General features: G+C 65.4%; 42 protein-coding genes, 1 other RNA gene and 1 pseudogene (1 of these 44 running past the window's edge). 13 read left to right on the top strand and 31 right to left on the bottom strand.

Annotated elements, in window-relative coordinates; all coding sequences use genetic code 11:
* From J7396_RS21260 to J7396_RS22760, 17 genes are all read right to left on the bottom strand, one after another.
* Positions 1-154 carry the beginning of an aldehyde dehydrogenase family protein gene (locus J7396_RS21260; protein ID WP_209262069.1) on the bottom strand. It extends 1,283 nt beyond the left edge of the window, so the window shows 154 of its 1,437 coding nt (coding positions 1-154); the start codon lies at positions 152-154; its stop codon lies off the left edge, out of view.
* Positions 155-256: 102 nt separating this feature from the next.
* A complete protein-coding gene (locus J7396_RS21255) occupies positions 257-1,396 on the bottom strand; it encodes an MFS transporter (protein WP_033478785.1) in 1,140 nt (379 codons plus the stop codon).
* 78 nt (positions 1,397-1,474) lie between these two features.
* Complete coding sequence (locus J7396_RS21250; protein ID WP_014091484.1) at positions 1,475-2,116, bottom strand: hypothetical protein; 642 nt, start codon at positions 2,114-2,116, stop codon at positions 1,475-1,477.
* Positions 2,117-2,120: 4 nt separating this feature from the next.
* Complete coding sequence (locus J7396_RS21245; RefSeq protein WP_209262068.1) at positions 2,121-3,569, bottom strand: aminotransferase class III-fold pyridoxal phosphate-dependent enzyme; 1,449 nt, start codon at positions 3,567-3,569, stop codon at positions 2,121-2,123.
* Positions 3,570-3,580: 11 nt separating this feature from the next.
* Positions 3,581-4,261, bottom strand: a complete 681-nt coding sequence (locus J7396_RS21240) for a class II aldolase/adducin family protein (protein ID WP_071117290.1) — start codon at positions 4,259-4,261, stop codon at positions 3,581-3,583.
* A complete protein-coding gene (locus tag J7396_RS21235) occupies positions 4,248-5,894 on the bottom strand; it encodes an FGGY-family carbohydrate kinase (protein WP_209262067.1) in 1,647 nt (548 codons plus the stop codon). Before J7396_RS21235 ends, J7396_RS21240 begins: the two co-directional genes overlap by 14 nt.
* Positions 5,894-6,811: a TorF family putative porin gene (locus J7396_RS21230; RefSeq protein WP_008573851.1), complete on the bottom strand. Its 918-nt coding sequence runs from the start codon at positions 6,809-6,811 to the stop codon at positions 5,894-5,896. The genes J7396_RS21235 and J7396_RS21230 overlap by 1 nt, the downstream gene beginning before the upstream one ends.
* Positions 6,812-6,893: 82 nt before the next feature.
* Positions 6,894-7,340 carry a DUF2147 domain-containing protein gene (locus tag J7396_RS21225; RefSeq protein WP_029820782.1) on the bottom strand — a complete coding sequence of 149 codons (447 nt, stop codon included), beginning with the start codon at positions 7,338-7,340 and terminating at the stop codon, positions 6,894-6,896.
* A 511-nt stretch (positions 7,341-7,851) separates the two neighbouring features.
* Complete coding sequence (locus tag J7396_RS21220) at positions 7,852-8,889, bottom strand: SMP-30/gluconolactonase/LRE family protein (protein ID WP_029820783.1); 1,038 nt, start codon at positions 8,887-8,889, stop codon at positions 7,852-7,854.
* Positions 8,890-9,102: 213 nt separating this feature from the next.
* Positions 9,103-10,287 carry an endo-1,4-beta-xylanase gene (locus tag J7396_RS21215; RefSeq protein WP_071117571.1) on the bottom strand — a complete coding sequence of 395 codons (1,185 nt, stop codon included), beginning with the start codon at positions 10,285-10,287 and terminating at the stop codon, positions 9,103-9,105.
* 47 nt (positions 10,288-10,334) lie between these two features.
* Positions 10,335-13,106 (bottom strand): beta-galactosidase GalB, encoded by a 2,772-nt coding sequence (gene galB, locus J7396_RS21210; protein ID WP_209262066.1) that lies wholly within the window; start codon positions 13,104-13,106, stop codon positions 10,335-10,337.
* 84 nt (positions 13,107-13,190) lie between these two features.
* Positions 13,191-14,609, bottom strand: a complete 1,419-nt coding sequence (uxaC, locus tag J7396_RS21205; RefSeq protein WP_008573841.1) for a glucuronate isomerase — start codon at positions 14,607-14,609, stop codon at positions 13,191-13,193.
* Between the two features lie 40 nt (positions 14,610-14,649).
* Positions 14,650-15,627 (bottom strand): endo-1,4-beta-xylanase, encoded by a 978-nt coding sequence (locus tag J7396_RS21200; RefSeq protein WP_209262065.1) that lies wholly within the window; start codon positions 15,625-15,627, stop codon positions 14,650-14,652.
* Between the two features lie 100 nt (positions 15,628-15,727).
* On the bottom strand, positions 15,728-16,120 hold the full coding sequence (locus J7396_RS21195; RefSeq protein ID WP_014091490.1) for a hypothetical protein: 393 nt from the start codon (positions 16,118-16,120) through the stop codon (positions 15,728-15,730).
* Positions 16,117-17,109, bottom strand: a complete 993-nt coding sequence (locus J7396_RS21190; protein ID WP_209262064.1) for an endo-1,4-beta-xylanase — start codon at positions 17,107-17,109, stop codon at positions 16,117-16,119. The genes J7396_RS21195 and J7396_RS21190 overlap by 4 nt, the downstream gene beginning before the upstream one ends.
* 9 nt (positions 17,110-17,118) lie before the next feature.
* Positions 17,119-18,432: an MFS transporter gene (locus tag J7396_RS21185; protein WP_136733248.1), complete on the bottom strand. Its 1,314-nt coding sequence runs from the start codon at positions 18,430-18,432 to the stop codon at positions 17,119-17,121.
* A complete protein-coding gene (locus tag J7396_RS22760) occupies positions 18,429-18,557 on the bottom strand; it encodes a hypothetical protein (RefSeq protein WP_256127428.1) in 129 nt (42 codons plus the stop codon). The genes J7396_RS21185 and J7396_RS22760 overlap by 4 nt, the downstream gene beginning before the upstream one ends.
* Before the next feature lie 334 nt (positions 18,558-18,891).
* Between J7396_RS22760 and J7396_RS21180 the strand changes: the two genes are divergently transcribed.
* From J7396_RS21180 to J7396_RS21165, 4 genes are all read left to right on the top strand, one after another.
* A complete protein-coding gene (locus J7396_RS21180) occupies positions 18,892-21,825 on the top strand; it encodes a TonB-dependent receptor (protein WP_209262063.1) in 2,934 nt (977 codons plus the stop codon).
* Between the two features lie 98 nt (positions 21,826-21,923).
* Positions 21,924-23,411, top strand: a complete 1,488-nt coding sequence (locus J7396_RS21175) for an MFS transporter (protein ID WP_209262062.1) — start codon at positions 21,924-21,926, stop codon at positions 23,409-23,411.
* A 32-nt stretch (positions 23,412-23,443) separates the two neighbouring features.
* Complete coding sequence (locus J7396_RS21170) at positions 23,444-24,478, top strand: glycoside hydrolase family 43 protein (RefSeq protein WP_008573829.1); 1,035 nt, start codon at positions 23,444-23,446, stop codon at positions 24,476-24,478.
* A 339-nt stretch (positions 24,479-24,817) separates the two neighbouring features.
* Complete coding sequence (locus J7396_RS21165) at positions 24,818-25,351, top strand: lipocalin family protein (protein WP_209262061.1); 534 nt, start codon at positions 24,818-24,820, stop codon at positions 25,349-25,351.
* A gap of 58 nt (positions 25,352-25,409) precedes the next feature.
* Here J7396_RS21165 and J7396_RS21160 read toward each other — a convergent pair whose 3' ends face one another.
* The 3 genes from J7396_RS21160 to J7396_RS21150 form a co-directional block, all read right to left on the bottom strand.
* Positions 25,410-25,763 carry a ribonuclease E inhibitor RraB gene (locus J7396_RS21160; protein ID WP_011349114.1) on the bottom strand — a complete coding sequence of 118 codons (354 nt, stop codon included), beginning with the start codon at positions 25,761-25,763 and terminating at the stop codon, positions 25,410-25,412.
* A gap of 213 nt (positions 25,764-25,976) precedes the next feature.
* Entirely contained in the window at positions 25,977-26,180 is a 204-nt protein-coding gene (locus J7396_RS21155; protein ID WP_209262060.1) for a DUF5076 domain-containing protein, read from the bottom strand.
* 252 nt (positions 26,181-26,432) lie between these two features.
* Complete coding sequence (locus J7396_RS21150; RefSeq protein WP_008573822.1) at positions 26,433-27,005, bottom strand: hypothetical protein; 573 nt, start codon at positions 27,003-27,005, stop codon at positions 26,433-26,435.
* Between the two features lie 152 nt (positions 27,006-27,157).
* On the opposite strand from J7396_RS21150, the gene J7396_RS21145 reads away from it, so the two are divergent.
* Entirely contained in the window at positions 27,158-27,361 is a 204-nt protein-coding gene (locus J7396_RS21145) for a YdcH family protein (protein WP_008573820.1), read from the top strand.
* 623 nt (positions 27,362-27,984) lie between these two features.
* Here the strand turns inward: J7396_RS21145 and J7396_RS21140 are convergent.
* On the bottom strand, positions 27,985-28,965 hold the full coding sequence (locus J7396_RS21140) for a zinc-binding dehydrogenase (RefSeq protein ID WP_209262059.1): 981 nt from the start codon (positions 28,963-28,965) through the stop codon (positions 27,985-27,987).
* Between the two features lie 259 nt (positions 28,966-29,224).
* On the opposite strand from J7396_RS21140, the gene J7396_RS21135 reads away from it, so the two are divergent.
* Positions 29,225-29,300, top strand: a non-coding RNA gene (locus tag J7396_RS21135) — sX9 sRNA.
* Positions 29,301-29,304: 4 nt separating this feature from the next.
* Here J7396_RS21135 and plsB read toward each other — a convergent pair.
* Both plsB and J7396_RS21125 read right to left on the bottom strand, forming a co-directional pair.
* Positions 29,305-31,971 (bottom strand): glycerol-3-phosphate 1-O-acyltransferase PlsB, encoded by a 2,667-nt coding sequence (gene plsB / locus J7396_RS21130; RefSeq protein ID WP_011349118.1) that lies wholly within the window; start codon positions 31,969-31,971, stop codon positions 29,305-29,307.
* Entirely contained in the window at positions 31,971-32,942 is a 972-nt protein-coding gene (locus tag J7396_RS21125; protein WP_209262058.1) for a hypothetical protein, read from the bottom strand. Before J7396_RS21125 ends, plsB begins: the two co-directional genes overlap by 1 nt.
* A gap of 410 nt (positions 32,943-33,352) precedes the next feature.
* Between J7396_RS21125 and J7396_RS21120 the strand changes: the two genes are divergently transcribed.
* The 4 genes and pseudogenes from J7396_RS21120 to J7396_RS21105 all read left to right on the top strand — a co-directional run bounded on the left by J7396_RS21120 (position 33,353) and on the right by J7396_RS21105 (position 42,589).
* Entirely contained in the window at positions 33,353-34,405 is a 1,053-nt protein-coding gene (locus tag J7396_RS21120) for a LacI family DNA-binding transcriptional regulator (RefSeq protein ID WP_209262057.1), read from the top strand.
* Positions 34,406-34,572: 167 nt separating this feature from the next.
* Complete coding sequence (locus J7396_RS21115) at positions 34,573-37,611, top strand: TonB-dependent receptor (RefSeq protein WP_008571911.1); 3,039 nt, start codon at positions 34,573-34,575, stop codon at positions 37,609-37,611.
* Positions 37,612-37,927: 316 nt separating this feature from the next.
* Positions 37,928-40,963 (top strand): annotated as a pseudogene (locus J7396_RS21110) (TonB-dependent receptor).
* 105 nt (positions 40,964-41,068) lie between these two features.
* Positions 41,069-42,589 carry a tryptophan halogenase family protein gene (locus tag J7396_RS21105; protein WP_209262056.1) on the top strand — a complete coding sequence of 507 codons (1,521 nt, stop codon included), beginning with the start codon at positions 41,069-41,071 and terminating at the stop codon, positions 42,587-42,589.
* A gap of 408 nt (positions 42,590-42,997) precedes the next feature.
* Here J7396_RS21105 and pyrF read toward each other — a convergent pair whose 3' ends face one another.
* Positions 42,998-43,729: an orotidine-5'-phosphate decarboxylase gene (gene pyrF, locus J7396_RS21100; RefSeq protein ID WP_029820804.1), complete on the bottom strand. Its 732-nt coding sequence runs from the start codon at positions 43,727-43,729 to the stop codon at positions 42,998-43,000.
* On the bottom strand, positions 43,726-44,685 hold the full coding sequence (locus tag J7396_RS21095) for a 5'-nucleotidase, lipoprotein e(P4) family (RefSeq protein WP_209262055.1): 960 nt from the start codon (positions 44,683-44,685) through the stop codon (positions 43,726-43,728). The genes pyrF and J7396_RS21095 overlap by 4 nt, the downstream gene beginning before the upstream one ends.
* A 330-nt stretch (positions 44,686-45,015) precedes the next feature.
* On the opposite strand from J7396_RS21095, the gene J7396_RS21090 reads away from it, so the two are divergent.
* Positions 45,016-45,684, top strand: coding sequence for a DUF480 domain-containing protein (locus J7396_RS21090; RefSeq protein ID WP_065628802.1), 669 nt, complete (start codon positions 45,016-45,018; stop codon positions 45,682-45,684).
* 283 nt (positions 45,685-45,967) lie between these two features.
* Here J7396_RS21090 and J7396_RS21085 read toward each other — a convergent pair whose 3' ends face one another.
* The 3 genes from J7396_RS21085 to rep form a co-directional block, all read right to left on the bottom strand.
* On the bottom strand, positions 45,968-47,002 hold the full coding sequence (locus J7396_RS21085) for a DUF4272 domain-containing protein (RefSeq protein ID WP_209262054.1): 1,035 nt from the start codon (positions 47,000-47,002) through the stop codon (positions 45,968-45,970).
* A 51-nt stretch (positions 47,003-47,053) separates the two neighbouring features.
* On the bottom strand, positions 47,054-47,590 hold the full coding sequence (locus J7396_RS21080; RefSeq protein WP_209262053.1) for a GNAT family N-acetyltransferase: 537 nt from the start codon (positions 47,588-47,590) through the stop codon (positions 47,054-47,056).
* Between the two features lie 545 nt (positions 47,591-48,135).
* Positions 48,136-50,112: a DNA helicase Rep gene (gene rep, locus J7396_RS21075; protein ID WP_007971162.1), complete on the bottom strand. Its 1,977-nt coding sequence runs from the start codon at positions 50,110-50,112 to the stop codon at positions 48,136-48,138.
* A gap of 205 nt (positions 50,113-50,317) precedes the next feature.
* Between rep and J7396_RS21070 the strand changes: the two genes are divergently transcribed.
* Positions 50,318-50,947: a thymidine kinase gene (locus J7396_RS21070; protein WP_005917020.1), complete on the top strand. Its 630-nt coding sequence runs from the start codon at positions 50,318-50,320 to the stop codon at positions 50,945-50,947.
* A 428-nt stretch (positions 50,948-51,375) separates the two neighbouring features.
* On the top strand, positions 51,376-52,620 hold the full coding sequence (locus J7396_RS21065) for a GAF domain-containing protein (RefSeq protein ID WP_008571921.1): 1,245 nt from the start codon (positions 51,376-51,378) through the stop codon (positions 52,618-52,620).
* A 157-nt stretch (positions 52,621-52,777) separates the two neighbouring features.
* On the opposite strand, the gene J7396_RS21060 is transcribed toward J7396_RS21065, so the two are convergent.
* The 3 genes from J7396_RS21060 to mutM all read right to left on the bottom strand — a co-directional run bounded on the left by J7396_RS21060 (position 52,778) and on the right by mutM (position 56,936).
* On the bottom strand, positions 52,778-54,379 hold the full coding sequence (locus tag J7396_RS21060; protein WP_209262052.1) for a glucan biosynthesis protein D: 1,602 nt from the start codon (positions 54,377-54,379) through the stop codon (positions 52,778-52,780).
* A gap of 68 nt (positions 54,380-54,447) precedes the next feature.
* Positions 54,448-55,470, bottom strand: a complete 1,023-nt coding sequence (locus J7396_RS21055) for a DUF4380 domain-containing protein (protein ID WP_267460032.1) — start codon at positions 55,468-55,470, stop codon at positions 54,448-54,450.
* A gap of 650 nt (positions 55,471-56,120) precedes the next feature.
* The gene (gene mutM / locus J7396_RS21050; RefSeq protein WP_008571924.1) at positions 56,121-56,936 is read right to left on the bottom strand and encodes a bifunctional DNA-formamidopyrimidine glycosylase/DNA-(apurinic or apyrimidinic site) lyase; all 816 of its coding nucleotides are present in this window, start codon (positions 56,934-56,936) and stop codon (positions 56,121-56,123) included.
* Between the last annotated feature and the right edge of the window lie 735 nt (positions 56,937-57,671).

The following is a 57,671-nucleotide window of genomic DNA, read 5'->3' as shown; positions in this document are numbered from 1 at the left end:
GGGCCTGCCGCCGCGCCAGCAGCGCGCTGCGCAACGCGCGCAGGCGCTCGCGCCGCTGCGCGGCGGTGGAACTGCGCCAGGCCGCGGCCACCGGCTGCTGGGCGGCGAACACTGCCGCGATGTCCTCGGCGCAGACGTCCAGGTCAGCGTGCATGACGCGCACGCCCCTGCTGCAAGCGCACACACTGCAAACGCATCCGCGACCGGCGCGCCGGACGCGCCGGCACGCTGCGGCCCATTCCGCACACGCTGTCGCTCATCGATCCCCCCTGTTCTGCTGCGCTCCGGCCGGCGCCCGGCGGCGCTGGTCGCGGCCGGCTGCCGCCGCCAGGACCGCCGCCAGCAATGCGGCGGCCAGACTGAACGCCGGTACCGGAGCCGGATCATCGTGCTGCAGCAGCAGCGAAGCGAGCAAGGGGCCGGCTGCCGATCCCAGCAACTGCACCGCCGGCACCAGCACCGCCACCCGGCCATGCGCGTCGGCACCGAACGCCAGGCCCACGTGGAAGGGCATCAGGAACATCCAGACCAGGCCGAAGCCCACGCAGGCAACCGTGAACGCGGCAGTGCCGGCCGGCGCCGCACGCGCCATGATGGCCGCCACCGCTGCCAGCACCAGGCTGCCGACCACCAGGGTGCGCGCGTGACCGAGCCGGCGCACCCACCAGATCGCCGCCAGCGCGCCGACGATCTGCATCGCCAGCACCAGCGAGGTGTGCGCCTGCACCGCCCCGGCATCCAGGCCCGCGCGCAACCCCAACGGTTCCAGGTACGCCCACAGCGCGCCGGTCGCGGCCATCTGCACGAAGGCAATCAGCAAGGGCAACAGGGTTGTCGGCGACCAGCGCACGCGGCTGGCCGGCGCGGTTGCGCTCACCGCAGACAGGGTCGCCGGCAGCAACGGTGTCAGCAGGGCCGCGCACAGCGTCACCGCGCCCAGCGCCACGAAACCGCCTTTCCAGCCGGTGGACGGCAGCACCCACAACGCCAGCAGGTTCGCCAGTGCGATCTGCGCCACCGCCTGGGTCAGCATGAACACCGCGGTGACCCGATCCGGCTTGGCCGCGCGCACGATGGTCAGGGTCGCCACCCACAGCAGCAGCCCCTCCGCCAGGCCGGCAGCTGCGCGTACCAGCACGAATGCGGTGTCGCCGACCGCCTGGGTGGTGGCCAGGTCCAGCAGTGCCGCCAACAGCGCCGCCAGCACGGCGACCTGGCGCTGCCAGCGGTGCGGCAACAGCGCATCGCCCAGCGCCACGCCCAGGCCGAGCGCGACGATCTCCCCCATTGCCACGATGCCCACGCCGGAGAGCGTGATCAGCTTCTGCTCGACCAATGTTCCCAGCAGGATCGGCTGCACGCCCAGGATGAGCAGGGCGATCGAACCGATCAACAAACCGGACGGCAATCCCTGCGAGGCGGGAACGGCCATGGCGGACAACGCGGGTGGATGACTGCTGCGCATGCGATGCCCTCAGTAGGCCGTGCTTTCGGTGGGCAGGGCGCCATTGGCGAATGCGGCGCTCGCACGTACCTGGTCCTTGCGCAGACGCCCGTTGGCGATGCGACGCACCCACCACGGCAGCTGCCGGGTGGGTCCTCCGGTGGCCGCCGCCAGCACATACGCCTTGGCGCACTTTTCGAACAACGCGATGTTCAGCGCCAGGCGACGCGCACTGGTACCCAGGCACAGCGGCCGCCGTGCCACCAGCACGGCATTGCCGATCGCCCCGGCCAGCGTGGCCGCCGCGTCGGCCGCGCGCACCGGCGGCGGCATCGGCCCCAGATGCCGCGCCTGTTCGTCGAACACCTGCGGCAACGCGCCGCCGCAGTCGGCCAGGCAGTGGCCGAACGCACCGGCCGACCACGCCACCGCCCCCACATCGCCACGCTGCGCATAGACCTGCGCATGCAGGCGCTGCGCCGCATCCAGCGCGGCATCCTCGCGCCAGTCCAGCAGCAGCGGCGTTGACGCGGTGGCGCTGCCGATCCACATCTGCGTGGCGCCCGGGCAACGCAACGACAAGGCCGCGTCATCGTCGCCGAGCAAGTGGGAGGCCTGCAGCCGGTCGCGGGTCTGCAGCCAGGTGTCGCGCAGGGCATCGGTGGCGTTCATCGGCTCAGACCAGTGCAAAGACATCGTCGAAACGGTTCAGGGCCTCGTCGATCACCGCATCGGTGTCGGCCATGCTGGTGTAGATGCGGCTACCGGCCAGGGTGATCAGGCCGTGCGCCGAATACGCCGCGCCCATCTCTTCCATCATGTGCTTGCGCGCCTTGGCTTCGTTGCGCACGCGCCAGAGTTTGTAGAGGTTGCCGGTGTCCAGCAGCAGCACGCCGGAGGTCTGCAGGTGCACGATCGAGCCCATGTTGTAGACCACGTACGGCAATCCGCGGCGCTGGATGATCGCCTCCAGACCCGCACGCAGGCGATCGCCGGCGCGACCGGCGCGGCCGGCGGCATCGTTCTGCTGCGCTTCCAGCAACGCGTAATAGCCGGCCACGCAGGACAGCGGGTTGGCCGACAGCGTGCCGCCGACGAAGGCGCGCCGCGCGGTCGTGCCGATGCCGCCCACCAGGCTCATCATGACCTCGCGGCGGCCACCGATCGCCCCAGCCATCGGATAGCCGCCGGCCAGGCACTTGCCCAGCACGGTGATGTCCGGCGCAACGCCGAAGTAGCCTTGCGCACCGCCGGGGCCCAACCGGAAACCGGTGACCACTTCGTCGAAGATCAGCAGCGCCCCGAACTCGTCGCACAGCGCGCGCACCTGGCGGTTGTAGTCCGCATGCACCGGGCGGGTTCCGCTCTCCGGCCCCAGCGGTTCCAGCAGCACCGCCGCGGTGCCGCCACGCAGGCGATTGAATTGCAGCTTGCGGCGCAACGCGTCCAGATCGTTGGGCAGGCATTCCTGGGTATGCGCGGTCGCCCCACGCGGAATGCCGATCGCTTCCATGCGGCCGGTGCCGGGCAGGCGCAGGCCGTACACCAACTGGTCGCTCCAGCCGTGATACGCACCGCCGATCTTGATGATCCAGCGCTTGCGGGTATACGCGCGCGCCAGGCGCACCGCGCCCATCACCGCCTCGGTTCCCGAACCGAGCAGGCGTACCATCTCCACCGCCGGCATGCTGGCGCAGACCAGCTCGGCCAGTTTGACCTCGTATTCGTGCAGCAGTCCGGTCACCGGTCCGCACTGGTCCAGCACCTCGTTGACGCGTGCGCGCAACGCCGGCGGGTTGGAGCCGAGCAAGGTCGGTCCGCCGGCCTGCAGGAAATCGATGTAGCGGTTGTCGTCGACGTCGGTCAGGTAGGCGCCCTCGGCGCTGCGCATCGCCAGCGAGAACGGGTAATTGAAGGCCAGGTTGTGCTGCACGCCGCCGGGAATCACCCGCTGCGCGGCGTCGCCCAACTGCTTGGAACCTTGGCAGCGCTGCTCGAAGTAGCGCATCACCTTGTCCATGCCTTCGCGCCGGACCGGCCGCATCGGCTGTTTGACCAACGCATCGAAGCGGCGATACAGCTGGTCCACATCGGGCCATTGCAAAATCGCGGAAGTCACGCTCATTGTCGGTGCCATCATGTCTGGGAAAGGGAGGACGCGCCGGACGTGTGCCGGCTGGAATCCAGCGCCGTCAGCACCCGCTGCAGGCCGGCCGCGAGGTCGGGCTCGCGCGCCGCACGCGCCTGGATCTGCGTCTGCAGGTGGCTGCGCGCGACCAGCTCCAACGCTTCGACCACGGTGACGGCCGCCTCCAGGTTGGTGCCGCAGCAGACCACGCCGTGATTGCGCAGCAGATAGGCGTTGACGGTGGGCTGCAGCTGCCGGGCCAGCAGGCGGGCCAGCAGGCCGGTGCCCGACGGCATGTAGCCGGCGATCGGAATCCGTGCGCCGAGCAGGCGGCGCAACGCCGGTTGCGTCACCTCCAGCGGCGCGCCGAGCAGGGTGCAGGCGCTGGCGACCGGCTGGTGGGTGTGGATGCTGCAGCCCACGTCCGGGCGCCGCCGCATCACCTGCGCATGCAGGCCGGTTTCGACCGACGGCGTGCGCGTGCCGTCGAGCTGGTGCAGGTCCTTGGTGCGGACGATGCAGATATCCTCGGCCTGCATGCTCAGGTAGTCGATCGCCGAAGGGGTGACCGCGAAACACTCCGCATCGATACGCAGGGCGACATTGCCGCCGGTGCCGGCCAGATAGCCGCGGCGCGACAGTTCGATGCACAGCGCCACCACGCGCTGGCGTTGTTCATGGGCAAACATGCGCGGCGACCTCCGGGGCGGCGGCAGGCGTGGAGGGATTGAGCCGTCGGTAGATCGGCGCCAAGGTGCGCTGCAGGTCCTTGAACACCGCGTAGCGGTCGTCGTACAGCGCACGCGTGCCCGCATCCGGCTCGTAGACCCGCCGGGGTCGCTGCAGTGCCGCCAGATCGCCGAAGCCGAGCCGGCCCAGGCCGACCCCGGCGATAAAGGCCGCGCCGACCGCATTGGCCTGGATCGGATTGTGCAATTGCCGGATCGGCCGGCCGCTGACATCGGCGATGATCTGGCACCACAGATCCGACTGCGCGCCGCCACCGACCGCGGCAATCGTGCCTGGGTCGCAGCCGAGCAGGCGCGCGAACGGCTCCATCATCCAGCGCGTGTTGAACGCCACCCCTTCCATCACCGCGCGGATCATGTCTTCGCGGCTGTGCATCAACGAGAGATTGATCAGGCCAGCACGCAGGCTCGGGTCTTCCACCGGCGTGCGTTCGCCGAACAGCCAGGGCATGTAGATCAACCCGTTGGACCCTGCGGGCACGCGTGCGGCGATGCGATTGAGCACTTCATAGACGTCCGGGCGCTGCTCGTCGCTGAGCAGTTCGTCGGCATGGAACAGGATGCGGTCGCGCAGAAAGGACAGGTTGGCACCGGCGGTGGTCTGCAGGGCGATCGCCAGATAGCGCCCTTCCACCGCGCACGGCACCGCGGCGATCGTACTGCGCACGTCGGTTTTCATGCGCGGCACATGCGCGCCCAACCACGACGAGGTGCCCAGGTACAGGTGCGCGGCGTGGTCTTCCACCGCCGCGGCGACCGCCACGGCCGACGTGTCGATCGCGCCGGCCACCACAACGGTCTGCGGCGACAGGCCCAGCGCCTGGGCCACCTGCGGCAGCAGCGGACCCAGCACGGCAGTGGAAGGCACCAGGTCCGGCAACTTGTCGCGCTCCACGCCGACCATGTCCAGCAGGCCCGCGTCGTAGCGAATATGGTGCGGGTCGCGATTGTCGGTGACCCAGGTGGTCAGCATCGAATCGGGAGTGGCGCAGAACCGGCCGGTCAGACGCAGGTTCATGTAATCGAGCACGTTGAGAAACTTGTGCGTGCGCTGGTAACGCACGGGCTGGTGATCGCGCAGATAGGCGATGTGGCCGGCGCAATCCTTGCCGCTGCGCGCAGGCGCGCCACCGCTCAGGCGCAACCATCGCCACAGGCGCAGGGGATCGTAGCCGCGCACGTTGAGCCAACGCCCCTGCAGACGGCGGGCGATGGCCGTCTGGCCGCGCATGTCCAGCCACAGCATGGCGCGCCCGAGCGCCTGGCCGTTATGGTCCACGCAGACGGTGCCTTCGCCCTGGGTCGAGCAACACACGGCCACCACGCGTCGGCGCAGCGCCGCATCGCCCTGCACCACGGCAGCGGCGGTGGCGCTGAACGCGTCCCACCACGCGTGCGGGTCTTGTTCGGCAGCGACGCCCTGCACGTGCAGTTGCACCGGTTCGAACGCCCAGGCGAGCACCTTGCCGTCCAGCGTCACCAACGCGCATTTGCAGCCGGAGGTTCCCAGGTCCACCGCCAGCACCAGCGGCGCATTGCCGCCGGTGTCGTCTGCGAGCGTTTGGGTGCGCATCAGAACGTGTAGCCGATCGAGAACACCAGCGCATCGCCGTCGGTCTTGCGGATACGCTCGCCGTCCTGCACCCAGTACAACTGGTGCGCGTTGGTGTTGGTGGTCAGCCAGTCCAGGTTCCAGTCCAGGCCCCAACGCCGATGGGTGATGCCGATCTGGTAATCGGCGAAGTTGCCTTCGCGAAAGTTGGCCAGTTTCTGGTAGCCGGCATGCAGGCGCAGCGTCGTGGACGGCAGCAGCGAGGGCAGCAACGGCACCTGGGTATTGAGGTCGGCCAACACGGTGCCACGCGAATCCTGTTCGCCGCGCGCGTAGCACTGCAATGCGGCGGTCGGATCGATCGAGAAGCGCAGGATCTGCCCGCACACGCCGCCGGTATCGGCACCGCGGTAGGTCTTGGACACCACATACAACACGCGCCCTTCGACGATGCCGTAGCCCAGCTCCATCACGGCGAAGTCGCTGTTGTAGTTGGTCGTGCGCACGTCGGTCGGGGTGCCGGTTTCCAGGTCGATGCTGTGCGGCGCCATGAAGCGTGCGCCCGGGAATCGCTCGGTGGCCAAGCCCACGCCAGCGTGCCAGCCGTCCGGATTGCCGAAGCGATAACCGCCCGCCAGGGTGACGCCCAGGCCGTCGCCATTGACGAACTGCTTCTTGCTGACCCCGGCCACTTCCAGCAAGGCGACCAGCCCGCTGGCATGCACGAACTGGGTGCTCCACTTGGCCGAGGGCCGCATCAACGAATCGGAGATGCCGCGCGTGCGCTGTTCGCTCATCAGCTTGACCTGGTTGTCGAACTGATAGGTCGCCACGCTGCCTTCGCTGGCCGGGTCGGCTTGCTGGGCCTGCGCCGGCAGGCAAGCCGCACCTTGCAGCAACGCACACGCGACAACCGCGCCGACATGGATCTTCGCCATCTGGATTCCCCCGGTGGATGTGAGTGAGAACCGCCGCGATCGCGGCGGCCGGTGCTGCGCGCGCATGTGGCGCTGGCCGCAGCTAGTGGCTGGCGCACACCGGCGTGGATGGCAGGGCCTGCACGCGGGTAAACAGCATGTTTTCGCCGAGCACTTCGGCGCCGATGAACGCGCGCAGGGTCAGGCTGTCGCCCTTGCTACGCAGCGTGGCCTTGTAGCGCTTGCCGCTGCGCGGATCGAATGCCCAACCGTCGCGCCAGGTGCCGTTGTCGTCGCGCTCCAGGCGCGCGATCTGCACACCGCAGGTGTCCTTCGGCGTGCCGGCGTCCTTGTCCCACACCACCTTTCCGCACATCGCGCTGGCGGCATCGGTACACGGCGCAAATGCGATGACGGCGTCCTTGGCCGCAGTCAGCCACAGGCCCTGTACCGGCGAGGACGCTGCCGCCAGCGCAGGCATCAGCGGCAGCGCCGCTACGACAACGCACGCCAGGGTGCGCAGCAACCGGGAAACGCAAGCTTCGTTCATTGCCGCAACCCCGCGGGCAACCCGCTCATGACAGTAGTGAAAACTACCGTATAGCGATGATTACCTTTTTGCAACAGGCTCAAGCGTGGCGATTGCCTGGACAGCTGCACGCCTTGGCGCAGCAGGCGTTGCGCGGTGCAAGAGCGATTCGGTGCACGCCTGTTTTGACGCGCCGCACCACGGTTGCGGTCGCCAACGTTGGTGCGGCGAGCCAGGTAAAAGGCCTGGCTCGCAGGCGCTGCGGCCGGCGGTCGGAGGTGCGGGCACCACGCTGCTCGGTAAGACCGGCAGCGGTGGCGCTACGGGCGAGGACGCGTCGTGCGGGCGCGCGTCATGGCCGCTGGCCTTGTCTGCAAGCAAGCGGCCTGTGGCGGCTGGACGATTGACCGAGGCAGTACACAAGGCAGCCGATACGGCGGCAGCACCAGGCGATTGGCGCTGCGGTCAGACACGCATGCGGCCAGACGTGCGTGTCCATCGCGAGGCGATGCAGCGGCATCGCCGCGATCGTCTAGCGCACGAACTGCAGGCCCAGCGACTTCACGCGCACGCGCGCCAGCATCGCGTGCGAGGTCATGTACAGCGTGTGGCCATCGTTGCCGAAGGCGCAGTTGGAGACGGCCTCGCCGGTGGCGATGCGACCCAGGCGTTGGCCGGCGGGATCGAAAACGATCACCCCGCCGGGGCCGGTGGCAAACAACGTACCGTCGGCGGCAACCGCCATGCCGTCGGGCAGGCCGGGAACATCCTTGGCGATCAGGTCGGACGCATCGGCGAACACGCGCTTGCCGGTGACGGCGCCCTGCGCATCCAGTGCATACGCCATCCAGATCGGCCGTTGCGGATCGGAGTTGGAGACGTACAAGGTGCGCGCATCCGGCGACAGGGCAATGCCGTTGGGAAAGCTCAGGCCATCGTCCAGCAGATGCACGCTGCCATCGGTGTCCAGGCGATAGACGCCATTGAAGCGCAGCTCCTTGACCGGCGATTTATCCAGATCCTTCAACCCGTACGGCGGGTCGGTGAAGAACACCACGCCATCGCTGCGCCGCACGACATCGTTGGGGCTGTTGAAGCGGTGGCCCTCGAAGGCAGTCGCAAGCGGTGTCTTCTTGCGCGTGACCGGATCGAGCCTGGCCAGGATGCGCGTGCCGGAATCGGCTAGCAGCACCGTGCCGTCGGGCTCGGCGTACAGACCATTGGCGCCGGCTTCGCGCAGCGTGGGCAGTTCCGGGCCGGTGTAGCCGGAGGGCGAGAGCAGGACCGACAGGCCGGCCTGTTCGGACCAGCGATACAGCTTGTTTTCCGGCACATCCGTAAACAACAGATAGCCTCCCTTGCGTACCCATGCCGGGCCTTCGGACCAGGTGAAGCCTTCGGTGAGCTTCTCGATGCGCGCATCGCTTGCCACCACATCACCGAAGCGGCGGTCGAATGTCTGCAGCTGGCCGATGGCCGCAAAACGCGGCGTCGGTGGAGTCTGCTTGGTGCAGGCAGCAAGCACCGCCAGCAACGGCACGGCCAACAGCAGATAAGACGGCAAGCGCATCGGTCAGTCCTGTCTCATGGTTGGGGGCATGATGCCATCATGCGTGTGCAGGCGACTGCGCATAGTGGCCACCAATGCATCGCGCGCATGCATCTATGAGGTGCACGGCACGCAGGAATGCGGTGTTTCGAGCCATCCATGCCGCACCGAACATCGGCCGTGCTCGCCTGTTGCCCGGGCCCTGGTTGTCAGCAGCTCTTGGGCCGGCAGCCGCTAGCGTGCAGCGGTTGCGGTGGGCACGGCCAACACCGCATCCAACGCCGGCTTGGGTTGATGATTGCGATCGAACAGCAGCGGATAGTTGGTGCGCCCAGGTACCGGGTAATCGTTTTTCCACGACATGTCATCGCTGACGCCCCACACGCTGACGCGCGCAATCTTGTCGCGCTTGCGCCAGAACAGCGCGAACAGTTCGGCATACCGGTCGCGCAATTGCGCCTGCACGTCGGCAGGCAAACCATCGCGATAGGGGTCGAGGAAGCGCTTGAATTCCGGCAGCTGAAACTGCTTGTGCGCCATGCCGGTGCCGATGATCTGGCCTTCCTTGGTGAGCGGCAACACATCGATGTCCAGCTCGGTGATCATGACCTTGACGCCAAGCGCAGCGTACGCATCGATCGCGTCTTCGATGTCGCGCAGGCTGGGGTAGTTCAGCCCCCAATGGCCTTGCATGCCCACGCCATCGATACGGACACCGGCCTGCTGCAGCATCTTGACCATGCGCACGATGCCATCACGCTTGGCCGGCCGCCATGCATTGAAATCGTTGTAGTAGAGCTGCGCATCCGGTGCATAGCGCTGTGCGAAGGTGAAGGCATTGCGGACCACCGTGTCGCCGTCGCCCACGCGCTGTACCCAGTTGGTCGAACGGTAACTGCCGTCTTCGTCGATGATTTCGTTGACTACATCCCAGGCTTGCACCTTGCCCGTGTAACGCCCGGCCAACGCTGCGATATGCGCACGCATGCGTTCCAGCTGCTGTGCCGGCGTATTGGGCCGACCATCGGCGCTGGTGAAGAACCACTCCGGTGTCTGGTTGTGCCAGACCAGGGTGTGACCGACCACGAACTGCCGATTGCGCTGTGCGTAGGCCACGAATGCATCGGCTGCACTGAAATCCTGCACCCCACGACGCGGCGCCACCACTTCGGCCTTCATCACGTTTTCCGCGGTCACCGCATTGAAGTGACAGGCCGCCAACGCAGCGGAGGCTGCGTCCTTGCCGGAGACGATATCGGCATTGACGGCAGTCCCCAGCAGAAACCCTTGCGCATACGCCTGCTTGAGCGAGGTGCCGGGCGTCCCGCATGCGGCCAAGGCCTGCAGCGTGCACACTGCACTGAGGCCGGCGATCAGCAATCCCAGGCGTTTGGTGAGGTTGGCGCGGTTGATGTGCATGGGCAGGTCCGTTGAGAGGTCACAGGTTTCGATTGCACTGGATCGCATCACTGCACCGCCACCTGGGTCTGTGCGGCTTGCAACGTGTCCGATTCCACATGCACGGTGATCGTGCCACGCGCCCCGGCCTTGGCACGCACGATCGCCAGGCACAGCCCATTGAAGGCATGACGTTGCGACGCAGCGAACGTTTCCAGATTGGTGGGGTCGCCGTTGTCGGTGGCCACCAACTCGCCAGGGCCTTCGATGCGGAAGCGCAGGCGGTCGCCCGCGGTCGGTGCGGGACGTCCGTCGCGATCGAGCAGGCGCACGGTGATGAAGCTCAGGTCTTGTCCGTCGCCGCGGATACTGCCCCGATCCGGCGTCAGCTGCATGCGCGCGGCGCGGCCTGCCGTCTGCACGCGCTCGCTGGCCCACGGCTTGCCGTCCTTGTACGCCTGCACCCGCAATTCGCCCGGCTGGTACACCACCGCGTCCCAGCGTAGCCGGTACTGCCGTGGCGCCTTGCGCTTGCGCCCCTGCGAAACGCCGTTGACGAAGAGTTCGGCCTCGTCGCCGGAGGTGAACACATGCACGGGCGTGACCTGTCCTTCGCGCCCTGGCCAGCTCCAATGCGGCAGCAGATGCGCCACCGGCAGTTCCGGACGCCAGCGCGACTGATAGAGCCAGTAACGGTCCTTCGGGAAGCCGGCCAGATCGAAGATGCCCGAGTAGGAACTGCGCGAGCTGTAATACGGGGTGGGCTCGCCCAGGTAATCGAACCCGGTCCAGACGAACTCACCGGCCACGTAAGGGTGTTGATCCAACGCAGCGAACACCTTGTCCGCGCTGGAGCCAAAGTCCACCGCATGCAGTTCGTACGCGCTGACCTGATGCGCCACCGAATCGCCGCCACGGCCATCGCGTACCGGTGCGCTGTTGTCCGCAGTGACCGGAAACAGGTACACGCCACGACTGCTCAGTGCCGAGGCAGTCTCGCTGCTGACAATGGCCTTGTGTGGAAACCGTGCATGGAACGCGGGGTATTGCGGCGGTTTACGGATGCGCTCGGTACCCTCGAACTCGGCTGCATCGCGGATGCCTTCGCCCTGGTAATTGAGGCTGACGACATCCAGCGCAGCGGGCAGCGGCATCTCGGGCGAGGCGTAGTTCATCGCCACCGTGGCCGGGCGCGTCGGGTCTTCTGCATGCACGATGGCGCGCAGCGTGCGCGCAATCGCCGCGCCCTGTTGGCCGGTGTATTGCTCGCCAACCTCGTTGCCCACGCTCCACAGCATCACCGAGGGGTGGTTGCGGTCGCGGCGCAGCATCGCGCGCAGATCGGCGGCATGCCACTGCGGAAACACCAGATGAAAGTCCAGCGGGGTCTTCTTCATCTCCCAACTGTCGAACACCTCATCCACCACCAGCAGACCCATGCGGTCGGTCAGATCGAGCAATTCGGGCGCAGGCGGGTTATGGCTCATGCGGATGGCGTTGGCGCCCATCTGCTGCAGCAATTGCAACTGTCGCTCGGCGGCGCGCCTGTTGAACGCTGCACCGAGCGCGCCCAGGTCGTGATGATTGTTCACCCCGCGGATCGGCACGTGCTCGCCGTTGACCAGTAGGCCCTTGTCGGCGTCGAACACGATGCTGCGAATGCCGAAGCGGGTTTCGTAGCGGTCCACCACGCGTCCCTGTTGGTCGACCTCGGTGACGGCCACATAGCGATGCGGGTGCTGGGCGGGTGGAGGCCCCCACAGGCGCGGGGCATCGATCCGGGTGCTGCCTTGCACCTGCGCCGTGCCGCCGGCAGGGACGCTGATGGGCTGCGCGGGAATGCGCGCGACCGCTTCGCCACTGGGCCGGTCGCTTGCATCGTCGAGCAGATAAATCGCTGTGCGCACCTGCGCCTGGGTTGCGCTGCGGGCGGCGTTGTCCAAGGTGACGGTCAGCTGCACCTGCGCCGCATCGGCCGAGACGTACGGCGTGGTCAGCTGCGTGCCCCAGTGCGCGATATGCAACGGCGCCGCTTTGGTCAGCCACACGTTGCGATACAGCCCACCGCCTGGATACCAACGCGCCGACTCGGGCGGGTTATCCAGGCGAATGACCAGCTGATTGCGCTTGCCTGCAATCGCATACGGCGTCAGATCCACGCGCCAGGAGCTGTAACCGTACGGCCAGCCGCCGACAAGCTTGCCGTTGAGCCAGACCGTGGCGTAAGACATCGCACCATCGAGATCCAGAAACATCGCGCGGCCGCGATCGCTGGCCGGGATGTCCAGGCGCTTGCGATACCAGCCGATGCCCCAGCTCGGCAACCGACCCATGCCACCGTAAGGCCCATCTGCCAGGAACGGCCCGGCAATGGCCCAGTCATGCGGCAGGTCCACGGTTTCCCATGCGCTGTCGTCGAAGTGCGGCTGCACATACGCCACCGTGCTGCCCGGATTGCCTGGAGGGCGTATGTGCCGTTGGGCCGGGTCTGCGATCAAACCGTTGGCGGTGGGCAGGATCCACGGCTTGAGCACGCGCACGGCGGGCGCATCGATGAGCTGCGCTTGTTCCGGCTGCGCATCGGCCACCCTGCCATCGCTGCTGCGCACCACCTGCGGGCGCACATCGTAGTCCAGGATTTCCTGGTTTGCGGGTGGGTCGCCACGATGAAAGCGCCACTGCGCATCCAGCGAAATACGTTCGCGCGAGGCGTCGCTGGCAGCGTGCGGTGCTGCGATGATGGGCCATGCACTGCAGAGCCAGAAAAGCCCCGTGCAGGCACGTACTGCATAACCTGCGCGCAGCGCTCGTGTGACGTTGTGCTTGGCGTGTGCACGCATCAGTTCACCGATCCTGCCGCTGCGCAGGATGCAGTGGCGCCGCGTGCGCACGCCTCGGCACTGCCGCCCTCCGTTTACGCCACCTCACAAGTTGTACGCTTGCTTGGGTAGGCGGTAGGCCAGGTCGATTGCCACCTCGGTTGCCTCGTCCTCTTCCAGCCGGTGCTCGGCAACGAGTTTGGCCAGGAAGGCGCTGTCCACGCGCCGCGCCACATCGTGCCGCGCGGGAATGGACAGGAATGCGCGGGTATCGTCGTTGAAGCCCACGGTGTTGTAGAAGCCGGCGCTGGCCAGGGTCTGCTCGCGAAAGCGCCACATGCCCTCCGGCGCATCATGGAACCACCACGCCGGGCCGAGCAGCAGGGAGGGGTAATGCCCGGCCAATGGCGCCAGCTCGCGGCTGTAGCTGGTTTCGTCCAGGGTGAACACGATCAGGCGCAGGCGCGGGTCGTTGCCATGCCGATCCAGCAGGGGCTTCAACGCATGCACGTAGTCGGTGCGCATCGGAATGTCGGCGCCCTTGTCGCGTCCGTACTGCCCGAACAGCTGCCGATTGTGATTGCGGAAGCAGCCCGGATGCAGCTGCATCACCAGGCCGTCGTCAAGGCTCATCGCCGCCATTTCGGTCAGCACCTGCGCGCGAAACAGTTCGGCCTGCTCCGGCGTGGCCGCACCGCGCACCACCGTATCGAACAGGCGCTGCGCTTCGGCTGGTGACAGATCGGCGGTCGCGGCGCTGGGGTGCCCGTGATCGGTCGAGGTGGCGCCATGCGCGGCAAAGAACGCACGCCGTTGCCGATGCGCACGCAGGTAGCCATCCCAGGTGAGCACGTCCTCACCGGTGAGAGCGCCGAACTGCTGCAGCGCGCCGGCAAACTGCTCGTGCTCCGGGTCCACGACCGGGTCAGGGCGATACGCCGTCACCACCCGTCCCTGCCAACCGCTGGCGGCAATGGCCGCATGGTGCTGCAGCCGATCCAGCGGCGATTCGGTGGTGGCGATCACCTCGATATTGAAGCGCTCGAACAGCGCACGCGGCAGGAATGCCGGCGTTCGCAGCGCGGCGGTGATGTGGTCGTAATAGTGATCGGCGGTGCCGGCATCGAGACGGATACGCAAATCGAAGACATCATGGAACACATGGTTGAGCCATAGCGCCGACGGCGTGCCGCGCAACAACGTGTAGTGCTCGGCAAACACGCGCCATGCCGCACGCGGGTCGACTGCTGCGCGGGTTCCATCTGCGCGCGGGATGCCCAGGGCATCGAGGTCGATGCCCTGGCTGTACAACATGCGGAATACATAATGGTCCGGCACCAACAACAGTTCGGTGGCGTTGGCAAACGGTGCATTGGTGGCGAACCAGGCCGGGTCGGTGTGGCCATGCGGGCTGATGATCGGCAGCGTTGCAACCTGTGCGTACAGGCGGCGGGCGATCGCGCGCGTGCCGGGATCGGCCGGCAGCAAACGATCGGGATGCAAGGACAACACGGAAGAACGCATGATCGATATCAGCCCTATGGACAGTGAGAAGGAAGCCTGGTCAGGGCCTGCTGGCAACGTAGCTGCGTAGCCAGGTCAAAGCCGGGCGTTCGCTGCCGTCGTAATTGATCAGATACGCACCTTCATTTTCGCGCCATAGACCGTGACGGAAACCCCACAGGTTCACGCCACGCACGGCCGGGTGCTCCCAGAACATTGGGAAGAAGCGCTGCCAGGCTGCCAACTGCTGAGCGTCGGTACGCCCATCCAGGTCGAACTCGGTGATGTAGATCGGCAGTCCGGTGGATGCCAGCAGGTCGAGGTTGGCGCGCTGCACCGAAACTGAGGGGCCGTTGCTCGAGAGGTGCCCCTGGATACCGATCGCATCGATCAGGTGTTCTTGCTGCAGCAGCTGGATGGTGTGCAGATACTGCCTGGCTTGGTCGTTGTACTCGGTGACGTTGTAGTCGTTGATCATCAACTTGGTATGGGGGAAATACTTGCGTGCCAGGCGGAATGCCTCAAGCACCCAGTCCACCCCGGTCGCCCCGGTGCCGCCCAGTGCCCGCAGATAATTGCCCGAATCGGCTCGGCGATTGTCCGGCTGGTTGTGACCCGGCAGCGTCTCGTTGGCCACCTGCATCAAGTCGATGTCGGGGTAGCGCTGTGCAATGGCGGCGAACCAGTGTTCGATCGCAGCACGCTGTTCGTTCGGCGGCAGGTTGCGTACCCATGTCGGCTGCTGGGCGCCCCAGAGCCCGCAATGGAACTGAAACTGCATATGGTTGCGCTTGGCCAGCTGGTAGGCCTCGTCGAGCGGGCCCCAGTTCATCTGGCCGCGCACGGCTTCGACGCTGCCCCATTTGCCGGCATTTTCTGGAACGTCGCCATCCCAGTCATTGGTGAAATCCTTCGATTGCGACGGACTGTATTCGCTGCCCAGGACGCGCTGCTTGCCGGCAGCGATAGGTCCTGCAACAGCGGACGCACACGCGCCCAGCAACAGCACAAACGTGAGCGGGTAACGGAGTTTCAACATGTTGGCATCCTCGGTAAGTGAGCAAGGCAGCTACGGAAAGGAGCAGGTGCGCTGACGTGCGTCGGATCGACGCCAAGTGCGCAGACACCTGGAACCGCGTCTAGGCCGGTTGCTCCACTCGCGCCGGCTGCGTCGTGACACCAGGCGGTGCACCACCGCCAGCGCCAGAATGTAGGCCGCACCCACCGTAAAAAAATTTCGAAATGTAGCCGCCGATGGCCTGCAAAACGAAACCAATGAACGGTGTGATCAGGATGGCGCCGAGGCTGTCCATTCTTGCGACTGCAGGACAAGCAAGCAGGTCAGCAAGCAGGTCAGCAAGCAGCGTAAAAGGACATGCCGACCCGCCTTGGTGTGCAGCAGTGGTCAGCGCGGTCAGCGCGGCTATTTGCCACACGGCGCATGCAGCCAACACGATGACGTGCGCGCATCGGCATAAGGTCAGGACACCAGACAAAGGTCTGTGAGCGCGGCGCGCATCAATAATTGTCATGGCGCAGGTGCACCGGGATGGGCTGCAACGTAGTCGCGCAGCCACGCGAGCGCCGGACGTTCGGTGCGGTCGGCGCGGATCAGGTAGGCAGCTTCCTTGTCGCGCCACAACCCGGGCCGAAAGCCCCACAGGGTGATGCCATGCACTGCCGGGTGGTCCCAGAACACCGGAAACACCCGCTTGTAGTCGGCCAGCTGCTGCGCATCGGTCGGCCCGTCCAGATCGAACTCGGTGATGTAGATCGGCAGGCCTGTGGCGGCCAACGCATCCAGATTGTCGCGATGCACCGACATCGCCACCTCCGGCGTGGTCTCGAAGGCATGCTCCTGCACCCCGATCGCATCGACCAGGTTCTCACGCTGCAGCAGCCGCACGATCTGCAAATACTTCTGTGTGGCCTGCGCGCTATTGGTGATGCTGTAGTCGTTGATCATCAACTTGGTGTTGGGAAAATGCTGGCGCGCAAGCCGAAACGATTGCAGCACCCATTCCCAGCCGCTATCGCCGTTACCCCCCAGCGCCTGCAGATAATTGCCGCCGCCGGTATCGGCCTTGCTGGGCGGGTCGTTGAGTGGCTCGTTCACCACCTCCAGCAGCGCGATCTCCGGGTAGCGCTGCGCAACGGCGGCAAACCATTGCTCGATCTCGCGGCGCTGCTCGGCCGGCCGCAAGGTCTTGATCCATTCCGGCTGCTGGTTGCCCCACACCATGACATGCATCTGGAATGGCATCTGATTGGCCTGGGCAAACCGGTATGCCGCATCCAGCGTGCTCCAGTCCATCTGGTCGCGCACCGCCTCCACACTGCCCCATTTGCCGCCGTTTTCCGGGGTGAGCTTGTTCCAGTACTGCGCAAACCCCGGCGCCTGCTGCGCGCCGTACGCACTTCCAAGGAACTTGGACGCCGCCGCTGCCAGCGGTGCCGCGTGGGTTGGCGCGGCCATGCCGGCCACCATCAATAACCCCAGTGCTACTGCGCGCTTGTGCATAGGCTCACCTCAGGACGATGTCGGCGCTGGATCGGCAGGCAACTGCGCCGGCTCCAGCCGCGGCACCAGCGTGTGCACGACGGCCAAGGCCAGCAGATAGGCAGAGCCTGCCATCAGAAACACCGGCACATAGCTGCCGGTGGCTTGCAACAGAAAGCCGATGAAGGTGGCGATCAGCATGCCGCCCACCGCACCGGCAAAACCGCCGATGCCCACCACCGTGGCAACCGCGTGGCGCGGAAACATGTCCGAAGGCAGCGTAAACAGATTCGCCGACCAGCCCTGATGGGCGGCGGTGGCCAGCCCGATCAGCGCGACCGCCAGCCACAGGTTGTCGGCGCGTGCGGCAAAGACGATGGGCACGACGGAAATCGCGCAGATCAGCATCGCGGTCTTGCGTGCGCGATTGACGCTCCAGCCACGTGCGATGAAACGCCCGGCCACCCAACCACCGGCAATGCTGCCGATGTCGGCCAGCACGAAGATCACGATCAAGGGCACGCCCAATTGCAGCAAGCTCAGGCCATATTCGGCGTGCAGGAACTTCGGCAGCCAGAACAGGAAGAACCACCAGATCGGGTCGGTGATGAACTTGCCCAGCACAAACGCCCAGGCTTGCCGATGCTGCAGCACCTGTAACCACGACAGCCGGCGCTGCACCGGCTCATGCGCATCGCTGCGGATGTGCGCAAGTTCTGCGGCAGACAACCGGGGTTGCTGCTCGGGCGGGTGATAGCTGAACCACCACACCGCCAACCAGGTTGCACTGAGCACGCCGGTGAACAGGAATGCCGCCTGCCAGCCCCAGGCGGTGGCAATCAACGGCACCAACAATGGGGCAACAATGGCCCCGATATTGGAGCCGGAATTGAAGATGCCGGTGGCCAGCGCGCGCTCACGGCGCGGGAACCATTCGGCCACCGTCTTGAGCGCTGCAGGAAAATTGCCCGATTCGCCAAGGCCCAGGAAAAACCGCGCAATCGCAAACCCCACCACGCTGGTGGCCAAGGCATGCCCCATCGCCGCCAGGCTCCACAGGCCGATCGCCAGCGCATAGCCGAGCCGAGTGCCGAAGCGGTCGATCACCGCACCGCTGCACAGCAAGCCCAGCGCATACGCCGCCTGGAATGCGGTGACGATATAGCCGTACTGGATTTCGTTCCAACCGATCTGCGTCTGCAGGAACGGCGCCAGCACGCCCAGTACCTGGCGGTCCACATAGTTGATGGTGGTGGCGGCCAGCAGCAGGGCGCAGACCCGCCAACGCACCCGGCCGAGCCTTGCCGTTGCGGCCCCCGGGGCCGCGGCGGGCACCTCGCTCATGCGCGTGGCCTATGCGGGCGCGCCAGCGCGCCGGCTTCCTGCGCGGATTGGCCGATGTCCTGCAAGCGTGCACCCATCAGGTGCCGATCGGGTCCGTCGCTGCCGTGTTCTTCGGTTCGATTCATCGACCACTGCACCTGCACGAAGGTGGCCTTGTGCCACGGATGATAGCGCTACCATTACCACGGCATCGCGATAAATCCATCGCGCAGTGCAGCACTGCACCCCGTACGCAAGCGCGTCCGGCGCGACGGCGTGGGTTGGCCGGCGGCCTACCGGCGCGTGCACGCATCTATGCTGCCCTGCAGCGTGATGTTCCGAATTTGTTAGCGCTAACATCAAATGCACTGATCGTCCGTCTCCCCCATCGCACCATCGTCGCGCCGCGCAACGGCAGCGGCACTCCCTGCGCAGGGGCGATGCGTGGGACATCTGCTACCTGTTAGGGAAGGGATTACGGTGAAGAACAGCTACGCACGAACCGCGTTGTCCTGCGCGTTGGGATCCATCCTGCTGGGCATGTCCAGCACCGCCGCCTGGGCACAGTCCGCCAATGCCCAGAGCACGGCGCAAACCCCGCCAACCACTGCCGGCAATAACGATGCGGTGACCCAGCTGGATACCGTCACCGTGTCCGGCTACCGACGCAGCATCCAGTTCTCCACCGACGCCAAGCGCGATTCGGTCGGCTTTGCCGACACGGTGTTTGCCGAAGACATCGGCAAGTTTCCGGACATGAATATCGCCGAGTCGCTCAACCGCATTCCCGGCGTGCAGCTGGCGCGCGACGTCAACGGCGAAGGTCTCAATATCGCCATCCGCGGCCTGGGCACCAGCTTCACCAAGACCACGCTCAACGGCGCCAGCATCGCTACCGCCTCGATCGGCCTGAATGCGCAGAACCAGAACCGCGAAGTCGATCTGAATCTGTTCCCCACCGAATTCTTCACCCAGCTCACGGTGAGCAAGACACCCACCGCGAGCATGCTCGAAGGCGGCGTTTCCGGTGTGGTGGACATGCGCAGCGCGCGCCCGTTCGACCGCCCCGGCGTGCACTTCACTTATCAGGCGCAGGCCGACTGGAACAGCACCAGCGAAAAAACCACCCCACGCGGCGCTTTCATGGGCAGCTGGACCAATGAAGCAGGCACCTTCGGTGCACTGTTCGGCGTGGCGTCGGTCCGCAGCAAACTCGGCGTGCGCGGTTTCGAGAGCGTGGGCTGGACCAACCCCGGCCTCACCTACACCCAGTGCGGTCTCGCGCCGCCGGCAGGAACGCCAGCCACCAACCAACCGGCGGCGTGCAACGTCAATGGCGGCGGCAACTGGCGCATTCCAGACACTGTGCCCGCCACTGCCGGCAGCGGCCTCACCACCGGCGAAACCATCGACGCCGCCTGGCTGCTGGCGCGCAACCCGGGCCTGAGCATCGACCAGATCAGCGACGCGCTGATCCCGCGTCTGGGCCGCAGCGTCTACATGAGTGGCGATCGCGACCGCGATGCGTCGGTGATGTCGCTGGAATGGCGCCCTTCCGACAGCATGCATTTTTACCTGGACACGCTGTACTCCGAAGCCGAGCGCACCACCGAGCGGATCAGCATGAATCTGATCGGCCGCAACGGCAACATGATTCCGCTCGGCATGCAGCTGGATCAGAACAACGTGGTGACCAGCGCCACCTTCGCCAACGCGCAGTACTTTTTGGAAGCGCGCCCGTACCACGAAAACGTCAAGTTCTGGAGCGTCAATCCCGGTGCGGAACTGCTGTTTGGCGCCGAGCAGGACATCAAGCTCAATGTGCAGGCCAATGCCACCCGTAGCTGGCTCGCACGCGAATCGCCCAGCATCCTGGTCACCTCGCCGTTCACCACCGTGGACTACCGCAACGAAGGCGGCGACCGCCCCAGCATCACCAGCCCGCTCGATCTCAACGACCCCAACCTGGGCTGGGGCTGGACGGGTGGCCGGGTCAATATCCAGAACGAAAAGCGCCAGACCGAAACGCGCGGCGCGCGCGCCGACCTGCAGTTCGGCGAGGACAAGCGCAACGTCAAGATCGGCGCGTCCTACGACATGGCCGAGCGCACCATCCGTGGCTTCGACAACAGCACCGCCTGGGAACAGGTGGTGTGCCGCGGCAATGGCGGCAACGTGTGCAACGGCGGCGCCGGCTCGGCAATCCCGAACGCGGCCCTGGCCAGCTATCTGAAACCCGGCCCAGGCGGTTTCATCACGGCCGACTTCTCCCGCTTCCTGGCCGACACCAACTACTACGCGCTGCGCGATGCCGCACCGGAGAGCAACTCGGCCAACACCGGCGCTTCGACCGGCGGCATCCGCGAAAAAAATCTGGGCTTCTACATCGAGACCAATGCGGAAGCCGATGTCTGGAACCGCACCATGCGCTTCAACGCCGGCGTGCGCTATGTGACCACCGACCAGACCATTACCGGCCCGGTCACCATCAATGGCGTGCGCAGCGTGCAGGTGCTGGATTCGGATTACAAGGAAACCCTGCCCTCGTTCAACGTGGCATGGGACGTGGCCGACAAGGTGGTCATGCGCCTGTCCAGCTCGCGCACGCTGACCCGCCCCGATCCCAGCGCGATGCTGCCCAACACCAACTTCAGCGACCCTTCCGCGCAGACCGCCACGCAGGGCAATCCGAACCTCAAGCCGTATCTGTCGACCAATGTGGATTTCGGCGGCGAGTGGTACACCGGCGGCGAAGGCTATGTGGGCCTGACCCTGTTCAACAAGCGCATCACCGGCTTCACCGTCAACGGCATCCGCCGCATTCCGTTCAACGACCTGGGCGTGAACTACGACACGCTATTGCCGATCCAGCAGGCCGGCCTGGCCCAGCGCGGCGGCCCCAATGCGGCCACCGTGGATGTGCAGACGCAGGTCAATGCCGATGGTGTGCTCAATATCCGCGGCACCGAGGCCATCTGGGTGCAGCCGCTGGACAAGCTGTTCGACGGCCTGGGCTTCAGCCTCAACTACACCCACGTCAACCAGCAGTCCGAAGGCGAAGGCGTGCCGGCGGTGGCCGTCGGTGTCGCACCCAACCTCTGGAACGGCACCGTCTACTGGGAAAAGGACGCAGCCTCGATCCGCCTGTCCTACACCTGGAACGACGACATGGTGATCTCCGGCGCAAACCAGAACGGCATTCCGTATGCGCGCCTCAACGCCGATGCGCGCGGCCAGCTCGATATGTCGGCGAGCTACGCACTGGATTGGCTGCCGTCCAAGCCGCAGATCACGCTCAACGTCACCAATATCACCAACGAACCGTTGCGCACGACCTTCGCCTGGCCCAACGCCACCTACGACCTGTATGAGCCCGGGCGCACCGTCATGCTCGGCATCCGCGGTACCTTTTGAGTGTTGTCGTCATCGGTCGCCGTTCCTCCCAGCGGCGACCGATGGCGCAATGCGCGCCGCGGCGTTTTCCGCAGCATTCTTCGAGTCCGTCCCATCTCATGAACGATCGGTCACAGCAGCTCTCCTTGCGCGAAAAGATCGGCTATAGCCTGGGCGACCTGGCCGCCAATCTGATCTTCCAGACGCTGGTCACTTTCCTGGCGTTCTTCTACACCGATGTGTTCCGCATACCTGCCAGCGTGGCAGCGACGCTGATCTTTGTGGTCGGCATGCTGGGCGCGTTCGTGTTTACGCCGGTCATCGGTATCTTGGCCGATCGCACGCGCACCCGCTGGGGCAAGTTCCGCCCGTGGATCCTGTGGACCGCACTGCCCTTCGGGGCGTTGTCGCTGGCCGCCTTCAATACGCCCACGCTCGGCGAGCAGGGCAAGATCGCCTACGCCTTTGCCACCTACACCTTGCTGATGCTGGTGTACGTCGCCAACAACCTGCCGTACTCGGCCTTGAGCGGCGTGCTCACTGGCAGCATGGAGCAGCGCAACAGCTTGTCGGCGTATCGCTTTCTGGCGGTGACCTTTGCGCAGTTCATCATCCAGGTGCTGTTGCTGCCGTTGGTCTTGATTCTGGGCAATGGCGACAAGGCGCAGGGCTTTCGCAACACCATGGCGCTGTTCGCGGCGATCGGCACGCTGTGCTTTCTGATCACCTTCTTCACCACGCGCGAGCGGGTGCTGCCGATCAGCGAACAACGCAACAGCGTGCGCCAGGACCTGACCGATCTGGTCCGCAACAAGCCCTGGCTGGTGATGCTGGCGCTCACCATCCTGGTCTTCATCAATCTGGCGATGAAGGGCGGGATGTACATCTACTACTTCAAGTACTACCTCGACGCGAATGCGTTGACGCAGTTTCTCGACCACGCCGGGTTCAACCGCTTCATCGCCGGCATCAACAGCGTCCTGACTGGCGCCGGCATGAGCGCGTTGCAGTGGCCACAGGACGCACCGACTTCCGCGTTTAGCGTGTTCAGCGCCGGCGGCATCCTGGCGATGATCGTGGGCATCGGTTTTTCCAAACGCCTGGCCGACCGCTTTGGCAAGCGCAATGTCTTCGGCGGCGCGCTGCTGATCTCCACGCTGTTCCTGCTGGCGTTCTATCTATACCCACCGAATGCGATCGGCTGGGTGTTCGCTTCCTACGTCCTGCACGGGTATTTCTACGGCATCACCATCCCGTTGCTGTGGGCCATGATCGCCGATGTGGCCGATTACTCGGAGTGGAAGAACCACCGCCGCGCCACCGCCATCATCTTCTCGGCGATGTTGTGCGGCTTGAAGATCGGACTGAGCGTAGGCGGCGCACTGGTCGCCGGCATCCTGGCGTTTTATGGCTATAACGCAGCACTGCCGCAGCAAGGCGCGGCCGTCACCAACGGCATCCGCCTGGCCATCAGCGTGTACGCCTCGCTTCCGTTCCTGCTCGGCACTGCATTGCTGGCGCTGTACGAAATCGACAAGGCGCTGGAAACCCGCATCGAGCACGAACTGGGCATGCGCCGCCAGGCCGCACCGCTCGCCACTGTCTGACCTCCCCTCCCACTTCATGCACAGGTACGCGCATGTCCGATGAACTGCAAGCCGCTAATCTGCAGGCGCTGGCGCGCACCGCCATTTCCGCACCGCTGGTCACCCACCTCTACACCGCCGACCCGTCCGCACATGTATTCGACGGTGCGCTGTATATCTATCCCTCGCACGACCTCGATGCCGGCGTGGCCTTCAGCGACGACGGCTCGCATTTCGACATGGCCGACTACCACGTGTTGCGCATGGCGCATCCAGGTGCGGCGGTGGAAGACCTCGGGCAAGTGCTGCATGTGCGCGATGTGCCCTGGGCGCAGCGGCAGATGTGGGCACCGGATGCGGCACAACGCAACGGCAAGACCTATCTGTACTTCCCCGCAAAACGCGCCGACGGCATATTCCAGATCGGCGTGGCGGTGGGCGATCGCCCCGAAGGCCCGTTCGTCGCCGAGCCGCAGCCCATCGCCGGAACCTACTCGATTGACCCGGCCGTACTCGCCGCCGACGACGGCGCGCATTACCTGTACTTCGGCGGCATCTGGGGCGGCCAGCTGCAGCACTACCGCGATAATGTCTACGCGCAGACGCATCAGGAACCGGTGGGCGAGGCACCCGCACTTGGCCCGCGCGTGGCGCGCCTGCACGCGCACATGACCGAACTGGCCGAACCCAGCCGCGAAGTCGTCATCCTCGACGAACACGGCGCCCCGCTGCGCGCAGACGACCACGCCCGCCGCTTCTTCGAAGGTCCCTGGGTCCACCAACATGCAGGTCGGTACTACCTGTCGTATTCCACCGGCGACACCCACCAGATTTGCTACGCCACCAGCGACTCACCCTACGGCCCGTTCAACTACCAGGGCGTGCTGCTCGCACCGGTGGTCGGCTGGACCACGCATCACTCCATCTGCTTGTTCCAGGAGCAGTGGTATCTGTTCTATCACGACAGCGTGCTTTCGGGCGGCCAGACGCATCTGCGCAGCATCAAGATGGCACCGCTGGAACATGCTGCAGATGGAACGATCGCGACGATTTATCCGTATGGGGAAGACGCGGTATCGCCTTGGTGAGTGCCGTTGGGCAACCGCCCGCCGAGATCCATCGAGTCAGTGATCGCTGGGCAGCTAACGGTGGAAGAAACGTCCTTTCAGCTCGATGCTTCCGCGCACCTTGTCGTCATCACGGCGGCTGAGGGTTGAACAATACTCACGGCATAAATTGGGCGTTTCTGGCGTTTGAGAGGCTCTTTATTTGGCTCTTGAACGCAGATGACTCGGCAAACGGCACCGAGATGTCGCACGCACCAACACCAGTCTTGCCTCCAGGCTGGGACCACATCGCATGGGCTCGCATCCAGACGCAGTGCAGCTACGTATTGCTTTAGACGTGCCCTCTTAGGTAGAAGTGTCATGCGACGTAGTTCGATGCTGTTGTTACTCACGCTCGCGGTCCACGGCAGTGCTGGCGCAAGCGATTCACGCGCTGCCCTGCCCCGCGCAGACACCGTTGATGTGCCGCGCTTCATGGGCGACTGGTATGTGATTGCGCATATTCCGACCCGGCCCGAGCGCAGCGCCTACGACGCGGTGGAGAGCTACGCGCTGCGACCGGATGGTCGCATCCAGACCACCTTCACCTTTCGCAAGGGCAGCTTCCAGGCGCCGCTCAAATCCATGCATCCGATCGGCCAGGTGGCGAAGGAAGGCAATGGCGCGCTCTGGCGCATGCAGTTCTTCTGGCCGTTCAAGGCCGAGTACGTGATCGCCTGGCGGGACGCAGCCTATACGCAGACCATCGTGGCGCGCAGCAAGCGCGACTACGTCTGGTACATGGCGCGTACCCCGCAGGTCTCCGATGCCGACTATCAGCAAGCGGTCGAGCGTATCGCGGCGATGGGCTACGACGTGTCGCAGCTGCGACGTGTGCCGCAGTCAGCACGCTGATGCGGAAGCGCTGATAGGAGAATCTGCACGCCGTGCAGTCCTCGAACCGGTCGAGCGCTCAGGCGTCCTTCGCGTCCCCGAAGAATTCCCATCCGTCGTTCAAGCCGTCCAGGGGCTTGGCCTCGGCTGCCAGGTCTTCCTCGAACGCCGAAATCGCCTTGTACGACGGCACCATGGTCGGATACACCGTCACATCCATGGGAAACGCCGTGTTTTCCGGGTAATGACAGCAGCGGACTTTCTGCTCGAAGCGAAGCATCTTCACCGAGAACTCCAGCGCCGATTCCTTGCTGGGGAAGACCACCGAAAAAGCGATTTCCCGCGGCTTTGAAAGGTCGACACCTTGCTGTGCGATATGCCAGAGCGTGTCGCCGTTATCGTCTTTGGGATACAGAATCAGATCTCGCTGCATGACACTCTCATCAGGACGCTCTCATCAGGTGTTGGTCGGGAAGGCCAGTGACGCCAGGATCTTTGCCCTTGGGCGAGAAAGCCAGCCTCGATGGTATCCAAAAGGCAGCACGGCGATGCGTCCGTGCCCGGCGCACTGCTAACCGAGTCATCGCAGTCAATAGAGGCTTGCCCGGGACGCGCGATCGCGCAACAAGGGCCTTGCACGGTGCCGCTAGTGCTCGACTGGCAGCGCTCCCTCTTGCCGACCGCTCGGGTCGGCAACGCGTCGCAAGAAGTCATCCAGCATCAGCGTGCGACATTGCGCGAGCGGCATGCCATCGCGCTGTGCGTACATCCGCGAAGCATGCTCGAACAGATCCGCAAGCAGTTCGCCGATGTCCTCTGCACCGCCACCCAGATCGCGATTGATGCTCACGTGCAGCTATTCATTCGCGGCCCATAGACGCAGCAGTTCGAAGGCCTCCGGATCGGCCAGTGTGTCGGGCGGGATAATCAATTCACCATCGTGCATGTCTTCCCTCGTCGGGGTCGCACGTTCAATGAACCCGCGCGGTGTCGTCGATGCCTTGCATTCGCCAGCGCGCACGCACGCGACATCAGTGATCAGCAACCGTGGGGCGATGACAGGTGCCGGCTCACGCCGGCGCCTGTTGCTCCGCTGAGTGCCTCACGGCACCCAGATCAAATTCATCACCTGCGGATCGGCGGTGACCTTGACCAGCTTGCCGCTGGGGCCGAACTGCACCTGGTACTCGGAGAAGCTGTCGCGCCAGTAGCGCCACAGCGAGGCGTCCAGGTTGGGGTTTTCGCTGCTGATCGGGTAGCCGACCGCCATCAGCACCTGTTCGCGGGTCATGCCGCCGGTGAGCTTGCCATCGTTGATCGCCTGGCGAATCTTGGGCGGGAAGGTAGCGAGCTTGAGCTTGGGGTCGGTGGTGACGACATACCGGGCGGCAAAGGCGGTGTTGTCCAGGTCGCGGCTGTAATCGTTGCCGATGGACTGCTTTTCGCCGGCGATCTTGAGGTTGACGCGGTTGCGGCCGAAGCCGGTGACGCTGACCGGGGTGCCGACCGGGAGCATGCGCTTGCCGTCTTCGGCGTAGTTGCTGTCGCTGATCCAGCTGCCGTCGGTGCGCAGGTTGCAGCACAGAAAGCCGTCGTACTTGGCGACATCGGCGGCGCTGGCCAGGTTGGCGGCGGCGAACAGGCCCAGGGCCAGCAGGGAAGGATGCAGACGCATCGAAAGACTCCTTTCTCGACGGCCGTAGCCGCGCGGCAATGATGGACGGGGCGCGCCGCCGTTTCCCCGCGGCGCGCGGGCATTGTCGCAGCCCCGGGCCGCTTGGCAAGCGTGGGTGACGCGCGCAGCCCGGGGTTGTGTATGCTCGGGGGGTGGAAACCCTGTCAACCGCCGAGATCGTCGAACAGATCGCCGAGTTGCGACGCGCCCACCGCGCGTTGGACGAGGAGATCCAGCGCGTGCCCGCGAACCTGGACGACGAGCTGCAGATGAAGCGCTTGAAGAAGCGCAAGCTGCACATCAAGGACTGCATCACGCGGCTGGAGATGGAGTTGGTGCCCGACGAGCCGGCGTGATGGCTGGTTGGCGGGAGCTTGCGTCAGCTGCAGAAACGGTCCCTCACCCAGACCCCGCGCTTGCGACGCGGGCACCCGAAGGCACGCCCAGGGGCGCACCAGCCATGCCTTCTGGCCCCGACGTGAGGAGAGGCTTTGATCTGTGCTGGTGGGATGAGGCTCTGTAAAGCGCTGGTTCGCGGCTTCCTTATTTCGCCGAAGCAGGCTCTAGCGCTTCGCGTCGAGACATTCCTTCTCGTACCTGGAGAAGCTCACTGCATCGCAGCCGGAACTGCACGTCTCCTGCATCGAACCGGCTAAACCCATCGCGCCGATAAGCTCCCTTCTCCCACCGGGAGAAGGTGCCCCGAAGGGGCGGATGAGGGTACGAGTGCTGAACGTTGTCAACGGCCAAGTCGCTCTACTCTGATTGCGCAGCGCTAACTGCGAACGACCGCTGGCTGCAACGGATCAATACCCACATCGGCCACACGACACATACAACCGCGCGGCGCACGAAAGATCAGTGCTCGCTAGGAACCGCTCTGAGAGTTCCACCGCGCAAGCAACACTGCCATCCAGCCAGCGCGGGCGACCTGCCACTCCGTCCCCGCGCTGGCGCTGTTTCGATCGGCGCACCCCGCTCAACCGGCGCGCAGCAGGATCTTGCCACCTCGCCCCGGTTCGGCACTGGCCGCTGCCGCCTTGGCCGCGTCTTCCAGATCGAACACCGCTTCCACCGGCAGCGCCAGGCTGCCGTCGAGCGCGGCCTTCAACAGCTCGCCGATCATGCGGCGCTTGTCCTCGGACTTGGTGGCGGCCATGACCTTGCTGCCCCAGAAGCCGCGCACGGTGGCCTGCTTGAAGATCACATTGCCGCTGGCAATCTCCAGCGGTTCGCCGGTCATCGAGCCGAACGAGATCAACTCGCCGCCCTCGGCGAGCAGCCCCATCAGCTCGCCTGCCGCCTTGCCGGCCACCGAGTCGATCGCGCGCACGATCGGTGCATCGCCGGCCAGCGCGCGCACGCGGTCTTGCCAACCGTCCTGCGCGGTCGACACCGCATTCCCGATCCCCAGTGCCTTGAGTTCGTCCACGCCGGCATCGCGACGCACCAGATTGATCACGTTGATGCCGCGTGCCGCAGCCAGCATGGCCACAGTCTTGCCGACCGCGCCGTTGGCGGTGTTCTGCACAATCCAGTCGCCTTTGTCGACATTCAGGAACTCGATCAGCATCAACGCGCTCAGCGGCATGGCGATGAGCTGGCAGCCGCGGTCGTCATCCAGTGCGTCGGGCAGCGGGACCACGCCGGTTGCGTCGGCCAGAAAGTAGTCGGCCCAGCTCTCGTGCACGCCGGCGGCGACGACACGCTGGCCGACCTGCAGGCCCTGCACGCCTTCGCCCAGCGCATCGATCACGCCAGACCCTTCGCTGCCGCCGATCGCCGGCAGCGTGGGCTTGTAGCCGTAGTTGCCGCGCACCGTCCACAGGTCATGGTTGTGGATGGGCGAACGCCGCATCGCGATGCGGACCTGGCCCTTGCCGGGTTGCGGTGTGGGCCGTTCGCCGAGTTCGAGCACCTTGGCCGGGTCGCCGAACTGGGTGTGGATGGCTGCGCGCATGCAAGTCTCCTGTCGGCGACGCCCGTGGTGCAACGCAGCCGATCACAGTGAAAGGTGCTGCGATGCTAACGGGAACGCTGCAAGCGCCCGATGAAGCGAACGGAACCGCTGTGTGAAAGCCGCCGGCGCTCGCCTACCGCCACCTCGCCACGCGCCCGACGCGCCCTGCAAGACGTGAAGGCATTCGCCAACGGCCTAGAGCATCCAACAAAACGACTGTGCAGCCGCCAGGCGGGCGCGGCCGGTGCCCGGTATCGGCATGTACCACGCGTACGCTCCGGTTCCTGCCCGCCGTCCACACCCACCTGACGACTGCTCGCCACGTCTTGTCAGTCGCTTTTACTGCGGCGGCACAGCCACGTCCGGCTTGGCCGCTGCCGGGCTGACGCGTTCGATGGTATGGCGCAGTTCGCGGCCGAGAATGAACTTGGCGTCCTTGGCCCAGGCATCCAGGCGCTCGTCGAACATCAGCTTGCTGTTGTCGTCCGGCCACACCAGGCGCAACTCGCGCAATTTCTGGATGAAGCCGCGGAACAGGGTCTTGTCGAAGAACTCCGGCGCGGCCGGTGCATACAGCAGGCTCAGACGCTGCGCGGCCTGCTGGCACAGGCTTTCCAGTTCGCCGGCACCGAGCACGCCCGGGCCGTTCTTCACCAGCACCGAAATGGCGATGTAATAGCGCTCGAACGCTTGTTGCAGCGAATGGCCGATCGCGCGCAGGCGGAACACTTCGTCGGTCTGCCCGGTGTTGCGGGTCAGGATGCCGCCGTCGTCGTCGGTGACGTTGAGCAGCAGGCCTTCGCGCACGAACATGTCGATGGTCTGTTCGATGCGTTCGGCAAAGCGGTCTTCGCTCCACGGCAGGAACAACTCGGCCTGCAGGAACGGATACACCGTGCGGCCCAGGCGCAACAGACCGGCGCGGCTCATGCGGCGGTTGTTCTGGAAGCAGCACGCCACCCACGAAGAAGCGGTGAACAGGTGCAGCACGTTGTTGCGGAAGTAGCTCAGCAGCACCGCGGTATCGCCGCTGACGCTGAGCACATCGCCCAGCGGGTGCGACACGCGCGTGAGCACGTTGATCTCTTCGGCGTGGGTGATGATGCGCGCCGGCGTGTGCGGGGTGACGGTGACGCGGTCCGAGTACGGCATTTCGGCCAGCAGCTTCTTGCACAACTCGATCTGCGCGATCAGGTCGGCCTCGCCCATCGCGTGCTTGGGCGTGGACAGCAGGGCCAGCGCCAGCAGGTTGATCGGATTGACGTCGGCGGCGCAGTTGATGCGGGTCTGGATCTGCGTAGACAGCATGTCCACCGCGGGCGCCAGCCAGGTGGGTTTTTCGTCTTCCGGCAGCGGCTGGCCGTCCCAATCGGGCGCGTGCCTGGCCAGCACGTCGTTGAGCGCGATCGGCTCGCCGAAGTTCACCACCACCTGGCCGTAGTTCTGCTTGAGCACCTTGGGGATGGACCACAGCAGGCCCCAGATGGATTCCTTTTCCTTCGGCCGGCCGGTGAGCTCGTCCAGGTAGCTGTTGCCTTCCATCAACTTTTCGTAGCCGATGTATACCGGCTGGAACAGCACCGGCTTGCGCGGCTGGCGCAGATACGCGCGCAGCGTCATCGCGATCATGCCGCCCTTGGGCTGCAGCAGACGCCCGGTGCGCGAACGCCCGCCTTCGACGAAATATTCGATGGAATAGCCGCCGGCCACCAGTTGGGCGACGTATTCGCTGAGCACGGCCGAATACAGCGCATTGCCCTTGATCGAGCGGCGGATGAAGAACGCGCCGCCCTTGCGCAGCAACGTGCCGACCACCGGCAGGTTGAGGTTGATGCCGGCCACGATGTGCGGCGGCACGATGCCGCGTTCGTACAGCAGGTAGCTCAGCAACAGGTAGTCCATGTGGCTGCGGTGGCTGGGTACGTACACCACTTCATGCCCGGGCGCGGCCTGCTTGAGCTTGTCCAGGTGATGCACCAGCACGCCGGCGTAGATGCGGTTCCACACGTGGGTCAGCAGGAAGCTGGCCGAGCGGACCACCGGGCTGGAATAGTCGGCGGCGATTTCCCACGCATAGGCATGCGCCTTGCGCCAGGCATCGACCGGCTTGGAATTGTCGCGCTTGGCCTGGATGGCGATGGCTTCGCGCACCGACTCGGCGGCCAGCACCTGGTCCACCAGCAAACGGCGGGTAGACAAGTCCGGGCCGATCACCGCTTCGCGGATGCGCCGGAAGTGCGTGCGCAACACGCGCTGCAACTTGCGCAAGGTGCGCTCGGGCGGCAGCCCTTCGGCCATGGTCTGGCGCAACGAAATCGGCGGGGCGAAGCGCACGATGGTGGTGCGGCCGTTGAGCAAGACCGACAGCAGGCGGCGGAAGCGGCCAACCAGCGCCCAGTTTTCGGAGAACAGCACGGCGAACCAGCCGCTCTGCTTGTCCGGCGCGCGGCCGACGAAGATCGATACCGGCACCAGATGCACGTCCAGGTCGGCGCGCACGCGGTGCGCCTGCAGCAACTTGGCCAGCGAATCGGAGTGGGTCTTGCCGCCGCGCTGCTCGGGAATCAGCGAATTGCTGCTGCTGCGCCGTGAGAGCGCCAGGTAGGCCCGCTTGCGCTCCAGCGGGTCGCCCGGCAACGGCACCAGCGGCGACGGCAGGCCGACTTCGCGACAGGCCTTGTCCAAAATCAGCGCATTGGACATGCCGTAGTCTTCCAGCACGTACACCACCGGGCGGCCGTCGTCGTAGCGACCGGGTTGGTCCGGCTCGATGGTCAGGCTCAGCCAGGGGTCGGCCAGGCGGCCGAGCAGGCGCGCCCACCAGGGGCGCTTGGCGCTGCGCGCCGCGGCAACGCCGGGGGCGATCGATGGCGCAACCGCCGGCGGCACCGGCTCGGCGAGCGGCAAGGCCGCCGTCGTGGCGCCGGTGTCGGCTGCGGCAGTGCTGGGCGGGCTGGGCTGGCCGTCCGGGAACGGCAGGGGATTCTGTTCTGGCATCACGGTCATTATCGCCCAGCCGGGCGTTGCCCGGTGTCGGCAGCCTTCGCCGGCGCGACCGCTGCGGTGTCGGGCACTGCAGTGGCGCTGGGTAAGGGCGCGGCCTGGGCATCGAGCAGCGCCTGCACTTCGTTCTGGGTCTGCAGCTGGTACCAGTGGCCCTCGCGCTTGATCAGCGCGACGTTCAGATCGATATCGTGGGCGGCCAGCGGATAGCGCAGCCGTACCTGGGCGGTGTCGGCATCCTGCTTGATCAAGCCGGTCCGCAGTGCGTCCAGGCTGCCGTCGATCGACAGGTCGTAGCGCTCCAGCACCTTCTTGCAGGTTTCCCAGAACGGCCCGAGCCGGCGCAGGCTTTCTTCCATGCCCAGCCGCTGCAGGTCGGCATCGGAGGTGATGCCGGTGGCACGGGCGGCGGTCACCAGGTCGGCGATGCTGGCCTTGGCGCGGGGGCGATCGGCCAGCGGCGCAGTGGCGGCCCACGCGCTCAAGGCGTCGACCAACTGCACGTAATGGGCGCGCTGCTCGGGCTGGTAGTCGTTGCGGCTACGCAGGTATTGCACGCCGAACTGGCCCAGCGATTGCGCCGCCTGCGCGATGCCCTGGGCCTGGCCGGCCAGCTGCGCATCGAAGGCCTGCTGCAGGCGGCGTTCGGCATCGGGCGCCGACAACGACCCGAGCAGCGCGCCGACTTCATTGGGCAGCGGCAGTTCGGTCAGCGGCCAACGGCTGACACCGCTGCGCCACGCCGCCTCCAGCTGGGCGTATTGCGCAGGCGTCACCCGGATACGCGCATACGCCACCAGATCATTGCGCCGCAACGGCAGGGTCATCGCCTGCATCGCCGCGGCCGGCTCGGCCTTGGCGCCGGGCAGTGCGGGCGCGGTCTGGTTGCGCTGGCAGCCGCTCACGCACAGCGCGGCCAGCAGCAGCCACGCGGCGAAGTGGAACCGCCCTGCACGGACGGTAGGTAGCGACATGCGCACGATGTTCCCCCTGATCGATCGGCGCATCTTGCTGTCTGGAGGCATTGGCGGCAAGGCGGGTGCAAACCGTGCGCCACGGTATGGTGGGTAGATGTTACGTTTTCGTAGTTCCTGGCACGTTGCCGGCCAGTGTCCGACATTGGCCGCTGATGTCTTATTCGGACAAACTTGTCCAGCGATCGGGCTTCAGCCCTTGCGCCACTTGCGTTTGGCCCAATGCTGCGGCGCATCATGTAAGCGCTTGCAGTTCCTGCTAGCGTGCGCTGCATCTCGCTTGGGGGTCTCCATCAGATGGGGCTGATGTCATTCATGTGCCTGTGTGACACGGGCGCTCGGTGCCAGCAGGCCGTGCGCCTCACCCTGGCGCGCGGTGCCACGCGCGTTGACCTGGAGAACGCCACAGCATGAGTCGGCCACGGTCCGAAGGCGGCAGCGTCACCATCAAGGACGTTGCGCGCGAAGCGCAGGTGTCGGTGGCGACGGTCTCGCGCACCATGAACGGGCATCAGCACGTGGCCGAGTCGGTACGCGAGCGGGTCTTGCAGGTGGCGCGTGCGCTCAATTACATCCCGCACCACGCCGCGCGCAGCCTGAGCAGCCGGCGCACCCACACCATCGGGGTGGTGCTGCCGGACCTGCATGGCGAATTCTTTTCCGAATTGATCCGCGGCATCGACCAGGTGGCGCGCGAGCAGGGCTATCACCTGCTGGTGTCCAGTTCGCACGGCGACCCGCAGGCGCAGCGCCGTGCACTGGAGCGCCTTCCCGGGCGCGTGGACGGCGTGGTGGTGATGTCGCCGTCGCTGGGCGATTCGGGCGTGCATGAAGACGCGCTGCCCGGTGGCCTGCCGGCGGTGCTGCTCAACTGCGCCGGCAGCGCCAGCCAGCGCCCGGTGCTCAATGTGGACAACTACGGCGGCGCGCGGGTCATGACCCGGCATCTGCGCGACAGTGGCCACCGCCGCATCGCCTTCATCGCCGGGCCGGACGACAACTTCGATGCGCATGAGCGCCTGCGCGGGTATCGCGACGAACTGGCGCTGGACCCGGCCGCGCAGCCTTGGATCTTGCCCGGCAATTTCGACGAAGAATCCGGTTATCGCGCCGGCCAGGCGCTGGCCCGGGACACGCGGCCCGACGCCGTGTTCGCCGCCAACGACATGATGGCCTTGGGCTGCCTGTTCGCGCTCGGCCACGCCGGGCTGAAGGTGCCGCAGGACATTGCGCTGGCTGGATTCGACGATGTGCCGATGGCGCGCTACGTGCTGCCTGCGCTGACCACGATGCGGGTGGATATCGCCGGCCTGGGCGCGCGCGCGTTGCAGTTGTTGCTGGGCCAGCAGTTGGTCGATGCGCCTGCACCGCCTGCCGACGCTGCGCCGCCGGCGTTTTCGCAGATGGTTCCGGAACTGATCGTGCGTGCGTCCAGCGCCGCCCGCGGCACACCGGGCCATTGACGTCTATGCACCCTGTCGCATCTTCACGAATTCTTTACGGTTTCTTATGTTTTTTATAACTCTATCGTTGCCGCTACCGCTGCTCGTTCGTCCTTGAAACAACGCGTCACCCTGCGCCACGCCGACCACGCTGCCGGTACGCGCCTGACCCCTGGGAGGGGGAAGTCATGAAGACCTACCGTACCGTCTCCACCCTGCCGGCGCGCAGCCTGCTGTGCTGCGCCCTTGCCGCTTCGTTGCTGGCCGCCAGCCCGGCCATGGCCCAGTCCAGCAATGCCACCCTGCGCGGGCAAGTCGCCGCGTCCCAGGCAGGCACCACGGTGACCGCCACCAATGTCGCCACGGGCACCACGCGACGCGTGGCGACCGGGCCGGACGGCAGCTATGCCCTGGTTGGCCTGCCGCCGGGCACCTACAAGGTGGATGCCGGCCCGGGTACCGAGAAGACGGTGACCTTGTCGGTGGCCTCGTCGGTGAGCCTGAATCTGGGCAGTGGCGGCGAGGCGACGACGCCCGCCGATGGCACCGCCACTACCCTGGACACGGTCAAGGTCACCGCCACCTCGCTGCAGGAGGTCAAGACCTCCGAAGTGGGCACCAATGTGTCGCTCAAGCAGATCAACACGGTGCCGCAGCTGACGCGCAACTTCCTGGAGTTCGCCGACACCGTGCCCGGCATGCAGTTCGAGACCGACCCCAACGGCAACAGCCGCATCCGCGGTGGCGCGCAGGCCAGCTCGGCGGTCAACGTCTACATCGACGGCGTGGGCCAGAAGAGCTATCTGTTCGGCGGCGTCTCCGGCCAGGAGCAGAGCGCGGGCAACCCGTTCCCGCAGCTGGCGATCGGCGAATACAAGGTCATCACCTCCAACTACAAGGCCGAGTTCGACCAGGTGGGGTCGGCGGCGATCGTGGCCTCCACCAAGTCTGGCGGCAACGAGTTCCACGGTGAGATCTTCGGGCGCACCACCAATACCGACTTCCGCGCGCGTCAGGCCGACGAGCGCGCCGGTGCGCCCAATGCCGACGGCAGCAAGCGCCAGACCCACCAGGACGAATACGGCATGGCCTTCAGCGGGCCGATCGTCAAGGACAAGGCGCATTTCTTCGTCAGCTACGAAGGCAAGGGCTTCGAGGTGTCGGCCAACCCGGTCTCGGTGCCGGACAGCTTCAGCGCCCTCAGCGACGACCTGCCGGCCGGCGTGCAGAGCCGCCTGGGTTCGGTCACCCGTCCGTTCAAGGAAGATCTGTACTTCGGCAAGATCGACTGGGACGTGGGCGAGAACGATCGCCTGGAGTTGACCGCCAAGTACCGCGACGAAAAGAGCCGCGACGACGTGGGCGACCGCAACACCGCCATCGCCGGCAAGAACAACCTCAACACCGAAGAGCGCTATGACCTGCGCTGGCAGCATTTCGGCGAACGTTACGTCAACGAGGCGCGTGTCTCCTACGAGGACGTGCTGTTCAACCCCAATGCCTTCACCCTGGGCAACCAGAACATCTATACCCGCGGCGTTGCCGAAGACGATGTGCTGATCCGCGACAACGCCACCAGCGGCCTGGCGATCCAGCGCAAGGGACAGAAAGGCCCGAGCTTCCAGAACGACCTGACCTTCAACAGCATCGACTGGCACGGCAGCCACGTCATCAAGATGGGCGTGAAGTACAAGGAGGTGGAGCTGACCCAGAGCGAAAACTCGACGGTCAATCCTTCGTTCTATTACGCGGTGGCCGATGGCCTGGGAACCTCGGCAATTCCGTACCAGGTGAAGTTCAACCTGCCGTTTGCCGGTGCGGCGCCCTCGGTGACGACCAAGAGCAAGCAGCTGGGCCTGTACATCCAGGACGATTGGGACGTCAACGACAAGCTGCAATTGAACCTGGGCGTGCGCTGGGATGGCGAGAAGATTCCATCCTACCTGGACAACGTGACCCCGCCGGAAGTGGTGGCGGCCTTGAACGGCCCCGGCACCGACCCGACGGTGAGCGCCACCTACGCCGAGCAACTGGCCAAGGGCGGCGTCAACATCAACGACTACATCAGCACCGGCAATAACCGCAAGCAGGACAACAACAACTTCGCGCCGCGCCTGGGCTTTTCTTACGATTTCCGTGGCGACGAATCGCTGGTGTTGTTCGGCGGTGCCGGACGCAGCTACGACCGCAACCTGTTCGACATCCTGGGGCTGGAGCAGGTCAAGTCGGCGCTGGCGCAGTACACGCTCCGCTTCGCCGAGGCCGCGCCCGGCTGCACGCCGGCGCCGGGTACCTGCGTCAACTGGAACCCGGCCTACCTCAGCGACCCGGCAAGCCTCGGCGGTCTGGTCAATTCGGGTGTGCGCAACGGTGAGATCGACCTGCTCAACAACGATCTGAAGACGCCTTATTCCGACCAGTATTCGCTGGGCCTGCGCACGCGGCTGGGCGAGTGGAACACCTCGGCCACGGTGTCCTACATTCACAGCAAGGACGGTCTGATCCTGACCTTGGGCAACCGCTATCCCAATGGCGATTTCTTCCAGAATGGCGGCCAGCCGTGGAACGAGAATCCGCCGGGCTTCGGTTCGCTGCTGATCGGCAATAACGGCGTGGAAACCAAGACCGGACAGCTGCTGCTGTCGGCCGACAAGCCCTATACCCAGGAAAGCGGCTGGGGGCTGACGGCGGCCTACACGTTCTCGCGCGCACGCGGCAACCGCGGCAACGACGAGCGCTACGGGTTCGATGCGGCCACCATCGCCGACTACCCGTTCCTGGATCTGAACGCAGTGCCGCGCCACCGCCTGGTGCTGACCGGCATCTACGATTTGTTCTGGGGCATCAGCGCCTCGGCCAAGCTGACCCTGGCCACGGTGCCGCCGCGCAATGAGGCGGTGTCCTACGACCAGTACGGCGGCCAGCCGTCGGAGAACATCCGCATCGTCTCGGTGGATGCACCGGGCGGCAAGTTCATCGCCGGCGGCGACATCTTCGGCACGCGCCAGCTGGATCTGTCGCTGTCCAAGGACATGCATGTCACCGAGGCGTTGACCGTGCAGGTGCGCGGGGATCTGATCAATGCGCTCAACTTCCGCAACTACGATCAGTACGCCATCGACTGGGGCCAGGACGGCGTCTACAACCCGCGTGCCAGCATCAACCAGTACGGGGCGCTGTCCACCTCGCCGCGGACGCTGTTCCTGAGCGCACGCATCATCTGGTAAGTCGCTAGCACCGCCGCAGTCGCCAGCACAGGGGTGCCGCCTGTGCTGGCCATCGTGCACGGCACGCACCCTGGTGCATCGTTGGTCTTGCATTGCCCGGTGATTGCCACGGCACTGCATCGTCCACGCGTCGTCATTGCCTCACCCGTCTCGACCCGTGCCTGAAGGAGCAAGCACCCGTCACCGCAGACCCTTGTTGTTCTTGCAGCCCTTGCGGCTGCTGTTGCCTGTTGTCCCTGTGTTCCACACCAAAGCACCAACCCAACGCGCCAGTCACTGCACTGCGTCGCGCTTTACCCCTGGGAGGGGGAAAGTCATGAAGAATCACCGCACCGTCTCCACCCTGCCGGCGCGCAGCCTGTTGTGCTGCGCCCTGGCCGCCTCGTTGTTCGCCACCACTCCGGCCATGGCCCAGTCCAGCAACGCCACCTTGCGCGGCCAGGTCGCTTCCGCGCAGAGCGGCAGCGAAGTCGTCGTCACCAACATCGCCACCGGCTCGGTGCGACGCGCGCCGGTCAATGCGAACGGCAACTACACCATCGTCGGGCTGCAGCCGGGCACCTACAAGGTCGAATCCAACGGCATCAGCCGCACGGTGACCCTGTCGGTGGCCTCCAGCGCCACTGTCGATCTGGGCACCGAGACGGCCGCGGCGCCTGCCGGTGATGCGACCACGCTGGATACGGTGACGGTCAGCGCGCCGATGATTCGCGACGTCAAGACCTCGGAAGTGGGCAACACCATCAGCGCGCGGCAGATCCAGCAGTTGCCGCAGGCCACGCGTAACTTCCTGGAGTTTGCCGATACCGTGCCGGGCATGGTGTTTCAGGTCGATGGCAACGGCAACACCAAGCTGCGCGGCGGTGCATCCAATGCCAGCGCCGGCAATCTGTATATCGACGGCGTAGGCCAGAAGAGCTACGTGCGTAGCGGCGGCGTCGCCGGTCAAAGCGATACGCAGGGCAATCCATTCCCGCAGCTGGCGATCGGCGAATACAAGGTCATTACCTCCAACTACAAGGCCGAGTACGGCCAGATCAGTGGCGCGGCGATTACCGCGGCCACCAAGTCCGGCACCAACGAATTCCACGGCGAAGCGTTCTATCGCTATACCGATCAGGACCTGCGCGACAAGCGGCCCGACGAAGAAGCCAATGGCAAGATCGACTCGCAGACCAAGGAATACGGCTTCGCACTTGGCGGGCCGATCATCCAGGACCGCATGCATTTCTTCGTTGCCTACGAAGGCAAGGAAAACGTGGCGCCCAAGAGCGTGCAGCCGAGCTCGGAGGCGGCGGCCTTCGTCAGCCAGTTGCCGGCCAACCTGGCCAGCCAATATGGCCCGGCCAACATGCCGTTCGAAGAAGACCTGTTGTTCGGCAAGATCGACTTCGAGCCCACCGATCGCGATCGCATCGAATTGAGCACGATCTACCGCGACGAGACGCAGACTGCCAACGTCGGCGGTACCAACACGCTCGCGCAGGCCACTGACAAGATCAACAAGGACAAGCGCACCAACCTGCGTTGACAGCACAGTGCCGACAACTGGTTCAACGAGGTCATCGTCGGCACCGAAAATTCGGAGAACAACCCGACCCCGCGCACCCTGGGCAATGGCATCGTCTACACCTATTTCCAGCCACGTGCCGGCTCCACCGATATCGATGAGCGCACGTTCCTTACCACCGGTTCGGCTGGCGGCAAGAACGCGCAGCGCAAGAGCCAGAAAGGCTGGTTCATCCAGAACGATCTGACCTTCACCAGCTTCCAGTGGCATGGCGAACACACCATCAAGATGGGTGTGAACTACAAGGACATCGAGCTCACCTCGCAGGATGCGGCGGCGTTGAATCCGCAGTTCAGCTATCGCGTCAGCAATGGCAGCATTGACTCAACGCCGTACCGCGTGGACTTCATTGCGCCCTACACCACGCCAGGCCAGCGCGCCACGGTGGTCTCGCCGTCCAAGCAGTACGGTATCTATCTGCAGGACGACTGGGCCGCCACCGACAAGTTGATGATCAACATCGGGGTGCGCTGGGATTACGAAGACACCCCGGCCTACACCAACTTCGTCACCTCGCAGGCGTTCGTCGATGCGCTGTATGCCAACGACGCAGAAAATCCCGGCCAGCCGTGGGCAAACCGTCTGCTGCCCAGCGGCATCAACGTGGCCGACTACATCAGCACCGGCAACAACCGCAAGAACTTCAAGGATGCCTGGGCGCCGCGCTTCGGTTTTTCGTATGACATCTTCGGCGACGAAGCCGCCATCGTGCATGGCGGTGCCGCGCGCTCGTACGACCGCAACCTGTTCGAACAGTTGGCGCTGGAAACCAGCAAGGCGGCGCTGTCGCCGGTGGCGGTGTATTTCGAAAACCCGGCCACCGGCACGTGCTATCGCGCCGACCGCACCTGCGTGGCGTTCGACCCGCGCTATCTCAACGGCATCGATCAGCTCAACACCATTCCCGGTGTCGCCGGCAGCGCCGAGCTCTTCATGTTCAACAACAAGCTCAAGACGCCGTACAGCGACCAGTACAGCATCGGCATCACCAACCAGGTGGGCGACTGGCTGACCGATGTGACCTTCCAGCGCATCCTGAGCTACGACGGTTTCGCGATGGGCTTGATCAACCGCTATCCGGATGGCTCCTACTTCCAGAACGGCAACGTGCCGTGGGGCGAGCCGGTGCCGGGCTATCAGAACACCATCCTGGGCAGCAACGGCCTGGAGCAGCGCAACAGCCAGGTGCTGTTGTCGGCCGACAAGCCGTACACCAAGGAATCCGGTTGGGGCCTGACCTTGTCCTACACCCACACCAGCGCGCGCCAGAACCGCAACATCGACGAGCCTTACGGCTTCGATAAGGCCACCATCCGCGGCTATCCATTCGTGAAGTCCGATGCCGTGGCCGCACATCGCTTTGTCGCTTCCGGTTCGATCGATGGTCCGTGGGGCGTGACCTTCGGTGCCAAGCTGGTGTTGGCCACGCCCGAGCCGATCAACACGATCGCCTGCTTCGGCTTCACCGATCCCGATGGCGCCACCTGCCAGCAGGTCGGCGTCACTCCGCCGGGTAGCGGTAAGTTCCTGGTCGGCGGCGATATCTGGGGCTACCGCACGGTGGACTTCCAGGCCACCAAGGAGTTCACCGTGGCCGGCGACTTCAAGCTCAACGCACGTGTGAACCTGCTCAACGCGTTCAACTTCAAGAACTACAGCGCTTACGCCTACAACGGCTTCGGCAGCAATGGTCAGTTCGCTCCGGACATCGCCATCAACACCAGTGGCGAGATCAACTACGTGCCGCGCAGCGTCGTGCTGGAGATCGGCGCCAAGTTCTGATGCGCGCATTGCCACATGCGCCGACACGGGCATGTGGTATTTCGAACGGGGCCAGCTGGCCCCGTTCGTGTGTCCGTCCGCTGTCTTGTTCAGGAATGCATCGACATGATTCCCGCTCCACTTCGCAACATCGTCATTGTCGGCGGCGGCACCGCCGGCTGGATGGCGGCCGCCGCGTTTGCGCGCGTGCTCGGGCCCACTTTCAAGGTGCAGCTGATCGAGTCCGACCAGCTGGGCACCGTCGGGGTGGGCGAAGCCACCGTGCCGCACATCAAGGCCTTCAACAACCTGCTCGGCATCGATGAGGCCGAGTTCGTGCGCCAGACCCAGGGCAGCTTCAAACTCGGTATCGAGTTCGTCGACTGGCAACGCCCGGGAACCGCGTACATGCATGGCTTCGGCACCCAGATCGGGCACCCGCTGGGGCTATTGCCGTTTCACCAATACTGGATCAAGCAACACGCACGCGGCAGAGCGCAGCCGTTGGGGGCGTACACGCTCAATACCGTGGCGGCTGCGCGCGGCAAGTTCATGACCTCCGCCGGCGATGTGCCGGCCAACTCGCCGCTGGCCAACATCGCCTACGCGTACCACTTCGATGCCACGCAGTACGCGCACTTTCTGCGCCGGTATTCGCAGCAGCGCGGCGTGACCCGCATCGAAGGGCTGGTCGAGCAGGTGCAGCTGCATCCGGAAAGCGGCCATGTGCAATCGCTGCAGCTGGCGTCCGGACAGACGGTGCACGGCGACTTGTTCATCGATTGCTCCGGCTTCCGTGGGCTTTTGATCGAAGAGGCGCTGCACACCGGCTATCACGACTTCACCCACTGGCTGCCCTGCGATCGCGCGCTGGCAGTGCCCTGCGAAAAGGTGGGCCCGCCCACGCCATACACGCGCTCCACCGCGCGCGCAGCCGGCTGGCAATGGCGCATTCCGCTGCAGCACCGCACCGGCAACGGCTATGTGTACTGCAGCGCGCACATCAGCGACGACGAAGCGGCCGCCACGTTGCTGGCCAATCTGGACGGCAAGCCGCTGGCCGACCCGCGCCCGCTGCGCTTCACCACCGGGCGGCGCAAGCAGTGCTGGAACCGCAATGTCGTCGCACTGGGCCTGGCCAGCGGATTTCTGGAGCCACTGGAATCGACCAGCATCCATCTGATCCAGTCCGGCATTTCCAAGTTGCTGGAGCTGTTTCCGCGCGAGGGCGTCAGCCCGGTGCTGGTGCAGCGCTACAACGACCGGCTGGCATTCGAGTTCGACCGCATCCGCGACTTTCTGCTGCTGCACTACCACGCCACCGAGCGCGACGACAGCGCGTTCTGGCGGCATTGCCGCCACATGCCGATCACCCCGGAGCTGCAGACCACGCTGGACCTGTTCCGCGACAGCGGGCGCTTCTATCGCAATGCCGAGGAAATGTTTGCCGAGATCAGCTGGGTGCAGGTACTGGTGGGCCAGGGCATCCTGCCGCAGGGGTATCACCCGCTGGTGGACCAGGTGCCGGATACCGACGCCGAAGGCTTTCTGGCCAGCGTGGCGCAGACCATCAGCCACTGCGTGGATGTGATGCCAAGCCACCAGCAATTCATCGACCGCTACTGCAAGGCGGCTGCGTTACCGTAAGTGCCTTGGTTTGCACTGCGGCTGGAACTGATGCTGAAGGTGGTGGCAGTTGCGCATGACCGATAACGAACGCAGGGATCCAAGCGTGCGCCAACGGCGCGCTTCGCACGTGCGTCCAGGCGATGCATGCTCGCCTAGTGCAGCGGGTAACGCGCGATCTATGCCACCACGCAGCCAGCCACTGATGTCGGTCGCCACGACACGCGAACGTGACGGCAAAAAAAAGGATCGGACACAAGGCCCGATCCCTTCGAAAACCGGGACAAGCCCGGTGGACAATGAGTGGCACAGCTTCCGACTGACATCGGACGCCGGCATGTTAACGAGACTTTCACATTAAAGCAATGCTTTAATTGTTGACGCCTAAACTATTGATTTATTTGGAAGCTGGCCGCTGTTTCGGCCCGATCAGTTTCCGTTCTGCGGCAGTGCCGCGCGGATCTCCGCCTGGATGGCGTCAGCCGCCGCTGCAGGGTCGCTCGCCAGGCGGATCGGGCGGCCAACGACGATCGCGTCGGCGCCGTCGGTGAAGGCCTGCGCCACGCCGACCGTGCGTTGCTGGTCGTCGCCGACCGGGCCGCCGGGGCGGATGCCGGGGCAGACGATCGAAAAGTCCGGGCCAGTGGCGCGGCGGATCGGGCCGGCTTCCTGCCCCGAAGCGATCACGCCATCGATCCCGGCGGCCTGCGCAGCCAGCGCGCGTTCCACCACCACGTCCACCGGTTCACGGTCGATGCCCATTGCCGCCAGGTCCAGGCGGCCCATCGACGTCAGTACCGTGACCGCCAGCAGGCGCATGTCACCGTGATTGGCCTCGGCGGCGGCCTGCAGCATGCCGGCGTGCCAGCCGTGCACCGTGCAATAACTCACCGGCCACTGCGCCAGGCGGCGGATGGTGCCGGCCACGGTGGCGGGAATGTCGAAGAACTTGAGGTCCACGAACACGCGCTTGTCGCGCTTGGCCAGCGCATCGAGCACGTGGAAGTACTCGCCCGATGCCAGCAGCTCCATGCCGATCTTGTAGAACGACACCGAATCGCCGAGCCGGTCCACCCAGGCGATCGCTTCATCGTGGCCGGGCACATCCAGCGCGAAGATCAGCCGCTCATGCGCGGCCAGCGGCAAGGGCGCGCGGCTCATCGGGCCACCTCCAGCGCAGCGCGCTTGGCGTCGTGGCGCTTTTGCCAGGGTTGCGCGTAGTCGTTGTTGAACTGCGCCGGCTCCCAGCCGCCGTAGCTGGGGTTGGGCAGCATCCACCAGCGTTCGCCGAACCAGTCGTGGTATTGCTGCAGCAAGGCGCCACGCGCCTGGCCGGTGTTGGCGGTGACCTGCACGAAGTCGCCCAGCTGGTCGCCGAACTGCATCAGCACGCGGTACTTCTGTCCGGCCAGCTGGCGGCGGCAGTTCTTTTCGCTGCCGTTCTGCTCGCAGCCGGGCACCACCGTGCCCAGGCCGAGAAAGACGCTGTCATCGGCCACCGGCAGGCCCACGCTGCGCAGATTGGCCAAGGTGGCGTCCTTCAGGTGCACCGCGCGGTTGGAAATGTAGATCAGGGTGATGCCGCGGGCATTGGCGGCCTTGGCGAAATCCACCACGCCGGGAATGGCAGTGGCCTTCTTCTCGGCCACCCACTGGTCCCAGCTCAGCTCGTCGTATTCCTTGCCATCGCGCAGCAGCCGCGCCTGGTAGGGCGAATTGTCCAGCACGGTCTCGTCCACATCCAGCACCACCGCCGGCTTCAGGCCGGTGGCGGCATTGCCGCGTTCCTCCGGCACCAGCGCGTCCCAGTTGGATTGCTTGAGTGCAGCGTCCAGTTTGTCGGCCGCAGCGCGATAGGTCTGCTCGGCCACGGCACGGTATTCCTCCGAGCGCTGCATCCACAGCACCGCATTGAGGTTGTCGTCGCCGGCCGGTGCAGTGGTGGACGACGTTGCGGCCTTGCTGGCCGCAGCGCTGGCGTCGGCATCGGCAGTTGCGGTGGCTTCCTGCGCGTGCGGGGATGGCTGCGTGTCGGCGGGCTTGCAGGCGCCCAGGGCCAGCGCGGTGCAGGCGATGAAGGACAACGGAGCGTAAAGCGAGGGGCGCATGGCATCCACCGGGACAGGGTCGACAATAAAGCGTGCGATTTTAGCCGGTTCGCGCCGTACCGCTCGCGCTGGCCGATGGCGCCGCCATCGAAATGACAGGGGCGCACGGATGACGGTCGCCGCAATGCCGGTCGTCCAACCGCGTGGCTGCATCGGTCTTCCACACATGGCGAATATGTGCCGTGCCCGTTCCTGGATGCCCACGCCCGTTGCCGGCGCACGACGCTGACATGCGCGACACCGTCAATGGCGTCGGCCACCTTGCATCGCGTCGCAGCGGAAGAACGCCGGCAGCGGATCGGCATATCCTTGTGCGCTGATCGCCTCCCGGAGTCATCCATGACAGAGACCTCGCCCCCGCCCGTCCTCGATACCGCCCAGGCCCGCGTGCTGGGATGCCTGATCGAAAAGGAGGCCACCACGCCGGACGCGTACCCGCTCACCGTCAACGCTGCGCAGGTGGCCGCCAACCAGAAAACCGCGCGCGAGCCGGTGCTGAATCTGCAGACTGGCGTGGTGCACCACGCGCTGCGCCAGCTGGAAACCCTGGGCCTGGTGCGCCAGCAGTTTTCTTCGCGTGCCGAGCGTTACGAGCACCGCCTGGGCAGCGTGCTGGATCTGACCCGCCAGCAAGTCGCACTGATCGGCCTGCTGCTGTTACGCGGCCCGCAGACGCTGGGCGAGCTGTACGCACGTAGCGAGCGCCTGGCGCGTTTCAACGATGCCGACGACGTGCGCCATCACCTGGAGCGGCTGATCCAGCGCGGCCTGGCCGCACAACTGCCGCGCGCCAGCGGTCAGCGCGAAGACCGTTACATGCATCTGCTCAGCGGCGAGCTGGATGTGGAGGCGCTGCAGGCCGCTGCCGCGCGTGCGGCACCGAGCGCGCGCAGTGGCAGCGACAGCAGCGACCTGGACGCGCGGATGCAGGCGCTGGAAGCAACGGTCGTCGAACTGCAGGAGGCGCTTGCCGCGGTACAGGCGCGGCTGGAGGCAGCTGGCGCCTGATCTGCGGGCGGCACCCACCGACGGCCGTAGCGGCAGCGCGGCAGGTGTGCTGCAGCATCGACGTCAGCTGCCTTGGGTGACCCGGCAGTTGCCGGATCGCCCGATACGCACCACGGCACGCAGAGGCATGCGGCATCGCCTGCAAGACCCGCACGGTCTTGTCGCCCGGCCGCACGATGTCAGTGTGTGCGCGTGTTGGCTGGATGCACCGGCCAGTCCTGCCGCGTCGGTGCAAGCGCTGCCCGCGCACGAACGCCGGGGTCGGGGTCGGGGCACGCCAGCTTCAGGTCGGCGTGTCCACCTCGTCCCACTCGGCGTCTTCGAAGTGCAGTAGCCAATTGAGCGCGTAATGCCGCTCATACACCACGCCCGGCACGATGCCGGCGGGGACCGTCTGACCGGATTGGCCGGCCTGGCGGACCGCCCAGTGCAGGCGCAGGTGGCGGTCCAGCGTGTCCAGCAGCTCGGCGAGCGGGCGTCGCGCCAGCGTCGGGCGCTCGGCAGCTTGTGCGTTGTCCAGCGCGCGCTGTGCAACCAGGGGCACATCGCACAGCGCGTTGGGTTCCGGCAGCGTGTCGGCCAGCCCCGAGGCCCATTGCAGCACGGCCAGGCTTTCGTAACGCCAGCCGAAGTTTGCAAGCGCCTGCGCATTCGGCGCTGGCTGGGCGAACAAGGCGCGCTCCTGCGGCGACAGCGCATCTGCCACGCCGGGAAGACGCGTCTCCACCTCGGCCAGCGACGGCGGCGTATCGCCAGCGGCCAGGATCTCTGCACGCAGCGCCACCGCAAACAACGCCAGCATGCGTCGACTGACGACTGCCGCATCGCGCACGCGCGCTTCGGCCTCACCGGGCACCGGCGGCAGGCTGGGCGGCACGCGGATGCCTTGCGCGGCCAGCACGGAAAGTTGCTGCGCGCGCCGCTGCAACGCATCGGGCGGATACGGTACCTGCGCATCGTCGTCGATGGCCGGCTCGCCCTGGCTGATCAGCACCCGCCCCTGCGGGTCGCGCACGCTGCCATCGGCCAGGAAACACACCGCATTGGCGTGCTCGGCCCACTGCGCCAGCGCGCCGACGTCCGCATCGTCCACCTCGAAGCTGAAGTGCTGCCGCACCCGCTGCACATGCCGCATCAGGTGATAGCGCGCTTGGGTCATCTGGCCATCGCCGGCCTGATTCACATAGCCGACAAAGCCGTGCAGATGCGCGGCCAGTTCCGGGTCGGCGTGGTCGCGATGCTGCACGGCAGCCTGCGGCAGGAAGTCCGGCCACAGGGGCGTGCGTAGCGTGGAATAGGCGTTGACCAACAGTGCCATGCAGGCCTCCCTGTGCGGTGGAAAACAGCCGGCAGGGTGACGCAGCGCTGCTCAGCTGTCCACGCCACCAGGGCCGAGGTCGATCGTGTAGTACGCCACGGCCTCGTTGCCGGGACTCAGCACCCGCAGGCTCTCATAGCGCAGCCCCAGTGCTTCCAGCGCGCGGATCGACTCCGCATTGCCTGGCGAGACGATCGCGCACACCTGCGTCAATCCCAGTACCTGGCGTGCATGCTCCAGCACCGCGCGCCCGGCTTCGGTCACATAGCCCTTGCCGCGATACGCGGGCAACAGCGCAAAACCGATATGCGGCACCGGCAAGGTCTCGCGGCACAACAGGCCCAAGGTGCCCATGAAGGTGCCTGCCTCGCGCGTTTCCAGCGCCCAGTGCGCGAAGCCGTGTCGTTGCTGATGCGCCTGCGCCCATTCGCGCACATGCTCGCGCGCCTGCTCGCGGGTGCGGATACCGCGGTCGTTGATGCCGGCGATGAACGCAGGATCGTTGACCAGCGCCAGCATTGCCTCGGCATCGCGCTCGGGATCGAGCAGACGCAAGCGCACGCGTGCGGTTTCGAGGATGACGGTCACGGCGCACTCCGTTGGCGGGAACCTCAGACTGCCGTGCGGCAGTGGCACTGACAAGTCTGACGACCGCATGCATGGCCACGCTGCAGTACCCGCACGGTTGGCGATATCACTCCGGTTGGGTGGTGCAACTGGCGTGCGCCACCGGCGCGTTGCCGGCTCGCCTGGCTGGCCAGCAACGCTCCAGCCTTGGGCCGTGCCAGCGACGGCGCGGGCGATCATGCCGGGCCTGCATGCCAGGCTGTTCCACGTCTGTTGCAGGTCGCGTGCTGCAGCGCGTAGTACGCACGTCGAGCGGCAAGACTGCGCATCGATGCACGCCTGACCGCCAGCGCATCACGGCCGAGACGTTCACGATGCGCTCCATCCTTGCGCACGCGTGCCGCGCAGGGCAGCCGGCCCGGGAGGCTCAGCGTCAGGCATGCCTGGCAACCGATGTGTGCCACGCACTCACCCGCAGTGCCTCCGGCAGGCGCCCAGCGCCGTCTTGCCTGCCAGGCTCACCTGTTGATGCACGTGGCGCAGCTGCTCGCGCGGCTCAGGAGCACTCAGTCGAACAATGCCTGGATCGCGGCCAATCCCGCACTGGCGCGTTCCTTCTTGCGCTCGGCGTCGGCCACCGGGTCGGCACCATCGCGCTGCAGTTCTTCGGCCGGAATCTCATCGAAAAACCGGCTCGGCTTCAGTCGCACATGCTCACCGAACTTGCGCGTCAGCTTGCTGTGACTCATCCACAGCTGCTCCTTGGCGCGGGTGATGCCCACGTACAGCAGGCGGCGCTCTTCCTGCAGATTGCCTTCTTCCAGGCTCACTTCGTGCGGCAGCACGCCGTCCTCGCAGCCGACGATGAAGACATAGCGGAATTCCAGTCCCTTGGACGCATGCATGGTCATCATGCGCACCTGGTTGCCGCCATCGTCCTTGTCGTTGCGCGACAGCAACGCCAACTGCGCAGCCAGATCGCTGGCGCTTGCACCGCGCGGACCACCTTCGAACCACTCGGCCAGCTCGTCCAGATTGCGCTTGCGCCGCTGGAAGCCGGTCTCGTCTTTCGATTGATTGCGCAAGTCGTTGAGCAAACCGGACTTGTCGGCCAGCAGGCGCACCAGCTCGCCGGCCGGCATGCTGGACGAGTGCTCGCGCATGTCGCGCAGGATGTCGGTAAACGCACTCAAACCGTTGGCCGCGCGCGGCGGTAAATGCTGCAAGGCGCCCATCGACTCGGCTGCGCGCGACATCGGTACCGACTTGGCGCTGGCAAGTTCGGCAAGACGCGCCAGCGAGGTCGCACCGACTTCGCGCTTGGGCGACTGCACGGCACGCAAGAACGCCGCGTCGTCATCCGGGTTGACGATCAACCGCAACCACGACAGCAAGTCCTTGACCTCCTGCCGCTCCAGAAACGCGGTACCACCGGTGAGGTGATACGGCACGCGCAACAGCTGCAGCGCTTTTTCCAGCGGCCGCGATTGAAAATTGCCACGGAACAGAATGCAGAAGTCGCTCCACGGCACCTGCTTGGCGGTACCCAGGAACGAGATCTCCGCGGCGACCTTTTCGGCTTCGTGCTCGCTGTCGCGGCATTCCCACACGCGGATGCGCTCGCCGTCGGCCTGGTCGCTCCACAAGGTCTTCAAATGCTCATGCGGGTTGTGCGCGATCAACGCGTTGGCCGCACGCAGCACACGATTGGAGCAGCGGTAGTTCTGTTCCAGCTTGATGATTTCCAGCGCCGGATAATCGCGCGCCATCTGCTGCAGGTTTTCCGGATTGGCACCGCGCCAGGCATAGATGCTCTGGTCGTCGTCGCCCACGCAGGTGAAGTTGCCGCGCGGGCCGGCCAGCATCTTCAGCAGCCGGTACTGCGCATCGTTGGTGTCCTGGCACTCGTCCACCAGCAGGTAGCCGATGCGCTCGCGCCAGCCCATCACGATGTCTTCGTTGGCTTCCAGGATCTGCACCGGCAGACGGATCAGGTCGTCGAAGTCCACTGCGTTGAAGGTGGTCAGCCGCGCCTGGTAGCGCTCGTACAAGCTGGCCGCTTCCTTTTCGCGGGTGCTGCGTGCGGCCGCCATCGCCTGCTCCGGCGACAGGCCGGCATTCTTGGCGCGCGAGATCAGGTTCTTGGCATCTTCGATCGCATCGGGCTTGGCGCCATGCATCAGGTCCTTGATCTGCGCGGCGGCATCGTCCGAATCGAAGATCGAAAAGCCGCGCTTCAAACCGGCGGCGGCGTGCTCGATCTGCAGGAACTTCAGGCCCAGTGCGTGGAAGGTGCAGATCGTCAGGCCGTCGGCACCGTCGCCGCGAATGCGCTTGGCCACACGCTCGCGCATTTCCTTGGCGGATTTGTTGGTGAAGGTGATCGCGGCGATCCGCTTGGCCGGATAGCGGCCGATGGCGATCAGATGCGCGATCTTTTCCACGATCACGCGCGTCTTGCCGCTGCCGGCGCCGGCCAGCACCAACAGGGGACCTTCGCAGTGCAGCACGGCGGCGCTTTGCGGGGGATTGAGACCGTACATAGAGGCTTCCGACAGAGCGCGCCATTGTACCGGGGCTGCCTACGGCTGGCCGACGCGATGGATTCATGTCTCCAGTGCGGCTAGCCCTGCCCACAACCGGAGGCTGCTCCCACACGCTCGACGGCAGGCGTCGACCCCGCCCGACCGCGCCAGCGCAGCACACACAGGCGCCGCATCCTGCTGCCTGGCCCGGTAAAATCGCCCGATGGCCAAGCTCTATTTCTACTATTCGGCGATGAATGCCGGCAAGACCACCACCTTGCTGCAATCGGCGCACAACTACCGCGAGCGCGGCATGCGCACGCTGATCCTCACGCCCAAGCTCGACCACCGCGCCGGCAGCGGCGTGGTCGCCTCGCGGATCGGCTTGCGCGCGGACGGGCGTATCTTCGAGCGCGACACCGAGTTGCAGCAGCTGGTCGAACGCGACATCCACAACGACGGCGCGTTGCATTGCGTGCTGGTGGACGAAGCGCAATTCCTCAGCCGCGCGCAGGTCTGGCAGTTGAGCGAGGTGGTCGACCGGCTGCGGATTCCGGTGCTGTGTTACGGCTTGCGTACCGATTTTCGTGGCGAGTTGTTCGAGGGCAGCCAGTTCCTGCTGGCCTGGGCCGACGAGCTGGAAGAAATCAAGACCATCTGCCACAGCGGCAGCAAGGCCACCATGACCGTCCGCGTGGATGCACACGGGCACGCGGTGCAGGACGGTCCGCAGGTGGAAATCGGCGGCAACGAGCGCTATGTGTCGGTCAGCCGGGCCGAGTTCAAGAAGATCATGCGTGGCGAAGGCCGCATCGATCCGCTGCAGATCGCCTTGCCGCTGCCCGTCGCCTAGCGCCGGGGCCTGGTACCGCACCCGCGGCCATCCGCGCTGCCGTGGTGCATCCAGGACAGCACTGCCCCGGAGCAGCGTGTGCGCGCATCCTCGTTTGCGCTGCGATATCGCGCTGGAAGCAGGGGTTTGCACATCGCCGTTGGTCGTTCGCCAACACCAAACGCTCACCGCCGCACTGGCGCCAGCGGCTACAACCACACATCAGCACACGGTGCGGCACCGCGTTCGTCGACAGCCAGCCGCGACCGCCGGCCACGCTCTATACGCTTTTCAGGCGCTGCTAAACCCGTGCGGGCATGCGGTCACGCCGGCGTCGCGGGCGCCATCAGACAGGCGTATCGTGGCGGCTGTGAGACAGCGGCGCACCACACAACCGGGCGCAACCGCAGTCCTGTAAACTGGCAAGCGTCCACTCTTTGGAGGCACTCATGGATCCACTGCCTCCCGCATTGCGCGCCGATATCGCGCGTGTCGGCCGGCTCTCCTCGGTCGCCGACGTGTTGAGCGTGCTCACCCGCCTGACCGGGATGGGATTTGCCGCCGTCGCCCGCGTCACCGACGCGCGCTGGATCACCTGCCAGGTGCACGATGCACTGTCCTTTGGCCTGCGTCCGGGCGACGAACTTCCGCTGGCCACCACGTTTTGCGACAGCGTACGGGTGAAAGGCAATGCGGTGTGGTTCGGGCATGCATCGGATGACCCGGTCTACCGCGATCATCCCTCGCCGCGGCTCTACGGCTTCGAGAGCTACGTCTCGGTGCCGATCAGGTTCGACGATGGCAGCGTGTTCGGCACCTTGTGCGCGTTGGATCCGCAGCCGCGCGTCATGGACGCACCGCTGGTGGAAAAGGTCGAACTGCTCGCACAGTTGCTGGCCGCACAGATCCAGGCCGAGCAACGCGCCGAAGAAAGCGCGCTGGAATCGCGGCGCGCCCGCAGCGAACTGGGCCGTGTTGGCGCCTCGGCGCGCTTGCGCGAAGAATTCATCGGCATTCTCGGGCACGACCTGCGCAACCCATTGCAGTCCATGCATGCGGTGGTGGATATGCTGTCCATCGACCAACTCGACCATCGCTACGGCAGTTCCATCCGCTCGCTGCAGCGTAGCCTGCGGCGCATGGAAGAACTGATCGATTTCGCCTGCGATTTCGCTCGCGGCATTGAACTCGATTGGTTGCAGCTGGACTATGGCGACGGGAGCGACCTGCTCGATGCACTCTCCCAGGTCGTGGACGAAACCCGCGCCGCCTACCCCAACCAGGTGCTGTCCACGCATGTGGCCATCGACGAGCCAGTGCACGGCGATGCGATCCGGCTGGCGCAGATGTTCGGCAGCCTGATGATCAACGCCGTCGTGCAAGGGCCGCAAAGTTCGCTGATCAAGGCGGTCGCGGTCACCGAACATGGCCGGCTACGCATCGAAGTCTGCAATCTGGATGGGATCGATCCACGGCGGCTGGATGTGCTGCACGCTTCCACCCATGTGCATACCGGCGGACGTGCGCTACCGGATGTCGATCTGGGCCTGCATATGGCAGCGCAGATCGCAAAGGCCCATCAAGGCGAATTACGCATCATCAGCGGCAAGGACGGCACCTGCTTCCGCGTGGAGCTGGCCTGCACACGTCCGCGCGGACGACTGCACCTGGTCGGCACCTCAGCGCCGGCCTGAGTGCGTGACGCAGCGCCCATCGTCCCGCAAACACGTCCACCAACAGATGGCGCCCCAGCCGCATGCTGCATGCTGCATGCTGCATGCTGCATGCAGCAGCGTCCCCTGGCGCCGCATTGCCGCATGCGACCGCGCTGGCCGTCCGGCCCGGCGCTTCTCAGTAAATCTTGCGCTCGCTCAGCGGTGGCGGCGTCCACTGGTACAGCCAGGTTTCGGTGAGCGGCTTGCCATTGGCGCGCAGATACAGGCGGATATCGATCTGCTGGGTGCCCTCGTCCGGCGGCACCAGGTCGAACATCGCCCGATAGCCCTTGAGCTCGTGCAGCGGGCGCGCCGACACGATTTCAGTAGTGCCGCGCGACACCTGCAACACCGCCTCCACTTTGGCCTTTGGGTCCTTTGCCAGCGCGGCCAGTTCGCCACCGGCAAAATCCACCGCAAAGCGCCAGGAGAAATGGCTGCGTTTTTGCCCGACGACGCCGCCGAGGCCGGTTCGGGTCGCCACGCAATGCGCCAACGGCGAGCTGGCCGGCGGCTGCGCGCCCCAGTACAGCCGGTAGCCCATCAGCAGTTCCTGCCCCGGCTGCGGCTTGGCTTGCGGGTTCCAGAACGCCACGATGTTGTCGAAGGTCTCGTCCACGGTCGGAATCTCGACCAGCTGCACCGAGCCCTTGCCCCAACCACTCTTGGGTTCCACCCACAGGCACGGGCGCTTTTCGTAAAACACGCCATCGTCCTGGTAATGGTCGAAGTTGCGGTCGCGCTGCAGCAGCCCGAACCCACGCGGGTTCTCGTCGACGAACATGTTGAAACGCAGATGCGGCGGGTTGCATAACGGGCGCCAGATCCATTCGCCGCCGCCGGTCCACATCGCCAGGCCATCGGTGTCGTGAATTTCCGGACGCCAATCCCAGTCCATCCGGTTATCGTTTTCGCCGACCTGGTACATGCTGGTGCACGGGCCGATACCCAGCCGCTCGATCGCCTTGCGTGGGTACAGCGCGCTGTCGATATCCATCAGCAGCACATCGCCATTGGTGATGGCGAAGCGGTACGCGCCGGCAACGCTGGGCGAATCCAGCAAGCCGTACACCACCACCGTGTCCGAATCGTCGGCCGGCTGCTCCAGGTAATAGGCGATGAAATCCGGAAACTCTTCCCGCCCGCCGGTACCGGTATCGATGGCCAGCCCGCGTGCCGACTGCCCATACTGGCCTTCCTTGCCGACCGCACGGAAATAGCTTGCACCCAGGAATGCCGAAAAGTCGCGGTCGGTGTCCTTGCGTGTGTTGAGCCGGAAACCGGCAAAGCCCAGGTCCTTTGGCAATTGCTTGCCGCCCAGCCCGCTGCGGCCGTAATCGAATGCCGCCGGGTCGTAGGCCAGTTGCTGTGCCTTGCCATCGACGATGTCGTAAATGTGCACCGGGGTATGGAAATACAGTCCCAGGTGGAAGAACTTGGCCTGGAATTTGCCGTTGCCATCAGCCCACAACGCGTGGTCCTGGCGATAGCGGATGGACTGATATTGATCCCAGTTCAGCGCCTCAAGCGGCCCCGGCAATACCTGCTTGTGGCTTTTGTAAGGCGCCTTCGCCAGCGCGCGCGCCTGCCCTTTCAACCAGGCGTAGTCGAAGGGTTGCGGTTGCCCGAGTCGACGCAGGCCAACGGCCTTGGCCGCCAGCGCCCACTGCGGCAACGTCGGCAAACCGAGCGCGGCCAATGCGGCAGCAGCATTCTTCAGGAAGTGGCGTCGTTGCATGCGCATCGATCTGGTCAGGGAATGGGCGACATCATAGCCACAGCCCGGCATCGACGTGAATGCGCATCTCAGCGAGGCGCAGGCGGCGCATCGCACGCATTGGCCAGCGCCAGCGCATTGGCGTGGCTGCAAAGGAACCGCCGCTGCGCCTGTTCCTCATCCGGCCCGGTATAGCGCAGCAGCGTCCACTGCTCCTGTGCCTGCATTTGCGCACCTGGCGCAAGCTGCCGATACGGCGCGTGCACCTCCATTTCCAGCAATCCCTGTTCCGGATGCCGGGGTGGCGCATCCAGATACAACTCCACCTGGCCTTGCTCGGGATGGATCGCCGACAGCGGTTGATGCGCGAAGCGAATCACCAAGACCTGCGCGCCTGCGAACCCGGCCATCCATCCTGCCGACGGCTGCAGCAATAGCTTGCCGCGCTGGATCAATTGGTCTGGGCGCGTATCGGCGCGCAGCGCGAGCAGGCCGCGCTCGTGCTGATAGCGCGGCGCAATCGTGCCGGGCTCGCGCGGCGGCTGCAGCCGGATATCCGCAGCAGCGGCAACGGGCACAAACACCCGCGTCGTTGCCGCAACCCGCGTATTGAACCAAAGATCCCAGGCAATTGGCTGCGCGCGGATATTGCGTGCGCTGGCCTGGATGTCGACGGTGTCCGCACGCGCTGCAGAACGTTTGATCTGCTTGCGCAATTGCACCCCGGTCAGCGGGCTGGGCACCCCTTCAAATTCCACCACGTCATGACGACGCATGCTGACGCGCGTCTGCGCCAGGGACAGATACGGATCCGGCGGCCACACCGCGGCCGCCGCCTGACGCTCGTGGTTGAGCTGCTGGTGCAACCACCACTGACTCTGCGGCCCGACCCACACATCATGGCCGAAATAGGGAATATCCCCCGCAGTGGCCGACACCTCGGGCGCAGGCTGTTGCTCCACTGCCGCACCGACCTTCAACACGTTGGGCTGGCCGCGCAGATTGAACGACAGCACGCGCCCGCCAAATGCCGGCGTGACGCTCAGCTCTATCGCGTTGGTCTTCAACTGGAGACGCTCTACGGCAGCTGCCGCGCTCGAAGAGGGCGTCATCGCGCCGGTCGACGGCATCGCTACCAGCGCACATGCACCGATAAGGATCAGAGGAATGACAAGCTGTCGGGGGCTGGACATACAGCGCTTCCACATGAGGACTTCACGATTGTGGCCCGCCGCCTACCTGGACACCAGGACACCGCTGCTCGCGGCTGCTTGCTGTACCTCCGCTGCGGCTCAGGTGCGATGTCGCACTATGTTTGCCTGGAGAACTGGCCACGTTGGGCGCTGAGCACTCTCGACGGACTCGAGCAGAAGAGGGTTTCCGTGCGGTCGGCACCTGCGCCCGGACATGCATGCAGGTTGGAGCGCACGCCCGATGCCGGTATCCAGAGCGAGCGTAACGATCGCGAGGATTCTTGCAGCTAGCTGGCCGCTTTACGGGTGCGGTACAGCGATCGATTCAGTAGTCTCGGGCGCCCCGACCGCATGCGCCGCAACCAGCCAGTGCATGCCGAAAACTACGGTGCCCAAGAGAGCCGCGTCGACCGTCACAGCATTGCGCAGAGCAGACGCGTGTCGCACGCCCGCAGTCGAGCCATATGGAGAGTTGATCGGAGTCGCTTTGTTGTGACTTGCGCGGCAACGATGGTGACACGATCGCGCGAGTGCCAGTGCTCAAACACCGCGTCGGCGCGATATCGCGCTTATCGCTGACAGCTCCCGCACCACACCGTGGCGCGTTGACCAATCGTCGCGTGCTTCAATACCCGCCCACATTGCTTGCAGGCCTCGCCTTCGCGCCCGTACACAGAGAGTTCCTGCTCGAAATAGCCAGGCGCACCATCCGGGCTGATGAAGTCGCGCAAGGTAGTCCCGCCGCGTTGGATGGCATACGCCAGGATGTCTTTCACTGCGTCAGCCAGACGCCGATACCGCGCCAGCGACACTTTTCCCGCCTCGCGCAGCGGACTGATTCCCGCCCGATGCAGGCTTTCGGCAGCGTAGATATTTCCAACCCCGACAACCACGGCCTGATCCATCAAAAAGGTTTTGACGGCGGCACGCCGCCCTTGTGCCAGTGCGTGGAGATAATCGCCAGTAAATGCGTCCGATAATGGTTCTGGACCAAGCGCAGCGAGCAACTCATGGGTTTGTGTGCCGGATTGCCACAGCAGGCAGCCAAAGCGACGCGGATCGTTGAAGCGCAGCACGCGCCCGTTCTGCAGACTGATATCCACATGGTCATGCGCCCGCGGCAGGGTGTCGCCTGGCAGCACCCGCAGACTTCCGGACATCCCCAGATGCAACAGCGCGCTGCCGCCCGCATCTGTATCGATCAACAGATATTTCGCGCGTCGGCGCACGTTGGTAATGGTAGCGCCGGGGAGCAAGCGCTCGATCTGCTCGGGAATCGGCCAGCGCAAATCGGGCCGACGCAGGATCACGCCATGGATCCGCTGCCCAACCAGATGCGGCGACAGGCCACGCAACGTCGTTTCGACCTCGGGCAACTCGGGCATCAGCGCATCCAACAAGCGCCGGTCACATACCGGCAAGGCAGCTAATGGGGTCGAAACACTCAAATGCAATCAATGCGACGCTGCCGGCGTGCCATCGCTGGTCTATCCCTGCCTTGCCCGCCTGATAGAAGCGCTACTTCCACGTCATACCGTGAACTGAAGATATCGGATCACGATTCGTTTCGACGTGACCTGCTGATCTTTCGCAGCGGCGGCCCTTGCGTTTCTGGCTCGCATCTACGCGTTCTTCGACTGCACCGCGTGGAGCCGATCAATGGCGCAGCGATGTAATGCTGAGCCCTGCGTTGGCGATCCAGTTTCTGGGACTGGATATGTGAAACGTCCTCCTTGCGTCTTGTCTCACCAAGGATGTGGGGCCCATCACTGATGCCGTGATCGATCCGCTCCAGGCCGTTCTTTAGTATCGAGGATATGCGCACTAGGACGTCGGCCGAGCGAGGCTGTCATAGGCGATGTCTGTTATCGGCTTCAGCCACTACCGCACCCGTGCATCTGGCATTGGCCAGGCAGGTTATTTGGCCAACAGATGGATCGCGCCCTTTTCTCCAAGAGATGGGCGCGTGGCGTGTGTGGCGAGGCTTGGTGCCAGCCTCCTGACGGGCTACCGGCCCAGGCGGTACTGCACGCACAGCACGACATCGGTACCGGTCGGCAAGCGGGGCGGAATGCAAGGCGCGTTTACGCGCGGCGCAGCCCAGCGCTTGCGCAAAAAAG

Source organism: Xanthomonas sp. A1809, from assembly GCF_017746015.1.
Taxonomy (GTDB): domain Bacteria; phylum Pseudomonadota; class Gammaproteobacteria; order Xanthomonadales; family Xanthomonadaceae; genus Xanthomonas; species Xanthomonas euvesicatoria.
This window is presented reverse-complemented; position numbering and strand designations above follow the sequence as displayed.

Bases quoted from the DNA above. Each gene is read 5' to 3' on its own strand.
- J7396_RS21065 (WP_008571921.1), top strand. From the start codon at position 51,376: ATGGATCCACTGCCTCCCGCATTGCGCGCCGATATCGCGCGTGTCGGC.
- J7396_RS21230 (WP_008573851.1), bottom strand. From the start codon at position 6,811: ATGGCGAAGATCCATGTCGGCGCGGTTGTCGCGTGTGCGTTGCTGCAA.
- J7396_RS21160 (WP_011349114.1), bottom strand. From the start codon at position 25,763: ATGCAGCGAGATCTGATTCTGTATCCCAAAGACGATAACGGCGACACG.
- pyrF (WP_029820804.1), bottom strand. From the start codon at position 43,729: ATGAGCCGCGCGCCCTTGCCGCTGGCCGCGCATGAGCGGCTGATCTTC.
- plsB (WP_011349118.1), bottom strand. From the start codon at position 31,971: ATGACCGTGATGCCAGAACAGAATCCCCTGCCGTTCCCGGACGGCCAG.
- galB (WP_209262066.1), bottom strand. From the start codon at position 13,106: ATGCGTGCACACGCCAAGCACAACGTCACACGAGCGCTGCGCGCAGGT.
- J7396_RS21240 (WP_071117290.1), bottom strand. From the start codon at position 4,261: ATGTTTGCCCATGAACAACGCCAGCGCGTGGTGGCGCTGTGCATCGAA.
- J7396_RS21185 (WP_136733248.1), bottom strand. From the start codon at position 18,432: ATGAGCGAGGTGCCCGCCGCGGCCCCGGGGGCCGCAACGGCAAGGCTC.
- J7396_RS21140 (WP_209262059.1), bottom strand. From the start codon at position 28,965: ATGCGCGCAGCCATCCACACCCAGTTCGGCGACCCGGCCAAGGTGCTC.
- J7396_RS21220 (WP_029820783.1), bottom strand. From the start codon at position 8,889: ATGCGCTTGCCGTCTTATCTGCTGTTGGCCGTGCCGTTGCTGGCGGTG.
- J7396_RS21225 (WP_029820782.1), bottom strand. From the start codon at position 7,340: ATGAACGAAGCTTGCGTTTCCCGGTTGCTGCGCACCCTGGCGTGCGTT.
- J7396_RS21115 (WP_008571911.1), top strand. From the start codon at position 34,573: ATGAAGACCTACCGTACCGTCTCCACCCTGCCGGCGCGCAGCCTGCTG.
- J7396_RS21060 (WP_209262052.1), bottom strand. From the start codon at position 54,379: ATGCAACGACGCCACTTCCTGAAGAATGCTGCTGCCGCATTGGCCGCG.
- J7396_RS21170 (WP_008573829.1), top strand. From the start codon at position 23,444: ATGTCCGATGAACTGCAAGCCGCTAATCTGCAGGCGCTGGCGCGCACC.
- J7396_RS21200 (WP_209262065.1), bottom strand. From the start codon at position 15,627: ATGTTGAAACTCCGTTACCCGCTCACGTTTGTGCTGTTGCTGGGCGCG.
- uxaC (WP_008573841.1), bottom strand. From the start codon at position 14,609: ATGCGTTCTTCCGTGTTGTCCTTGCATCCCGATCGTTTGCTGCCGGCC.
- J7396_RS21215 (WP_071117571.1), bottom strand. From the start codon at position 10,287: ATGCACATCAACCGCGCCAACCTCACCAAACGCCTGGGATTGCTGATC.
- J7396_RS21165 (WP_209262061.1), top strand. From the start codon at position 24,818: ATGCGACGTAGTTCGATGCTGTTGTTACTCACGCTCGCGGTCCACGGC.
- J7396_RS21150 (WP_008573822.1), bottom strand. From the start codon at position 27,005: ATGCGTCTGCATCCTTCCCTGCTGGCCCTGGGCCTGTTCGCCGCCGCC.
- J7396_RS21120 (WP_209262057.1), top strand. From the start codon at position 33,353: ATGAGTCGGCCACGGTCCGAAGGCGGCAGCGTCACCATCAAGGACGTT.
- J7396_RS21125 (WP_209262058.1), bottom strand. From the start codon at position 32,942: ATGTCGCTACCTACCGTCCGTGCAGGGCGGTTCCACTTCGCCGCGTGG.
- J7396_RS21195 (WP_014091490.1), bottom strand. From the start codon at position 16,120: ATGACAATTATTGATGCGCGCCGCGCTCACAGACCTTTGTCTGGTGTC.
- J7396_RS21070 (WP_005917020.1), top strand. From the start codon at position 50,318: ATGGCCAAGCTCTATTTCTACTATTCGGCGATGAATGCCGGCAAGACC.
- J7396_RS21250 (WP_014091484.1), bottom strand. From the start codon at position 2,116: ATGAACGCCACCGATGCCCTGCGCGACACCTGGCTGCAGACCCGCGAC.
- J7396_RS21085 (WP_209262054.1), bottom strand. From the start codon at position 47,002: ATGGCACTGTTGGTCAACGCCTATTCCACGCTACGCACGCCCCTGTGG.
- J7396_RS21090 (WP_065628802.1), top strand. From the start codon at position 45,016: ATGACAGAGACCTCGCCCCCGCCCGTCCTCGATACCGCCCAGGCCCGC.
- J7396_RS21105 (WP_209262056.1), top strand. From the start codon at position 41,069: ATGATTCCCGCTCCACTTCGCAACATCGTCATTGTCGGCGGCGGCACC.
- J7396_RS22760 (WP_256127428.1), bottom strand. From the start codon at position 18,557: ATGAATCGAACCGAAGAACACGGCAGCGACGGACCCGATCGGCACCTG.
- mutM (WP_008571924.1), bottom strand. From the start codon at position 56,936: ATGCCCGAGTTGCCCGAGGTCGAAACGACGTTGCGTGGCCTGTCGCCG.
- J7396_RS21235 (WP_209262067.1), bottom strand. From the start codon at position 5,894: ATGCGCACCCAAACGCTCGCAGACGACACCGGCGGCAATGCGCCGCTG.
- J7396_RS21245 (WP_209262068.1), bottom strand. From the start codon at position 3,569: ATGAGCGTGACTTCCGCGATTTTGCAATGGCCCGATGTGGACCAGCTG.
- J7396_RS21055 (WP_267460032.1), bottom strand. From the start codon at position 55,470: ATGACGCCCTCTTCGAGCGCGGCAGCTGCCGTAGAGCGTCTCCAGTTG.
- rep (WP_007971162.1), bottom strand. From the start codon at position 50,112: ATGTACGGTCTCAATCCCCCGCAAAGCGCCGCCGTGCTGCACTGCGAA.
- J7396_RS21190 (WP_209262064.1), bottom strand. From the start codon at position 17,109: ATGCACAAGCGCGCAGTAGCACTGGGGTTATTGATGGTGGCCGGCATG.
- J7396_RS21175 (WP_209262062.1), top strand. From the start codon at position 21,924: ATGAACGATCGGTCACAGCAGCTCTCCTTGCGCGAAAAGATCGGCTAT.